The organism is Bradyrhizobium tunisiense, from assembly GCF_042263385.1.
Lineage (GTDB): Bacteria > Pseudomonadota > Alphaproteobacteria > Rhizobiales > Xanthobacteraceae > Bradyrhizobium > Bradyrhizobium tunisiense.
The window spans coordinates 283,779-341,449 of the sequence record NZ_JBHLEV010000005.1 but is presented as its reverse complement, the minus strand read 5'-3'; the positions used below and the strand labels follow the sequence as shown (position 1 = coordinate 341,449).

Below are 57,671 nucleotides of genomic sequence, written 5' to 3'. Positions count from 1 at the left end.
CCGATTCCGTGCATAGCTCCAGGCGGCGCGGGGCGAGCTCAACCTCGAGGCCACCATCAACTGCCTCGACCGATTCGATCTGCTGATTGCAAGACCTCGCCGCGTTACCAAAGGATCAGGCCGAGGCGAGTGTGCTGTTCTAGCTTATCACCGCACGCAAAGAGCGACGCTCCATGCTGATCACGGCCAGACGACCATTCGGCGATGGACCAGGTCTTCCCGGCCCCCATGACCTCGCCGCCGTCGGGCGATTCGTATACCATCCAAATGAACGTCGAGAGCTATCGCCGGCGCACTGCGTTAGAGCGAAAACGCTGCCCCGGCCGGTCACCGTCGCACGCAACAGCAAAAACACTCGTGATTGCCGCCGCGCCAATTAGGGCGGGCCAACCAAACTCTTGCGCGCGACATTCATCGCGGCAATCTCATGCCGCCGCGACATTGACTCGTCATCCAGATTCCTGCGCACTTCCCCAGGCAGATTGTCGCACTACGGGCTCTATCGCTTCCGAATCGCTTTTCGCCGTAGAGCCGCCTTCGGGGGACGAAAGATTCGTTGCCCTCGGATTCTGTAGGCGCTTGGTGCCTTGCGCGGGAGCATCCGAGCGACAGCCAGTCGGCTAGCGTCCGCAATCTCGCAGCCGACGCAAGGGAGGTGCATCGGAGAACCAGGACGGGCATGTCGTTGACTGCCGGCACGTCATCCATGCCTGGCTCGCAAGCCGATGGCGCTCGCCAGCTTCGTACAGCGTACAAAGGTCTATCCGGGGTCTTGCGGGAACACGGTGACGATCGGCGAGGCTGGAAGGTGATAGTCTAGCTTGTGGCTCCGGACCACTGCTCGCTCGCCAAGCCGAGTTTGTCGAGGCGATCGCGACCGAGCGCGGTGGTGCAGATTACCCGATCCCGCCTCGATGCGCCATCGCTTCCGACATGAGGAGCCCTCGTTCTCAACTGTCGCGGTCACGCTGGCGCTGCTCGATGTTTACGACGAATTGACCTGCGTCGGCATCGTTGGCAAGTGAGAGGGGGCGCCTGTCTGCCCATGGCCGCAGTTGCTCGGGCAATGGACCTGAAACACATGTTTGAGAACTCTAATCCGGGAGCTCCTATCGGCCACAGGCTAGCAGGCGCCTACCGCGACCTCTACCACCCTCCTCGACCGCAGTCCAAAATCGCAACATACCGATACGTCGGTGCTTACCCTGTGACCCGGTGGTGCGACTGAGAAAAATACTCCTCGCGGGTCATTTCGTAATATTGCCAGAGTCTGCCGTTATGCCATCTATCGTCGATATAGCGTAATCCCAGCTTCTTGGCTGCGCGCTCCGAGCGCGCATTACCTCGCGCAATGAGGCCAACTACTTTTTCCTTATTCGAGTTTCTCAAGGCCTGCATGATGGTGAACCGTGCGGCCTCCGGACCCAAACCTCGTCCTGCTCCATATTTGGGGAATGCGTATCCGAATTGGAGATTATTAGAACCTATCTCAAAATTGTCGAAACAGGATCAGCAGGCAAGCGAGCTGGACGAAGCCGAGGAAGTTTTGCGGATAGAACTCCCAGCGGACCAGCAGGCGCCGCCGCCACTGTTGGCCTCCGGGATCTAGGCATACAGTATCAACCACAAGCCGTTCGGCCTACCGCAGGTCGTTGATGCGCACAGCCGTCGCCTATCGAAATGCTTCGCGCCCAGGTCTGCTCGAATGATGAGCTCTCGTTTCTGATGGAAGCGCATGATTGCCTGTCCGCTACAATCGCCCAACGCCCAGGTTTCAAGCGGATCTAGGCCTCTGGCCTGTCGATTGCCAGCTCGCTCGGCTATGGCGATGCCAATGAAGCTTCATGGAGCCAGCTCGTCCGGAGCGTCGAACGCATAGTGGACACAACTGAGTACCTGTGCTCGTTGACGGTGACGACGGCTTCGTAATTCAACAATGCTTGCCTCCTCGCGGGCGGGCGCGGCGGGCGCCTTGAGAACAGCTGCTTCCCGAAGCTGAACTCGCTCGTTGGTGAGCATCATCGGCCAGGTAAATTGCTCCGACCTGCCCTGGTATGACCATAGCATCGATTCCTGGCGCGGTTGCCGGGCCGCAGCGCAGCCCGGCCGCCGCAAGTGGTGTCTGTCACTGGATGTTTGTGCCCCGACGTTACTGCCTCGCCCACACGAGTCTAACCCGGACGATAGGGGCAATGGCATTCTTTAAGATGACGCGCATTCTAAATAACGATGAAGTGCTAAAACGAATCGTGATGCCCGCCGCGAGGCGTTCCGACTCCGACCTCATCGCGCGCACCGTACCTATTTAAAGGCACGCGGGGTTCTGAAAATGATCTTGCGCAGAATTCCGATTTGATCGCGCGCATCTTCGGATGGTGTGAGGCCTTATCGTCGGGCCATTTTCCGGTTGGAAACAGCTTGAAGAATTGGATGCACAAGGAGCGTTATCATGCGCCAAGTGCGAGAGATTGTGAGGTGGAACCTTGAGGATGGGCTCTCGACGCGCGTTTTAGGCGAGCGTATCGGCATAGGGCCGCCGATGGTACGTGACACGCTGAAGCGGTTTGTGCGCGCGGGTCTTGGCCCGTGCCGAAGCGATAAGCGAGGCCGAGCCGAAGGAGCTACTGTACGGGGTTCCTGGCGTGAAGCCGGGTGGCCGCAAGGTGCGCCGAGCCTGACTGGTTCACTATTGTCAACGAGCACGAGCGCAAGCGCTGTGGGAAACGTACCTTGCAGAGCATCCGGACGGGTGCCGGTATAGCCGTTTCTGTGACTTGTTTCCGCAACTGGGAAGGCAGGCTCCCGCTGGTGATCCGCCAACACCACGACGGGCGCGAGAAATTATTTGTTGACTATGTCGACGACACGTTGCCGGTGGTTGGCCGTAAGACTGGCGAGGTGCGCGATGCGCACATCTTTGTCGCGGCCATGGGCGCATCCAGCTTGTCTTCCGCGCTGGCGGGCGTGGACCGAGCAGCTCGGCGACTGGATCGCGGGATACAACGCGGTCTTTTGAGCGAATAGGTAAAGCGAGAGCGATCTTGCGCTTCCTGCCAGATTCGATAGGACGATTCCCTTCCCTTTTGCTGTACTCTTCAGGGGGCCACCAGCTCTCTCGAGTAAAGCGCCGCATTTTGTAAGTAGCGGCGACCTGACGTGTCGAGACACCGTATCTATAGAGGAGATAAGCAGCCTTGGAAAATGCGAGACCAGCCTCATGGTAAACCGCGATCACTTGGAGTGTGTGCAAAGTCAAATTAACTTTGCTCGACGCACGTCCGACGAAAAAGCTCCCGAAGCTGTTTTGCCGGGATTCGACATGGCCTCCCCAATTCAAGTCGTCCTGCCGCCAATGGTTGGCTACAACGTTACTATTCGCAACGCGCGTCCCATCGTGGACGAACTATCCCTCGACCGGGAAGGTTTCACCCTCATTCAGCACAAGATATCCTGTGCAAACGAGGGGGATCCAAGAACTTTGTGCCACAGATATCTGGAAGACATGGTTCCGGTCATCAAGAACTACTTCAATGCGTCGTGGGTCGTGCCCCTCCGACGAGCTGTTATTGTTCGTTCTACCAGCGGGAGATCCTTTCCCGAAGGATGTGAGCCGCGTCTATTGGCTCATATTGATTACGCACCGATCTCCGGCCCTATAACTGCCGCGATCGCGGACCAATTGCAGGGCATTCCGTCAAAAATGTATTCTCGATTGATCATCGTTCAAACTTGGCATGCCCTCTCGCCGCCCCCGCTGGATTTCCCCTTAGCGTTCTGCGATGGCGCCTCCGTTGACGATACCGATAGTGTCGTGATGGACTACACGTTTCGTGGCACCAAGCTTAAGTTTTGCCTCATGCACTTCAATTCTGCTCAGCGTTGGTATTATTTTCCCGAGATGACCGCGGACGAGCTCATTTTGTTTAAGGGCTATGATTCGGAAGCGCATTGCAATGCAAAGGCGCCTCACTCGGCCTTCGATAATCGTCGCGCATATCCTAGTGCAAAGCCCCGTGAGAGTATCGAGGCGCGCTTCTGCGTGTACTACGACTGAGCGGCCGAGATCACTTCTGCCATTTCAATCGCCGCCCAAGCTCAGAGGAATGTGCAGGCGTCAGCAGCCGCGGTCAATGCGCTTATTTCTTGCGCTTTCCTCAGCTCGTCGCCCGTAAGCGCAGCTTCGACCACGTCGGTACTGGGCACGCACGTCGATTTTCCTGGACGTGACTTAAGTCGCGGCTGTTGGTGGCCTTCTTGGTCGTTCGTGAAGAACTGGCGGCGGCGCCTGGCTCAGGCGGTGTTTCGAGCCGGGACGGTCTCGCAGAAGGCTCGGATGATGGCACGCAAGAGTTCTGCGAGCCAACGCAGCAGGAGGCTGAAGTTATAGCCGGCAGCGGCGAGAACAGCGTTGATGCGGTCGCCGAGGCGTCCCTTGAGATAATTTCTGTCCATGCGGTGCTCGGCCTTGACGTGGCCGATGACGGGCTCGACAGCCGCACGACGTTTCATCTCGCTACGGATGGAAGCCGTGACACGACGGACCTGCCCCGAGATCCAGACCCTGAACCGATGCGGGTGGTTGTGGCCGCGATACCCTTTGTCGACGTGGATGCGGCGCGCCTCCACGCCGGTGAGCTTCTCCATGTCGGTGATCACGGGGCCGCGTGTGTGCCCGTCGAAGGGATTGCCATGCAGGGCCTTGGCATGGAGCACGAACTGGCCGCCCTTCGGAGACGTCACGGGCGTGGCGATGCTGACCTTGCAGCCGAACTCGTAAGGCGCGCGGGCTTTACCCTTGCCGATGCACTCGACCTCTGCAGCATGTAACGCATAGACTTTTGGACCGCGCTGATGCTGATCCTGGCTGAGCACCTGTTGCGCTAGACCGAGCAACGGGCCGAAGCGAGCTTCCAGCACCGTATGATCTTGCGGCGGATGTCGCGGATGATCCGGCCAAGCCGTGTCCGCAGGAACTTGAGCTGCCGCCGGGCGCGCTTGAACTGGTGGGCGTGGGTATAGCGGCCGACCATGATGGCGGCGCGCTTGGCCAGGCGCAGATAGATCTGGCGCAGCGGCACACGGTTACGCTTGGCGAGCCCGACGAGCTTGGTGATGGCCCGATGCATCAGCCGCGCGTCGGTCGGATGGGCAACCGCCTTGGGCTGCACTGTGGTGTCGACGACCACCCGTTCCAGGTCCTTGGGACCGATAGCGCCGGTCTTGTGCGCCACTGAAAGACTTTCCTGGATCAGCGCGACGAGCTGTTCCTCGCCGAGCCGCTGCCGCCAGCGTGTCATCGACGATCGATCGAACGGCAGACGGTGGCAGAAGCTCAATTCGCCGCAGAAGTTTGGTAATAGGGATTCTCGATCCAGCGAGCGCACAGCACCTCATCCGAGAGGTTGTGCATGTGCTTCAAAATGAACAGGCCTAATTCCTACGCTGATAGCTCTCACTGCGCGACATCGGGTTTGGGCTGGGGTATGGCAGGCTCATTCGGATCCAGGCCAAGTGCATTGCCCACCGAGCATGATGAATGAGATACAATGCGCCGTCATCCTCAGTGCACTCGATATGTATTGCTCATCGTCACTAGCAAAAGGTATGCCTATTGGCCTGAGCTTAGTCGGTAGAACTTCATGTTCCCACATGAACGGAATCATCACCTGCGGCATTCTCAGGTTTCCGCCCAGAAGCTCTGGAGGAAAGGCTCGTCGAAGAATCGCTTGGTGGTGTTTGCAGGCGAAGCAGACGACGATGGCATCGCTTCATTCAACCGCGCAACTTGAGCGTAGGATTGCAGCCCAAACCCCAGGGGTCAGCGTTGAGAGAACTGATCGCCCCGAGGATTATTTGCGGTCACAACTCCCCGCCCTGGATGCAATGCCAGCCGTCGTGCCTGCTGTGGACAAGCTCAGGACCTTGCTTGCAGCCTCATTCTGTTTCGAGCCGGAGACATTATCGCCGGCTTACTCACGGATCGGGGCGTCGCGCCTGTCCTATTGGTCGCGTGATGTCGACGGAGCTTGCGATGGATCTTCGTTCTCCGGATCTCCTGGTCCAGGACAGTTTGGATTCAGGAACGACAGTCTTTGATGTCGCAGCGTGGCTTGAACTCGTCAATAAGGACGAAGCGAATGTTGGATCAGCGACAATGAACCCGCGGGATCTCATGGCACATCGCTTGCTTCGCTGATGGCGCGAGATCACTGGGTTTCGCCCGAAGTACACAGTGGGGACGAAAATGCTTGGAATTGGAAGTAAGTTGCCGTCGTTCCAAATCACCGGGGTAAAGCCCGGCTTTCACCTGCACGAAGAGAGGGGAGAAAGCGCCTTCGAGACGCTGACTGAAAAAAGCTTTCCAGGGAAATGGAAAATCATCTTCTTTTACCCGAAGGATTTCACCTTTGTCTGCCCGACCGAGATCGCCGAATTCGGCCGCCTGTCCAGGGATTTCGCCGACCGCGATGCGGTCGTGCTGGGCGGCTCGACTGACAACGAGTTCTGCAAGCTTGCTTGGCGGCGCGAGCACAAGGACCTGCACCATCTGCCGATTTGGCAGTTTGCCGACACGGACGGCGCGCTCGTCGACGGTCTTGGCGGCCGCTCGGCCGATGGCGTGGCCCACCGCACGACGTTCATCGTCGATCCTGAGAATACCATCCAGCATGTCTATGCCACGAATCCCAATGTCGGCCGCAGCCCGAAGGACACGCTGCGCGTCTTGGACGCCCTGCAAACTGACGAGCTCTGCCCCTGCAACCGCGAGGTCGGCGGGGAGACACTGAAAGTCGCTTGAGGGGATATGTCGATCGAGCAGTTGAAAGACCGGATTCCGGATTTCGCCAAGGACGTCAGGCTCAACCTGGCGTCGATGATGGCGGACGAAACACTATCACCACAAAGCAAATACGGGCTGTTGCTGGCGAGCGCGATCGCGTCCCGCAATCCGATCGTGACAGCCTCAATGGAAACCGCCGCAGGCGTGGTGATGACGCCAGCGGCGGTCGAGGCGGCGAAATCCGCAGCATCCGTCATGGCGATGAACAACGTCTACTACCGCTTCGTTCATCTCGCCTCAAACCCGGAATACAAGACAATGCCCGCTCGGCTGCGGATGAATTGGCTTGGAAATCCGCGCGTGGACAGAACCGATTTTGAGTTGTGGGCACTGGCAGTCAGCGCGATCAACGGGTGCGGTGCCTGCATGGACGCCCATGAAAAGGCGCTGCGGCAGGCCGGCGTCGGCTCTGATGCAATTCAAACGGCCGTGCGCTTTGCCGCGATCGTGCAGTCAGTTGCGGTTGCGATCGAGGCGGCCGGAGGTCGTACGGGCCAGGTGCGATTGCCAAGCGCGGAATGATTGTGACCGGGCTCGCATTCTTAAGCTGCGCGGTCATGGGGCCGCCGCCACGAGGACTTCGACACCTTCCTGACCGCCGGCTTCACGGCTCACCGCGTTGCATACCGTGGCATAGCCCCATGAGTTCTCGTCGAAGACCGAGGCAGGATGTTGCGCCTGGGATCTGGCTCAATACCGGCGAAGTTTCTTGTCGGACTCGATGAACGGCAGCCCCAGCTGGTTCGCCAGCCGCGGGCCGATCGTGGATTTGCCGGCGCCCGCCATACCGACGAGCACGATCGCTCGCGCGCCGCATGGTCCATGGTGCGCAAGACCTGATGCCGACCATCGTCGGCATTCGATTTGTCTCGCGCTTCGAGGATGATATCTGTGCGGGCGACCTCGTCGCGGCGCCGCCTTTTTGGTCGGTGATCCAGGCTGGAGAGGGATTGCCTGTGCGAGGAAGGAGCGCTTTGTTGTGAACCCATGGAGTGATCGGCACGACGGCCCTCGGCACCGGAACGCGACGAACGTTCGTCCCAATTTGGCGCGCCACGGTACGACGGACATGGAATGCCAAGCAGGCTCTCACGCGTAGCAGCGGAGGAATCGGCAGACGTGCGGCGCAGGACATCGCTGCCCGAAGGCGGCCTTGCGGAGGACGTTCCCAGATCTCGGTTTTCAGAGTGCAGGCCCTGCACGACAGCACTGAACGTCGCGCCTTCTTTTGCATCGCCAATATCTGATTCGGCGTGAGACCCGAGCGTGTCGGGTCCGCTGGGCGCATTCCCAGATCGGTCAACTCCCCTCAAAATCCTCTCCCAATGCAAGTGAGACTGCGCCGACTACAACGTTTGACCGCCACGGTCCGTCACGGCATCAACGACATTGTCTCGACACCTCGGGCGGCGCTCCTTACGCCGCGCTACGAGACGTGACTCGCCACAACCGGCAAGCGCCGACCGAATAATCTAGCGCGCTTAGGCATCGAACCTATCTCCTGCACCTGACGTAAACCTGACCTGCGCACGGCCGAACTCTGGGCGACCCGGTGTCGGTTTGCGTTCCTCCTATTTCCCGACATGTATTCGACTGCATGGGACGGGCTTACAGACGGCATCGGAACACTCATCTGGCTAAGTGATTGTTAGGAGATGTGATCCTGCAGAATATTTTGAGTCCTGCCGCGCCCGTCCGGTGATGGACTGAGCAGCGGACGAGCGGGCGAGGACAAGGATGGCCCGACAGGGGAAGGATAGATTGATCTCTCCGGCCTCGACCGCCAGCCGGAGCCTCGTACCTTTCCTCCGCTAACCCGTCACTCGCCCCGACGTGCTTTCTCGTAGCGGGGCGACTTCACCATTCTCGCGCAGCTCCGCGTCAGCGGACCGCAGGGCGCCAAACGAAAAATTCTGAGTTGAGAAGATCCGTAGTCCCCGAGCGGGGCATAGTTGACCTAAGTTCATCCGGGTTCGATTTTTCGACCTACGCAGGAGGTGATGAACTCAGAACAAGATTTCCATTTTGTTCAATAGAGTTAAGCGAAAGCAAGACGACGATCATGAGCCTGGGCACTCTTCGCGACCATGACCTGCGCTCTTTCGCCTTTGCGACGCTCGTTGGCGAGGCAGACAGAGACGAGGCCATCGGCGCGGCATTCCTCAGCCTTTAAATCCAACCCTTATCCAAAGTGAGAGCGGTGGCGACACGATCACCGAGAATCGCGAGGGATGTTCGTCGAGGCCGACAGCCGCTAATAGTTTTGGCAAACCGAAGTAGTAATACTCTACGAGCAGAGTTCGCCAGGGGACCCTCTCATCCAACAACTTTGGCATTGCTCGAACTTCAGTCTGTTCGCGCACGCAAGCTGTGGCAAAATGAATCTGCCGTCATATCTTCATTCGGTCGGTGACAATCACGCGGCGGTAATCTTGGCCCTCACCCGAACTTGAATAACACTCCGTATCCGCCACGCGGATGGCTCCATTCGATGTCGCCGGTGGGCTCGCCGATGACGCGGCAGGTGCCGCACTCCATGCAGCCGTCGACCGTGACCTCGACCTGGCCCTTGTCATTGAGATCATAGCAGCGCGCGGGGCAGGCTTTCAAAAGCGCAAGGAGCTGCGGCGAGGGCCTGGTATGCGCACGCACCTTGATGTGGGGACGTCCGGCGTCCACAAGATAGCGGTTGCAAAATAACTTGTCTTCGACACGCACTGATCGCTCGATCTTCATAGTCAGCCTCGTTGGTTTCGGGTTGCCGTTTCGAACAATTAGCGCCAGGCGCGGGCGAAGCGGAATGCATCGCCGAACAGCCCTATCCAGGACCGCGCATTGACAAAGGATTTCAGCGTCGACTTCTGTTTCTCAGACTTTGGCGTACCGTCAACCCGAAGGTAGGTCTGCATCGCCTTGGAGATGAGCTGGGGGTAGGTCAGAAAAAAGTTCTGCGAGTTGGTATGCATTAGCCTCGGCATATCCTTGTACTTCTTCATGTCCTTCAAGACGAAGGAGCGATCCAGCATCCTCTTATAGAGCGCGAGATTTTCCGCGGTCATGCCAAGCCGGCGCGATTTCACCTGGAAGATCGCTTCGGCCGCGATCCGGCCAGACGTCATCGCAAGATTGGACCCCTCGCGATGAATGGCGTTGTTGAGCTGCGCCGCGTCACCGGCCACGACCCAGCCGTTTCCGTAGAGCTGCGGGATGGCTTTGTAGCCGCCCTCGGGGATGAGGTGCGCGGAATATTCCTTGACCTCGGACCCCTCGATCAGGGGCGCGACCGACGGGTGGCGCTTGAAGTGATCGAGCAGCTCGTAGGGCGTCTTTCCGGTGCGCTGGAAGTCTGCGACAAGACACCCGATCCCGAGCGAAATGCACTCCTTATTGGCGTAGATGAAGCCCATTCCCGTCATGCCGCCGGAAATCGTGCCCGCAGCTTCGATGACAACGCCTTCGTCGCCGCTCAGATTGAAACGCGCTTCGATGGTCTCGCGCGGCAAAAAGTGCATTTCCTTCACCGCGAGAGCCACCTTGTTAGGCTTCGGGCGCTCGCGCAGGCGCGCTCGCGTGCCAAGCAGCCCGTTCACGCCCTCGGCCAGCACCACGACATCTGCATGGATCTCGCCATCCTGGCGATCCGTACGAACACCGATGACTCTGCCATAGGCATCCTGCGCAAGATCGGTGACGGTGGTCTCGCACAGCACGGTCGCGCCTGCCTCGCGCACTTTTGAGGAGAACCATCGATCGAACTGGGCCCGGATAATCGTGTACCGGTTAGCCCGCTCCTCGTTGAAATCCTCAGAGCGGTAATGTAGCCCGACATGGGAGCGATCATCCATGATCCAGAACCGTTGTTCGACCAGATGTCGCTCAAGCGGTGCGTCCTCCCGGAACTCCGGGATCAGCTTTTCCAGCATGTCGGCATAGAGTATTGCGCCCTGAACGTTCTTCGATCCGGCATACTCGCCGCGCTCGAGTTGCAGCACCTTCATGCCCTTCTTGGCCATGGTCAGTGCCGCCGCATTGCCCGCCATGCCGGCGCCGACAACGATCGCATCGAATCTTTCCTCGATCATAATAACCTCCTTTAGCTCGCGATCCGGTCGCGCGAATGCGGCGAAAGCCGCGCGCGAAACGCGTCCGTCAGCGCCGGCAACAGATGCATGGCGTCACTGACGATGGCGATGTGGGCGAAGTCGAAGATCGGTGCGTTCTTGTCGGTATTGATTGCGACGATCAGATCCGCGCCCTCGACACCAACCCGATGCTGGATTGCGCCGGAAACGCCTGCGGCAATATAGAGCTTTGGCCGGATCGTCTTACCCGTCTGCCCGATCTGTCGGTCGGAGGTGACCCAACCCTTTTGCACGAGCGGGCGGGAACAGCCATATTCGGCACCGAGCACGCCGGCGAGCTGGCGCACAAGCTGAAAGTTTTCTTGAGAACCGAGCCCAAGCCCACCGGCGACCACGACGTCGGCGTACGCAAGATTGGATATGGCCGAATCACGGTCGAGGATGAATGACAGCACCTTGGTCACGATATCGTCTTCCACCAGGCCGAGCGGATGGACAATGATGCGGCCGGGATCGCGCGCGACACGCTCCGGCATGGGCATCACGCGCGGGCGGACGGTTGCCATCTGTGGCCGGTAATTCAGCGTGTAGATCGTGCAGAGCAGCGAGCCCCCGAAAGTCGGACGGGTGGCTGCAAGCGAACCATCCGCGTCGACGTCGAGGTCGGTGCAGTCGGCGGTGAGGCCTGTCAGGATAGTAGTGGCGACGGAGCCCGCGAGATCGCGGCCGAGCGTTGTTGCCCCTAACAGCAGGATCTCGGGTTTGTAGATCTCAACGAGATCGGACAGCGCCTTGGTGTAGGACTCGTTACGATAATCCGAGAGTACATTGTCGGCCACGAGATACGTCAAATCGGCGCCGTAGCAGAAGGCTTCGAGCGCGGCGTTACGTGTGGCTTCGCCCTCAGGGCCGACGACAACAGCCGCGAGCTTAACCTTGAGCCTGTCGGCAAGCTTGCGGCCCGCCCCCATCAGCTCCCAGGAGACGGGATGCACTTGTCCGCGCTCCTGCTCGACGAACACCCAGACATGTTTGTAGGCTTTGAACCGGTCCGGCAACTGCTTCTTGGTTCCTGCGCGGCCCGCTGCGGCTGATGTGGGAGCCTTGATGATGTTGCTCATGGTTTTGCATTCTCCTTCCGATCCACGCGCCTGCGCGACACGATCGGGCTCTGGCTTCGACTGTCGGTTGAACATGGACTTGATGAGCGTGTTCGCCGGTGCTCGCGGTTCACAGCCAGGGTCTTCTTCGCGGAGGACGGTACCCTTGGTGCTCCGCATCAGAAGCTTCGGACGCGGAGATCGCGACCGACGGTTCTGGCGAGGTGGTTGAGCTGCAATAAACAGGACTACGTTGCGATCCAGGGGCCGACCTGGGCCATGTGGCCGTCAATGGCCGACTTGCCAATGAAGACGACAGCGGTCCCACCAGATAGCTCCCTGGTCTTCGAGATCGCGGTCGTGCGCGCGTACGTCGTGGGTAGCGTCGAGTCATCGACAAAGGAGCATTCGGTAAACAGCACCGCAGCTTCGGCACCCAAGGTGTACACCTTCCGCAGTCAGGGCTCAGGTGAATACGGTGCCATAGCGTGCACGGTGATCTCGCCGGCGGGCTGGTCACTGAACTGGGGGGCGCCTCCGCGGCTACGGCTTCGCGACGGTTTGTCGGCACACCCCGCTGCACAATCGTGTTTGACAGGAACCGTGCGCGGATTTGCGCTGGGTCGGGGACCTGTTTGATGCAGAGCACGCTATGCATGCGCTTCTCCAGGACAAGCTCGATTCGTTGTTGAGCGGACTTAGGTGCGGAGCAGCAAGTGTCATACCAACTGAGAACACCGCGAGGTCATGCACCAAAGGAATGAATTGGACGCAGTTGCTAACTTGGTTCTTGGCATCGGGGACAACAGGGCCGCGACATACGTCGGAAACGCGACAGGGCCGTCTCCCGCGTCGCTCCACAGACTCGACCGAACGAAGAGGCGCGCGCCGAGGCGCGCCGCAGCTATTTGCTCTGCGGTAGACGGCATTTAAGAGAACGCTATTTCAGCGCACTTAGCGGCACAAAGGCGGCCGGCTTCTTCGGCTCCGCGACCGCATCCTTCAGGACCTTGAAGACCCTCTGGTCGATTGGCGAAGACACCACGAAATCGGCATAGGCCTGCTCCAGCATCGCCTTGCAGCGCGCAGCGATCTCCGCTTCTGTGGCACCGGCGAATTGCTCTTTGGCGAGATGTTGCCCCATGCGCTTTAGGATATGCAGGCGCGCGACATTGACGATCTTGGGATCGTAGTCGACGCCAAGCAGCGCAAAGATCTCTTCAGCCGAGGAGACCTTGTTGAGCCGATCGAGGATGCCGGCCCTCTGGGGTGCATTGCTCATCGAAATTGTCCCTGGATTGGCCCCCGTCTCCGTCGAGATCCGGCAGCGCCTGGTTAGTTCGCGGAAGAGGCCATTTCACGTGTGCACTGCTGGATATCCACACGGCCTATGTCTTCGTCCTTCAGCGCGATCTGCGAGAGTTCGGCCGCGTTCCGATTGATTTGGTGGCCCGACGAAGTGAAACCCGAGAGTTCACTCACGTGCGATCGGACGAGCATTCGCAGACATCGCGCCAGATCTCCGCCACCGTCTCGCGCGCGACCAGCCGCTTGTGCTCGATGGCGTATTTTCGTACTCGGGACAGGATGTGTCTGCTCTGCTCGGTTGTGGCGGCGAGTTGCAATTCCCGGAGCAGCGTTGTGATGGCCGAGAGCCCGGAATGTTTGCCGATCACGATGTGGTTGGAGCGACCAAGCAAACGTGGGTCGAGCGCTTGGTAGGTGCGTTCGTCCTTCAACAGCCCATCGACATGAATGCCGGATTCGTGCGTGAACACATGCTCCCCGACAATCGCCTTGTTGAGAGGAATCGCCCGTGCAGCCGCGGCCGCGACCAGCGCGGCGACCTCTATGAGCTCCGGCAGCACGATGCCGGTGTCGCGCCCGTAGAGCTGTTTGAGTGCGACCGCAACTTCCTCCAGCGGCGCATTGCCGGCGCGTTCGCCTAACCCGATGACAGTGACGGAAGCGTGGCTCGCGCCGCCCCTGATGGCCGCGAGCGTGTTGGCGGTCGCGAGCCCGAGATCGTCATGGCCGTGGAATTCGAGCTCGAGATCGCTGGTCGCGCGCAGGCGCGCGATCAGCGCATAGGCGGAGTCGGGATCGAGGACGCTGAGCGTGTCGGCGACACGAAACCGGCGCGCGCCCGCGCCTTCCGCAGCCGCGATGAGACTGATGAGAAAGTCGACATCGGCGCGGGAGGAGTCCTCGCCTCCGACGGCGACATCAAGCCCTCGCTCGCGGGCGTAACCCACTACCCGCTTCACCCGCTGCAAGGCCTGGTCGCGATTCCCGCCCAGCTTGGCCGCGATCTGTACGTCTGAAGCCGGGATCGAAACATTGACCATCGACACCTTGGCCTCGATCGCCGCGTCGACATCGGGCTCACGCATGCGGCACCACGCAATAGGGGTGAGCGGCAGCCTCTCCTCGACAATGGCACGGATGGCCGCGATCTCATCATCGCCCATGGCGGGGGTCCCCGCCTCGATCTCCGTGATGCCGGCCCGCGCCAGCGCATGCGCGATGGCCACCTTTTCAGCTGTTGTGAACGCAACACCAGGCGCCTGCTCGCCATCGCGCAGCGTGGTGTCATTGAGCACGGTCCGCTGGTTCCACAGCGAATCGGACCATGCCGGCTTGGCAGCGATGGCTTTGGCGTCAAACAACGAAGCCTCCTGATTGTGCTTGGCAAGGACTGCTTTGGCAAACCGCATGCCACGCCCGCAGCGTCCCACACTATTGAATATCCATCATTTTCGCCCGCAGTCGGACGTCGCCAGAACGACGGTGTCGCAAAACAGACGCGCCAGTTGAGCTCTCACCATTCTGCGTCCTGGATCAGTTCGGGTTACGGCGCGGATCGACTGTCAGACCGACGCGTCAGGGTTCCGTTCGCTAAACCAGGCACATCGCGTCAGGAGATTGGCTTCGGTCATGGTGACAAGGACGCCGCCGCCGTAAACAACGTGTCGGATGCTGGGTGGTATCGGTGTCGAAAACGGTTGTGAGACATCAGGCTTCATTCAAACGCAGCAGGACCGCACGACTGATCCACAATCTTATGAACGGAGGCCTGCCGGCGCCGGGACGCCGGAGTTGAGCAGCCTCGCCCGAACAGATCGCCGCAACCGCATTCTCTGTCCGCGCCGGACAAAGCACTGAGCCCGTCAGACCGCTACAGCTTGGGCGCAAGCCGGCCTTGAGCACAAGATCATCTCGCTGGTTGGCGCCGTAATCCGCTGCACCAGATTTGGCCGCGTCACCTGCACCTCATCGGCCAGCTGCGCGACCGTCGGGCGGCAGTTGCGCCAAAGAACTACCTATCGGTCGGCAGTCATGCAGGTCAGCCACCGCTCGCGACCGAAGCGGCCGGCGCCAACAGAACGTCACGCCGGCGCTCGGCCATGCGGCTCTCACCGCTTTCATCGCCAAAGCAGTGGTTGAAGTCCTTGCACTCTGTGCACACCGGCGTCGTGCACAAGATGAGGCCCTCGTCCTCGCATAGCCTGCGATAAAAGAAGCGCTTCCAGCGCATGTTGTTGACGTTGCGCCTGGCGAGCGGCCCGAAATGGCGGTTGAGGAGACGCAACAGTTCACCACGATTACGCAATCCGAGATCTGCCCACAGATGATTCGGCTCCATGACGCGGCGCGCGATCATCGCGGCCAGCCAACGGCCGGTGTCCCCTTGCGTCGATCGTTGCGCGAGCAAGAGATCACGTACCATTGTGACCTCGTCGTTGTCGACGTGCTCGACATCCCGCGGCAACTCCTCCTCTTTGATCCGAGCCGATGGAAAGCGTTGCTTGAGCAACGCCGCCAGCTGATCGCTGGACAGGCCAACCTTCTCGGACAAGAGACCACCATCCATCGCACCGGCAGCCAGAATGGACGCCAGCACGTGGCGGTCGAAACTGATGTCATTGCTTGTGTCGGCATCTGCGGGGAGCATCCCGGTCAGAAGGCGATAGCTGGCAATTGCGCCACGTCCCTGGACGCTCCCATCATTCGTCTCGACAACCATAACAGGATAGAACTGCTCTTCGAACATGGGCGTCCGCTACCCTTTCCACATTGGGTCAAGTTTGCATCACCGCGTCGGCCCTTGGGAGCCACCCTTTCGCCCGACTACCGGCCCTCCGTTTTGGATTGGGAGGGCCGGTGCTGTCGCGCTGCGTCCTTTTACGATGCTGCAAGTTCAGCAGCGCTTTTCCCGACGATGGACTCATCAACGGCCTTCATGATGCCGTGCTCCATCAGCATGTCCTCGAGCTCGTCCATGGTGATCGGAGTCGGGATGATGCCTTTGCCGCCATTGTTGTGGATCCTGCCCGCGAGGTTGCGATAGTGATCCGCCTGCTTGGAGTCCGGCGCGTATTCCAACACGGTCATGCGCCGCAGCTCCGCATGCTGCACGATGTTGTCGCGCGGCACGAAATAAATCAGCTCAGTGCCGAGCTTTTTGGCGAGCGCTTCCGCGAGCTCCAGCTCCTTGTCGGTCTGCCGCTCGTTGCAGATGAGGCCACCGAGCCGCACGCCGCCGGAGCTCGCATATTTCAGAATACCCTTGGAGATGTTGTTGGCGGCGTACATGGCCATCATCTCGCCGGACATCACGATGTAGATTTCCTGCGCCTTGTTCTCGCGGATCGGCATCGCAAAGCCGCCGCAGACGACGTCGCCGAGGACGTCATAGGAAACGTAGTCGCGCTCCTCATAGGCGCCGTTCTCCTCCAGGAAGTTGATCGAGGTGATGACGCCGCGGCCTGCGCAGCCGACCCCGGGCTCCGGGCCACCCGACTCGACGCAGCGGATGTCCTTATAGCCGATCTTCATCACGTCCTCGAGTTCGAGGTCCTCGACGCTGCCGGCATCGGCAGCCAGACTCAGGATCGTATCCTGCGCCTTGGCGTGCAGAATAAGGCGAGTGGAGTCCGCTTTGGGATCGCAGCCCACGATCAGGATCTTGTGACCCATCTCCGCCAGCGCCGCCAGCGTGTTCTGGGACGTGGTCGACTTTCCGATACCACCCTTGCCGTAGAACGCGATTTGTCTCAGTGAAGCCATGTTGCTCTCTCCATCAACCGATTTGCCAAAGATTGCGTGCTGTTTTGCACGCGAGCTTGTTTCTCTTTCAGAAACGGGGCACACGGGCCTAAGGGAAGGAGAGCATCGCTCGTCGTACGCGTCGGCGTGCACTCAGCCCTTACTCAGTGTTGCTGCGTTCTAATAGCAACGGCCGTGCCAACGCCGGCCCCGCTGTTTAACCTTCTGATGATGCACTGCAAAATATGCCAGGCCGCCGATCGAGCTGGATGTTTCGAACCTGACAGCAGCTGCGCGGCTGTGTGCAATCTGACAGCGCTCACAATTTTTGAGGAAACTTAAGTCTGATTGCGGCGCATTCGTGCGCCAGACGGAACTCCCCTGCCGGATGGTTTGAAATGCAACTGCGGTCGAGCCTCTCGGCACGATTTTCAGAAGCGATGCTCCGATCAGCAACGAAGTTCGAGCGGCCTCGTGCACCAAAGACAGGTGTTCGCGCTTGATGAAGATGTGATGACCGGTTGGTCTTACCGGTCGCGCTGCAGCACGACATCGAAACCGAGACGTTTCCGATGTCCGATTGGCTCGAATTCCACTTGGTGCTGACTGCGGTCCTCACGAGAGCGACGCATGCGCGGGCACTGATCGGTCATCGAGAGCCTGACTCGGGCCGTTCGCGTGCGGCTTCTTCACGACAATCGACGCGGAGATCGCGATCGAGACATTAATGGCTGACCCACATGGCCGCTCCCGGACCGGCTGCCTTCGATCAAGTTCCAGAGGTTCCTCGCAGAGAACTGCGCGCATGCCCCTGTTGATGGACGCGCCAGTCATCGTTTTCACGAATTCGATCCTCATCGGCGCGAAAGCGGCAGCGCACCCCGACATCGGCGATCTTTTCCACGTCCCGGAACTCGTCACGGCGGCAACGGTGATGCGCTATGACCGCACCCGCGAAAGGGCCGTGAACGTCTGCGAATGCAACCCCAGTCACCCCGAAGGGTCTCTTGTCGCCAAAACAATGCCAATCGCGAGCAGCGGATCGGCTGTGATCTGGATGCAGTGTTCGGACCGGTCGATCAAGTGCAGGTCATAATGCGGAAAGCTGCGAAAGGGCGGCTCGGTGACATCAGAGGCATCGCACCGCACCAGGGCGAGATGGGGAAAGCGGCGCCGCAGATCGGTCAAGGGGCTCGCGCGGCCTTTTGCCGCCGTGATCACTTGTTCAAGTTCGATCAATTCGTTTTCGTCCAGTGCCATGGCCGCCTTTATCGTTTGTGTGCGTAAACAATTGCGTTATCGCCAGAACACCCGGTCGAGATCGGCATTAACCTCATCAGTCAATGCGCTCAGACGCTGATGGACGCTGTGGAATTGCCAGATTCCTCGCGCATGGTCTTTCCAAAACAGCTTCCACAGTCCGCATACGGCGTCATAATGGATCAACGCGACATCAATCACGCGGCCATCCTTGTCGATGTCGCGTGAGCAGCAGGGACTCTCGATGAGATAGCCCCCCTTAACCGGCTTCACACTGGGTGAGACATAACGATAGCGTCTGCGGGAGCCCAATGCGCATTCGATCCGCTTGCGATCGACCTCGTTCGGGTGAGCGTTCAGGCCGACGACTGCCCTTTTCATGACCGCAGCATTCATTGTGAAAGCCTCTTAAAGCCACGTTCTTTGCGCTTCAGGACAGCAGACCGGCCGCCCCGGCAAAACTGTAGAAGCTAAGTCTGTACGTTCGCTTGCGTGTGCGCTTTCAAGCGTACGATTTCGCCGATACGGCCCGGCGCCCACCAAAAGGTCGTCAAGGGCCCAGGCGCGAAACAAGCCGCCGTTGATGGGGCCGCTGGCGGATTTGAGCGGGCGCCACTCGGATGTCGAATGAAGGGGCGCGATCATGATGGGGTCCCTTCCCGCAATGGCTGACCGTCGAGCTTGGTGCGTGCGTCAACCGAATCAAGTTCCTTGCATTTCATTCCGACGCGGCGGCCGGTTTGAAGAAACTCGACACCGTAGACGTAGAATTGCTGCAGGAACGTGCCGATGGAAACGACGTAACCGACCTCGCCTTTCTTGGCCAGGATGTCCCCGATATCCTTGCCGGCGTAGGTCCCGTCATTGCGAACGGTGCGATTGGCCTTCACCTTTTCACCAAGGTTGAAGACCGGCGGTCCATCCAGCTCTGTGACGTCACTGTCGCGGACGATGTTGCTCATGCATCACTCCGTCGTGAACTTGATCGGGCCGCATTCTGCGAGCTCGCTGGCCGCCGTGGCCGCGATTGCCGGCATGAAGCCGGCGATTCTCTGCAGCTACTGTCAACGTGAACTCCATGACGCTTACGCTCGTTCAGGCCGGCGGCTGGTATCGCGGCAATGAGGTGTCGATGACGCAGGTCTTGTCGACCGGACAGACCGCAACACATTGCGGCTCCTCGAAGTGACCGATGCATTCGGTACATTTTTTCGGGTCAATCACGAACGTTCCGCCCATCTCGAAGATTGCCACGTTGGGACATTCGGTCTCACAAGCGGAGCAGCCTGTGCATTGCGAAGAAATGATCTTGAACGGCATCCGATGTCCTCTTCACGCCACCGACATCATCGGGTCCTGCCGGATCGCTCCGTCACCCCGGTCGACATGCTGGATCTCGCCGCTCTTCACCTTCTTGAGATAAGAGCTGAACCATGCGATCGCGGACGTCTCGATGAACTCGTGCGCGTATTGATCGACCGGCTCGATGCCAGCCTTGTGGAGTTCGCTCGTCGGCCGACCACCGATCCTGGCGACGAACACGGCATGGCAGTCATTGATAGAGCGGATGATGGCCGCAAGGTCATCCTGCGCGCCATGGCCGCCTTGGCAGTAGTGATCGACGCGGCGGTGATCGACGAATTTTGCGCCGGATCTCGATACTTCATACACCTGAAACTCGTTGGCATGCCCAAAATGCTCATTGATGAGCCCAGCGCCCTTGGTTGCGACCGCAATCAGCACTTTGATATCGCTTGTCCCGCCTGCATGCTCCTGCACTTCCTCCTGCCTTGGCATTATCCTGGCGCGGCGTTCCGCCTCGATTCCAGCCTGGGTGGCCTTGCGCGCCTCAGGGTCGTAGTTGACGGTCATGGTCACAATCTTCTCCTTCGTAAACTCCGCGCTTCGATCCTCGCCGAGCAGTCCGACCGCGTCGGCGCGGCATTGGCGGCAATGGCGCATCATGTTCATCTCGCCTTCGCATGCGTCCTGCAGTGCCTTCAATTCGCTTGTCCTCGGCACGCGCTGGCCCTTGAGACCGAACATGGTGCCGTGCTCGGGGGCTGCGATCAGCGGCATGATGTTGTGCAGGAAAGCGCCGCGCGACTTCACGGCTTTGTTGACCTCAACCAGGTGCCGTTCGTTGATGCCCGGGATCATCACTGAATTGATCTTGCAAAGAATGCCTCGCGCGGAGAGCATTTCGAGGCCCTCGAGCTGACGTCTGGTGAGGATTTTCGCCGCCTCGAGCCCGCTGTATCGCTTGTGGTTATAGAAGATCCACGGATAGATCCGGGCGCCGATCTCGGGATCGGTCATGTTGATTGTGATGGTGACGTGCTCGATGTTCAGCCGGGCGATGGTGTCGACGTGATCGGGCAAGGCGAGCCCGTTGGTCGATAGACACAGTTTGATGTCGGGCGCAGCTTTGGCTACGAGCTCGAAAGTTCTGAAGGTCTTGTCTGGATTTGCCAGGGGATCGCCGGGACCGGCAATGCCAAGCACAGTCATCTGCGGAATGCGGGAGGCGACCGCGAGCACCTTTTTGGCCGCCTGCTCGGGCGTGAGCTTCTCGCTGGTCACACCCGGGCGCGATTCATTGGCGCAGTCATATTTGCGATTGCAGTAGTTGCACTGCATGTTGCAAGCTGGCGCGACCGCAACATGCATGCGCGCGTAGTGGTGATGCGCCTCGACGCTGTAGCAGGGGTGCGTCTTCACCTTGTCCCAGATCGCCGGCGGCAGATCGCCTTGGCCCCCGTGTGGCCCGCAGCTCGCTTTGCCGCCGCGAACCGAGATGCCGCAGCTTTTAGTCTCGGCGGCCAGCATGGCCTCGCCGCCTTCTCGTACATTTTTAGCGCTGCTGCCGCGCTCCACTGCGTCCATGTCGAGTTCTTTCTCCAAGCCAAACAGGCTTCCCGGAGCCACTCCTGAGCGAGCCTTTGAACGTGGGTTAGCAACTCGCATGCCACCGCGGCAGGCGACAGACTTTCTCATTTGTACCAATCTGTTAGCGAGAGCGATCTGCCCTGTTGCGCAGCCGACAGCAAGCATGCGGCGTGTTGGAAATCCGACAGACGTTGGGATGCAGGGAGCGATTGCCGCACCTGTCAACCAACGCGCTCCCGCTCAGCGGCACCGGCGCCTTTCACTGTGATCGGACGACTGCCACGGCTGGACCGAGGTGGGCGGGCTTCGCTTTGCCAGCGCCTCTAATTGGCCAGCAAGATCTCCACGGCCCGCGGGATCGCAATCGCGAGCGGGGTCAAGCCCTGGTCGAGCAGGAATCTCAGCTCGTTGCGCGAGAGGGCATCCGGTTCGACAAGTGCGTAGTGAACGTCTGCCGAGCGCTTCGTGATCTGCCGCGCAAAAATGCGTAGCAGCTGATCGTCGAACCGACAGCCGATGAAAAGAAAGCTCCGTCCAAGCCGCCGCTGCTTGACGATCTCCGGAATGGGCGACTGGATATCGATCTCGGTCAGGACCTCGACATAATCGGCGTCGGAGATCAGGAAGTTCCTTGCCGGCAGCACGCCACCATGCGGCTTGTAGAGGACCGTGGTCCAGGCGCCGGCAGCCGGGGACTCGACCTCTACGCCATCGGCATCATAGAAACGGTACCAGCGAACCTCGCCGATGCCGGCGCGGGTAATCCCTTGCACTTCGCCCCATCCCTCACGCTTGCCAAGCGATGCGCGCATCGCGCCATCATACCAGGTATCGACGATCATGGGTAAGCGTAACGCAGAAAGATGACGATGCAAGGCTGTCGGCTCGACCGGTGCGGCAAACGCCTGGGCCATCAACCCTGTCACGGTAGACCGATGCTTGTTGCTCTCAATATGCTGTGCTGCAGCCCAAGGATTGCCGCGGGCCCGGCGCGGCAGCGCGACCTTGGTGCCGAAGAAGATCGCCAGCGCGTCAGGTGTCACTGGCACGTTAGGCTTGGACAACTCGGCGAGCCCGGGCCCGAGATAGGGAACAATGCTGCCGGCATGCAGTCTGGCCGCAACATTGGCGAGCAGCGCCTCTGCATCCGTCCCTTTGAGACAGTTGATTTGCGGCATTGCGCTCATCGTTCATCGCCGTCCCCGCCAATCCTTTTGGCATTGACCGTGATCGGCAGCGGCGTATCGCTCGCCATCTCGGGCAGGTCGAGCACCCATCCATTCGTTAATCTGATCCAACCGCCCCACAGTGTCTCGTGCTCGGATTCGACGATCCGCTCTTCAAGATCCTTCTTGGGCACATAAATCGACAGGCCCGCCTCGGGAGAGCGGCGGATCATGACTTTCATGAGATCAACTCCAGGAATTACGGATTGCTAGCGGGGCGAGCTCTCGGGACATGCCACGCAGACGAACCAGGATGTCGGACAGCGCACGCACGACCTGATCGATTTCTTCAGCGGTGGTTTCATGGGACAGCGAAAAGCGCACCGCGCCGGGCAGGCTGCTCGCCGGCACATGCATGGCGCGCAGCACATGCGATGGCTCCATCGCGCCTGAGCTACAAGCCGACCCGAGCGACGCGGCAATGCCGGCGCGATTGAGGTGATGGACGATCGCTTCCCCTTCGAGGCCCTCGAAGGCGATATTGATTGTGTTCGGCAGCCGGTTACAGTGGTCGCCAAGGGCCGTGCAGTGACCGTTCTGCAAGATCGACTGCTCCAGACGATCGCGCAGCGCAGCAACACGAACGCGCGCTCGGTCGAGCCGCTCTGCAGCAAGCTCTGCCGCTTTTCCGAGACCGACGATGCCGGGGATGTTCTCGGTTCCACCGCGGCGCCGGCGTTCTTGTCCTCCGCCCCGGATCAGCGGCCTGAATGTCGTGCCTTTGCGTAAGTAAAGCGCGCCGATTCCCTTGGGTCCGTGCAGCTTGTGCCCGGACAGCGACAGCATGTCGATAACGCTGGCCTTCAGGTCAATGGGTACCCTGCCGACCGCCTGCACGGCATCGGTATGAAACAGCGCGCCCGAGGCGCGCGCCCATCCAGCCAGACGTTCCACCGGGAAGATGGTGCCGGTCTCGTTGTTAGCCCACATCACCGATGCAATCGCCGTACGTGGTCCAAGCGCCGATCGAAACGCCTCAAGGTCGAGCCGGCCGCGCGAATCCACCGCGATCAGATGAACCTTGGCCCCGCTTTGGGCCACCTGTTCGACCAGCGCCAGGATCGCCTGATGCTCGACCGAGGTGGTGACGATCTCGTCCCGGCCCTCCTGCGTCGCCAGCGCTGAGAGAATGGCGGCGTTGTTGGATTCCGTCCCGCCAGAAGTAAAGACGATCTCGTCATCATGGGCAGCCCCTACTAGCGCCTGCACGCTGCGGCGTGCCTGCCGCATGGCGCCCGCGACCTGCCTGCCAAAGGCATGGGCTGAGGAGGCATTGCCGAACCGCTCGGCGAAAAATGGCAACATGGCCTGCACGACCGACGGATCCGTTCGGGTCGTCGCATTGTTGTCGAGATAAATAGCCACTGAAACCCTGCTCAATATGGCGCCGAAGGCGCGCCGGCAACCGGGATCAGGCGAACGAATTCGCCGAGCTTTTCGATCAGCCGCGCCTGAATGCCCTCCAGCGTCGCAGCTGACAGCTTGCAGAGCACGCAGGCCCCCGTCAGCTTGACCATGATCTTGGTCCCGTCGATCGCAACCAGCTGACAGTCACCACCGTCGCGCTTCAGATTGGGGCGGACCTCCTCGAGCACGGCGCAAATCACTTGCTCCCGGTCCATCTCGGCGGCCGTCGTTTGCTTCAGTTGCTTGGATTCGGCCAGCATGCTTGCGACCTCGTTCATCAGCTGAAGGATTTACCGCACGAGCAGCCCGCGTTGGCGTTCGGGTTGTCGAAGGTGAATCCGGAGCCCTCCTGCGCCAGCACGAAATCGATGGTGGTGCCGGCGAGATATTTGTGGCTGTCGTTGTCGACGAACAACTTGACCCCGTCGCGCTCGATCACCTTATCGTCCGACGTCGTCTCAGTGGCCAAGCCCATGATGTATTTGAACCCGGCACAGCCGCCGGACTCAACCGTAATGCGCAAGCCGCTTGCTCCCGATGTTGAGATCACCCCCCTGACCGCATTCAGTGCGTTATCTGTCAATTTGATCATGCTCACTCTTTCACCTCGCGTGGCTCGGCTGACTGCAAGTTGGCAATTCGCATGCCAGCGCACGCGCGCCTGATAAGGCTTCCGTTTTTCAACTCTCGCCTGTTGGCTTTGCGACTCGTGTCGGCTTCCCGACGCGGCGATTTCGGGATTTAAGCGCGCTTGCGCGTTTCTTCAGGCGTTTACACGGATGAAATGCGGTGCATGGGTCGGCAAGCAATTTGCATTTCCGTGCTGCGCCGGTCGTGGGCCGGCGATGAGCTTAGATCGAGGACGATTTTCATGACTGCAATCGAGAACACCGCGCTCGGCCGGCTGGACAAGGAGGGGCGACTTCTCAATGCCGTTCTCAAGGGCGAGACGACCAGGCCGGGCCGATTCGGTTTTCGTGGCGATATCGCGTTGAAGTTCCAGGCCCAACTCGCGGACGAGAAGCGGCCGCCGGATTATTCAATCGAGCAGGTCCTGACGGTCGCGCAGGAGGGCGAAAGCACAATCCCGGTGCTGGCCGGTTATCTGCATTCATTGGCCTATCTGACCGACGTCAGTAGCGTTCTGGACGGCGCGCTGAGGCCCGACGGGCGCTACTTCATGTTCTGCAACAATATAGATCTGTTGGCGAAATACCAGACCAAGGTCGGCGACATCACCTTTCACATCCTCCCGTGCGATGAATCGACGGTCTGGAAAGAGATGATGGACCTGGCCGGGCTCGATAAGAACGACTTCAAGAAATTCGATGCAGGCGGCAAGCTGGACTACCTGCTCGGCGCAGCCACTGCTCTCGATGCCTCCTATGAGGAAATCCCTTACGAAGACGGGCTGAAGCGGATGGGGCCCGTGAAAAACCGCAACCACAATCGCCCGGTCTGAGCGCTGACTTTGGATCTCGTCGAAGCGGCCTCCTCGACAGGTCGCGCCGTCAGCAGATGTCGCGGTCCATTTCCATCAAAGTGATGAGCGAGCCGCTCGCGTTGCGACGCGATCAACGCGGCGGCCGCGCGAAGCCGATCCGCGGCGACTCGATCGGACAGATGCCGGTGCGGCCAGGAACTTCTTGCGTTGGAACTCAAATTGACGGCGATCCCACCCTTGCGGCAACGAACAGAGTCCCCGGCACCCTACAAGGGCAACCAATGGCCTCGCGGCTGTCGTCCTCGTCAACGATCGCGAGATGAAACCCACGGGGCTAGCGCACTGAACGCTTTCGGACCAAGAACCGACATGGATGCTTCTGGCTTTCTGCGCGATGTGGGTTTCCAAACAGGTTCGCGATTCTTCAACAAGCCGTTCGTTGCTTTGGGACAGAACTCATGCTGAACGGACCTGCAATCGTTCGCGGCAAGAGAGCCAAGGCATCTGTCAATTGGCGCAGCTCTTGCTCAGGTGTTCGACGCAATCATCCAGCGCAACTGCTTTGTCGGCAGCGTTTGCAGAAGCGAGGATACTTCTCTTCGAGGTCTGAATGTCTTTAGAAACTGATCGTCAGGATCGACTGTTCGCGATTATCCTCGGCACCAATGAGATTGCGTCTGCGATCGCCGTCCAGCTAGCGCGCGGCGGAACTTGCGTGGTGCTGTCGCACGATCCCGATCCGCCTGTGATCCGGCGCAGGATGGCGTTCCATGACGCGCTGTTCGCCGGGACGGCACAGGTCGAAGATATTGTGGGTGAACGCCTCGACGACGCCATGCAGGTGCTCAGGGTAATCCGCGGGGACGCTAGCCGACGAAGACGGGTCATCGTCTCCCGTCTCGGCCTTGTCGACCTCCTTCCGATCCGCCGCATTGACGTGCTGATCGACGCACGTCTGCAGAAGCGCCAGATCAAGCCCGACCTGCGGCGGCTCGCGGGACTGACCATAGGTCTGGGCCCAGGCTTCTCCAAGAGCACGAATTGCGATGTCGCGATCGAAACCCGGCCCGGCAGGATCGGCCTGGTCCAGCAAAACGGCTGGACGGATGCGGCTAACGGAATTGCGAGCCGGCTCGGTGATCTCGGCGCCGAACGTTTCGTTTATTCCAGCCTTGATGGCACCTGGCGAACGTCAGTCGCAATTGGAACGCATGTCGACAAGGATCTCGTGCTCGGCCATCTTTCCGGCGCGCCCGTCATGGCGCCGCGCGATGGCGTATTGCGCGGCATCATCCGTGACGGGACCGAGGTTCCTTCCGGCGTCAAGCTGCTCGAGATCGACCCGCGCGGCGTACTGGCGCAATGGACCGGTATCGACGACCGCGGCCGGGCAATCGCCAACGCGACGCTAAGTGCGGTCCTTCGAGGCGCGGCGCAGCGGTTCGGCCTGGTCGTTCAACCGGAGATGTCGGGACACGCGTGACGCGCTGCCGCACCAGCCACCTGGAGCGCGTCACTTTGCCTTTTGGACAGTGTCGACAAACCCGCCCCGCAGCGGGCGGGCCGAGCCAGCATGGGACAGTAACGTTGCAGACCTCAATCCTCAAAAGGCATTACGATGCCCGCCTGCCCTGGTACACCATCTATCCAACAGTGCCGGAGTTCTCGGCAGCGGTTGGCCCCAAGGATTGTGAGGAATGGCTGAGGCGCCTGCCGACCGACGACGCCGTGTCGCTCTATCTCCACGTTCCATTTTGCCGGTCGATCTGCTGGTATTGCGGCTTTCCGAGGACCAGCACTGGCCGGGATGCGCCGATCCTCGACTATCTGGCGGTCCTGCATGAGGAAACCCGTCTGGTCGCGGCGCAAGCGCCGCCTGCGCTGCCCGTGAGCGATGTGCATTTCGGCGGCGGAACCCCGACCCTCATCCCGCCATCCGAGTTCCCGGCCCTGATGGACGTCCTGCGCCGCCGCTTCACCTTGAGGGAAGGGGCTGCGGTCGCCGTCGAGATCGACCCGCGCACCTTCACAGTCGAAATGGCTGAAACTCTCGGAGCCGCCGGCGTCAACCGCGCAAGCCTGGGTGTGCAGAGCTTCGATCCCGTCGTTCAAAAGGCCATCAACCGGATCCAGAGTGAAGCGGAGACGGCGGGTGCCGTCGAAAATCTTCGCGGGAATGGAATAACCCGCATTAACTTCGACCTCATCTATGGTCTGCCAAATCAGACAGTGCAGTCCTGCGTCCGGACCGCCGAGACGGTGGTGGCGATGCGCCCCGACCGCCTTGCTGTGTCCGGTTACGCGCATGTTCCCTCCTACAAGAAAAATCAGCGTCTGATCGATGAGGCCCTGCTGCCGGACACGGTTGCCCGTGCCGAACAGGCTGCGGCGGTAGGCGACACGCTGGTTGCTGCCGGGTACTGCCAAATCGGGCTGGACCATTTCGCCTTGCCGGACGACGAACTCGCGCTGGCGCAGAAGACCGGTCGCTTGCGACGTAACTCGTTGGGGTACTCGGCTGATACGTGTCAAACCGTTATCGGCCTCGGTGCCTCGGCCATCGGCCGTGTCGGCCACGGCTATGTCCTGAACGAGGTTGCAACGGGTTCCTACACGCGGCACATCCGCGCTGGCCGTCTGGCGACGTCAAAGGGCTATCCTCTCTGCAACGAAGACCGCGTCCGGGCCGCGATCATCGAGCGGCTGATGTGCGATCTGGAGGCTGATGTTCCGGCAATCTGTACAGCCTTTGGATTTGATCCGGTTCCCCTGCTCGATTCAGCTGAACGCTTGCAAATTCTCGCCGAGGACGGGGTCGTGGACATCGAAAGCGGCTTCATCCGCGTGAGACAAGAGTACCGCTTTTTGCTCCGCGCTGTCGCTGCCGCATTCGACGCTTATCTGGACCGCTCACCCTATTAATCCATTGCGGATGACGTTTGTGGAAGGCAACCACAACCGGCAAGCGCCGGGCGTGATGGGTTGCCTGATGCAAGTGGGCTGCCTTGAAATTCGGCTGTGTCATCAATCCGGCGAGACCAGCGATCACCGCCCCGAGCTCTGGCGGCTGGACTTCGCCTTGCTCCCGCGCGCGCGTTCGCCAGTGACTTACACGCGCCGCGCTGACGCCAAAACGCTCCGTCACCTCCCGACCTGAAACACCGCTCCAAATATAGACAAGCACCCGTTCACGAAGATCCATCGACAACAGTTTCGCCATCCCCGCAGGTTTCCATCCCGGCGACGAGCTTTCATCATCAAACCGCCGATCTGGACATCCCCAGCAACTCAGCCAGATGGACTAACGCTCACAACCAGCGCGAAAGCTGTCCCTCTGGCGAGATGCGCAAAGCTCAATTTGAACAGACAACCCCAACAGCATCGCGGCGTTTGAGGTTCCGCTGAGCGAACAGCGACCTCGTCTCAAACGACCGAGATCTCAAATGCCATGATGCCGACGGCTAGCTTGCCGCCGAAATATGGCCGAAGTCGGTGACCTGCCTCTCGAACAGCCCGCGATAGATGCCGCCGGGCCGCTTGGTCAGGGCAACATGTGTGCCCTGCTCGACGATACCGCCGCGATCAAACACCAGGATGCGATCGAGGCTGCGCACCGTCGACAGGCGGTGTGCGATCACGATCGAGGTGCGCCCCTTCATCAGCCGCTCCATCGCCTGCTGGATCAGCGCCTCCGATTCCGAATCCAGGCTCGAGGTCGCCTCGTCCAGGATCAGCACCGGTGCATCCGCCAGGAAGGCGCGCGCCAGCGCCACGCGCTGTCGTTCGCCGCCCGAGAGCTTGACGCCGCGCTCGCCAACCAGCGTGCCGTAGCCCCTCGGCAGCCGCAGGATGAAGTCATGCGCGTTTGCGAACCGCGCCGCCTGCTCGATCGCCTCCCGGCTGGCCCCCGGCCGGCCATAGGCGATGTTCTCGGTAAGCGAGCGGTGGAACAGGATCGGATCCTGCTGCACGATCGCGATCTGGCTGCGCAGCGATTGCTGCGTGGCCAGCGCGATGTCCTGGCCGTCGATCAGAACGCGACCATCGGAGACGTCGTAGAGCCGCTGCACCAACTTAGCGAAGGTCGTCTTGCCAGCGCCGGAGCGGCCGACGAGACCGACCCGCTCGCCGGCGCGGATCGTCACCGACAGCCCGTCGTAGAGCGGCGCGATATGGCCGCCATAGTGGAACGTGACGTCGTCGAACACGATCTCGCCGCCCTCGATTGCGATGGGTCGCGCGCCAGCAGCATCGGCGATGCCGATCGGCTCGTCGTGGATGGCGACCAACTCGTCCATGTCGTTGACCGAGCGCTGGAGGTTGTTGATGTGGAAGCCAACGTCACGCAAATAGGCGTGGATGACGTAGTAGCTGGTCAGCACATAGGTGACATCGCCTGGCGTGGCGTTCCCCGCCATCCACAGCAGCACCGAGCCGCCGATCACCGAGCCGCGCAGGCACAACAGCAGCAACAGCTGCGACAGGGCGGCGCAATTGTGGCGCAGCCAGGTCCGTTGTACCCGCACGCGCCAGCGCTTGATGACGCGCGCGAGCCGCGCTTCCTCACGTATTTCGGCGCCGAACGATTTCACCACCGCGTTGCAGGTTACCGCATCCGCCAGCGCGCCGCCGACCTTGGTGTCCCACGCATTGGAGATGCGCGCGGCCGGCGCGATGTAGCGCGTCGAGAACAGCACCGTCATCGTGACATAGGCGAGCGCACCGAGCGCGACCACGAGGCTGAGCGAGGCCCAATACACACCGAGCAGGATTGTCGATCCGATCAGCACCAGCACTGAAGGCGCCAGCGCCGTCAGGATGGTATGGTTCAACAGGTCGAGCGCCCACATGCCGCGGGTGATCTTGCGCACCGTCGAGCCCGCAAAGGAGTTGGCGTGCCAATCGGTCGAGAAGCGCTGCACGCGCATGAAGGCGTCCTGCGCGACATCGGACATCGTCCTGAGCGTGAACGGCACGATCGCCTGCAGGCCTGCGAGCCGCAGCACCATCGACGCTGCGCCCAGCGCAACGATGGCGCCGAATGCGACCAATGTCGCATGGCGCGCGTCGGGATCTGATGGGCCGCGCGTCAGCCCATCGATCAGATGCCCCGAGAACACCGGCATGAAAAGATCGGCGATGGTCGCACCGAGCAGTCCGCCGGCCACGACAAGGGTATGCCCCGGCTGCTTCAGCCAGTGCCGGAACACGAAGGGCAACACGACCCGCATCGCGGTAGAAGGTTTATTAGCTGGAGGGATCATGGCGCAATCAGCCACGCTCATCGGGCAAGCTGGCTCTAACTGACTCAAACCGCAGCGTCGCAAAGGCGCGAGAGATCTCCGGTCCTCGATCGGCCCCCTCCGCCGAGCGAGACGCTCGACGCCAACGGCCCAAGTTGGTGGGACCTGGAAGCCTGGCAGTCTGAGACGACCGGGAACGCCCCGCCTCTTCCACCATACATCTTCGGCCTTTTCTCTTCCATAGCATCCCGCTCGCGAGAAGACTTCTCCTTTGAGGGATCGCAGTCATCGGAAAGCAGGGCGTCGCGCACCTGCCCGGCGGCCGCGACCAAACGTCCATGGCTTTCCGTGAGAAAGAAGAGATAGCGCTTGGAGTACCCCTTGTCGTTGCAGACGACCAGTCGACATATCCATCAGGCTCGTTCGCGCGCACAGACATCAATTGCATTCCGATTTCCTTGGCGCATGACATGCGCAGCGCCATGCCCCCACGATTGCCACGTGTGCGCCGAAACCATCAATTGCTAAGGTTAGTAGTTGACTAGCGCGCAAGGCGTTCCTGCGGGCGCAGGTAACGCGGTTGTTACAAGCTCTGAGTGAGCACGTCTTAGCGTCCGAACCCTGGGCAACCTGATTGGCCCGGAGTCGGCGGTGGCGAATTGCGGACAGTCGTCTCCTCGATCAAGCGTCGGAGGACGCTGAGCGCCATCGGACCGCCTCTTGTCTGAGGGTTAAGTCTGAAAGTCATAACCCCTCTCAGACAAGAGGCGGCCGTGCAAATTCTCCTCGCATGTCGCAATGCGTACGCTTCTCAGGCTCGCCTCGGTTACCGCAGGGTACGCTGCAGAGTTGCTGACGGAGGGCTTGTGACGCGTTGCGACACCCTGCCCACCCTTCTTGGATTCGCCGCTCAAGCACCACATTGCCTTCGGCAAGCGATTTGCATTGCGTATCGCGCCACCGAAGTGACAGGCGCGTGTCTAGCTTGAGGGAGTATTCACATGACGACGGTCAAGAACATCGCGGCGACACCGTTAGAGCACGGAGCGCTCGGCCAAACGCCCCATCCGAACGCGGAACCACAAGGCCAAGCGCTTCGAGGCACACGGCAGGTGACGATCGACTGTAGGTCGCGAACGAGACGCCTCCGCCGAAGTGCTCGGTCAAGCAAACACCGACCATCGAGACGGAGGCCCCGTTTGCGATGCTGGGGCGCTCTCTTCTCACTTATCCGTTCGATCTGCGCCTGTCATGGGAGCCCATTCATCTCCTTCATCCCATACGACTCATAACCTAGACATGCATTGTCAGCCGGCCGGCTAAATCGCCGCCCGTCCTTAGCTACTCTCTCGGTTTCAAGCACAGAAAACCGTTGAACTCCCAAACCGCTTGCAACTTCCAGCTTTGCGGGCCTTACATGGTAGCAGCTTGGATCGGTCTAGACTGGCGGAGGTAACCAGATCGACCGATTCCAGGAAGGCCCGCACGGGGGCTCCGCCGTGCGGGCCTTTTCTTCTCAGGTGTGGCCGACGTCATTCCCGAGCGGCGGTATGGGCCACGTCGCCCAATAGAAATCACATCGCAATTCGATTTCGCTCACACAAGCGGCCGGTTGCGGCGGTCCACGACCGGTTTGTCGCAAGTCGCGCCCGTGACGTTCCAAACCGCCGTAACTTTGGCTGCTGTTGAACATCATCCAACTCAGGGGCCAGAAGAACATTCGGACCGTCAAGAGCTGGATCTGCCGTTCTTTTGCGGCGTCTCCATGATCCGGCTCACCGCCGCATGGATTTGACCTTCTCGCCCACGAATAGCACGCGATCGGGAAACAACCCGGCGTCGGCAATGCTTGCGCGGGGTACCCGCGCCACACGCGCGCAATGAAGCCATAGTCGCTACGAATGGCGCGCTGTATCGCCGCTTGCGCCAATGGCACATCGTCAAACACCTGCGGCCACGCAATACAACGAGATCATCAGCTCTTCTACTGCCCCGCCTGCTGAGTCGTGGCTATGGGCATACAAAGAACCTGACGGCAGCATTCCCTCGTCGATTCCGCATGAACGTGGATAGGCTTGGGTTTCGGTCAACTACCAGTCTTCGCAATTGTTCGAGCTGACCGGGCATGTCAAACGACCGGAAAATGAGACGTCGTGCAGGTCAATCGTGGTCCCGTTGATATCGCGTGAAACGCGCAGCAACGGGTCCATTCGCAGCGGCACCTGATAACGCTGCATGTGCCGTCCGATTCTGCGACTTCCTCATTCGCGTCCCAGCTCAAAAGGTTGGTTTTGCGAACAGATGCGTTTTCAGGAGAATGACAGCATGACCAAGATATCCTCGATCGACAGTATCATTCCGCAAGGCGATATCGCAAAGCGCGCGGCGCGGATCGGCGCTGAAATCAGGAACATCAAGCTGTCGGGCGATTTGCCGGCGGAGACGATTACCGCGATCAACAGCCTGCTGCTCGAGCACAAGGTTCTCTTCTTTCGCGATCAGGGCCATCTCGACAACGCAGAGCAGGAGCGCGTTGCCCTTCGCTTCGGAACGCTTATGGCGTATCCGATACTCGCTGTCATCGAGGGAACGGTATCGATGATCGAGATTGATTCCGCGCGCCCCCCCAGACGAGCCGACCTCTGGCACAGCGACGGGACCTTCTTCGAGGCTTATCCTAAAATCGCGGTCCTGCGAGGCGTTGTGATCCCACAATTTGGCGGCGATACGATCTGGTCAAACACCGCGGCCGCCTATCTGGACCTCTCCGCGCCGCTGCAACGGCTTGCCGACGAACTCTGGGCGGTTCACAGCAATGCGTTTGACTACTCCGTCATGGCCAACAGCGAGGCCGACAAAAAGCATATCGACGAGGTGTTCGCCAGAACGGTCTATGAGACCGAGCATCCCGTCGTGCGTGTCCATCCCGAAACCGGAGAACGCGCGCTGGTGCTCGGCGACGTGGTGCAACGCTTGGTTGGCATCCCGAAATATGACGGCCAGAAGCTATTCACCCTTTTCCAGTCCCATATCACCGCGTCCGAAAACACCGTGCGGTGGAGTTGGAAGGTGGGCGATGTGGCGATCTGGGACAACCGCGCCACGCAACATTATGCGGTCAGGGATTACGGCGACCAGCGTCGTGTCGTTCGCCGTGCCACCGTCGCTGGCGAGGTGCCCGTCAGCACCGATGGTCGATTGAGCTCGATGCGCATAAAGGCCGCCAAGGAGCCGCCCGCGTAGGTCGCTTAAGGCTCCTCAGAGACGTCAAAGATCCCGCCGACGCAGTCTCTTCCGCTCGTTTGCTCTCACGGCATCCACGAGCGTGGTCCGCTGTCGGCATTGAACAATGTCCAGTCCCGGCGCCTTGAGCGATGATATCTCCTCCGACCGCGATCTCCCCTTGCTCATGGACGTCCATGACGCGCTTACTGACGCAGCTGCTGCCGGACGTTGCGAGTAAGCTCCGGGCCGATCTGGTCGGCGCACAATCTATCAAGGCGAGCAACAAGGAGGGGAAACTCACGTCGCATGCGGGCGTGGCGATGTCGGTTCGAACTCGCTCGACTGCGGCTCCGGTCTTCAGCGCTCGATCTACTCTGACGCAAACCGGGCTTGCTATCGCCGTATCCTTTGCGGCGAGCCTCGTCTGCAGTTCGGCGTTGGCAGGAGTTGAGAACGCATCAGACACCAGGAGCGAGATGCCGGATGAGGCTCTTGGAAAACACCTTCAAAAGCAGAGGGGCGCCACCACCCGAAGCCGTCAGCTCAAGCGAACAAGGCATCTCGACGGCAGCCCGGCGCCGGCACAACCAACCAATATCCCTGACTCAAGGCACGATCGTCCAGACAAAGTTGCTGAGGCCAGGCCCCCAAAGACAATCGACCCGTTCGCGAAGTTCGATCACCTGCGTGAAAAAGGCATTTGGCTCAATATACCCGGGCCTGCGGATACAATCGATCAGGACAAGGGTGGGGTGCGATCTGCGCTGGCGGATCTCGGGATCGGCTATGTGGGCTGGACGCAAAACAGCTTGATCGACAACCGACTGCCGCATGCTTCCAAAAGCACCATCTTCAATCAGCGCTATATTGGCGAGAGTCCGACATTCGGTACCGTCAATTTCATGATCGTGACCTACGATCTCGGCCGATTTGGAATTCCCGATGGTCAGATCACCGTGGGAGCCGAGCAACAATATTGGACCTGGAAGCCCGCCGGGCCCGATAGAGTGGGGATCAATACAATTGCCTATTACCAGACGTTTTTCGACAGGACGCTCGAACTCAAGATGGGTTACCTCAGAAATCATGACGAGTTCTTGGGAATGAATCCATTTGGGCCGACGCCGGTCATCTTGTCCCAAGTTGGAATGAGCAACAATTCCGCGCCGACGCCAGCTCTCAACGTGAAGTACAATTTTGACGATCGTCTCTACACCAAGTTTTCGATCCAGCGCTCGGTCAGTCCTGACGGCCAATTGGCGCACATAACCGAAAATCCCACAGGCTTGGACTGGCGCACGGCCAACGCCGGCATTTTATTGCTCGATGAAGCTGGATTTAAGAACAAGGCGGCTCCGGGATTGCCAGAGACCTGGTTACGGGCTGGAATCGGTTTCAACGACGGCCGCTATCCGCACTTGGCGTATCCGCTCCAACCGAGAGCCAACGCGAACAGCGCCTACTACGTGGCCGCGGACCGGCAGTTTTGGCAAGCCGATCCACAAGGTTCGCCAGCTCGGGGTATCTATGGTGGGTTCTCCGCAATGTACGCTCCGTCTGACGTCAACAAGGTCAGCCGCTATCTCGAGCTTCGTCTTTATGCGAAAGGACTATTTAACAGCCGGCCAGGTGATCAGATTGCCATTGCTGCCACCAATATCGCTTGGAGCCACTTTGCAGTCGATGCGGCCCTGGCTAAAGGCGATCTCGTCCATCGCGATAGCACGGCGATCTGGGCAAGATATACAGCGCGGCTGGCGCCCGGGGTTCATGCAACCCTGGGCCTGCTATACATCAATCATCCGACAACCATTACATACACAGGCCAAACCGGACATGCCCTGAACGTCTTGGTGTCGACATCAGTGTTCTTCTAAATCCGTTGCTGGATTCTGCCGCGAGTACCACGCCGGAAGCAGCCGCCGAGTTCTAAGCGCGAGCTGCGCAAGAACTCTGCCGTCGCCCAGCCACCGCGAGGTTCAGTCCGAACAGCGGGGGATCCGCTACCCTATGAGGCGAGACGGGGACCACGGCGGCAATGCCGTTCACGCCGCGCGCCGAGACAATCTCCATTGTCCCATTCGCATAGTAAGCCCTTCGTTGAGGTAAGTCCCCGCCGGTCCTTTTCGCTCGCACATTGATCGCTCCAGCCTGGAGTGAGCGTACCTTTACGGGCCGGACATCATCAGGTCCCCGTCAGGGGAGACGGGCATGTTCGTGTGTTCGGATGCTCATCGACGCGGCCCAGCTATTGTCCGCGGCCGGCGCCAAGTTGCGCCACTGAACACGCTGGTGAAGTTGCGGCCGCCGGAATTCTCTCAACCGCACCTTCGCACCAAGTCTCCTTCCTGCACAGGCGACGGAGGCGGCCGTCAGGCCCCTTCTGCCACGGCGGGCGCGTGGGTCTGGCAGTTGGCCGGACAGACCCGGGCGCAGGCGCCGCAACCGATACAGGCGCCCTCATCATCCATCACCATGATTTTTTTCTCGATCTCATCGTCTTCGTCGCTGCCAAGGTCGACAAGATCGCCCTCCTCGTTGATGCCTTTTAATGTCATAACCTTTCGACCACAGACCTTGAAGCAGCGGCCGCATCCGATGCATTTCCCGGAATCGATCGATGCGAGATAATCGGGTATCCAGTCGCGGCCGTCGCGCGTTGCAAATGACATGCTTGTATACCCTTACGCCCTTTCCTGCGCCTTGATATCCTCGCGCTTTTTCTCAAGTTCGGCAAACGCTTCATGCGCTCTTTGCGCCACCGCCATGATCGAGTTCCAGTTGAGCGGCAGCTCCTCTGACAGGTCGTGCAGATCCATCTTGGCCTGCGTGGCTTTGGCTGACAGCTTTTTGATGTCTGCCTTCAGCGTTTCAAGTTCGCTCATGTCCCGCCCTCAATAGTTCGCCGCGTCTGGGAATTTCCGGATCATGCCGATCCCATCCGCGACATACTTTTCGCCCTGGGCGGCGAGCTTTTCGAGATTGACGAATCCGAATCGATGCACATCACGCAGCTGCTTGTTGACGACGATCAGGCGGCCTGCGATCAGCACCATGCGGCCAAAGCCTTCATGATGCATCGTCAATATCGGCTGGATCATCACGCCGGTCGCCTTCTCGATCGAGAGCGCGACCGCGTTGAAGAACAGCTCCAGGCGCCAAACCGTATCCGGATCAGGATCACCGACAATCGGCAGCGCCTGCCGCATTTCCTTGCCCAGGATATAGGGTTCGATCAGGTCGAAATCGCTCTTGCCCTCCCATGCCCCATGGGCGTCCTGAGCGCGCCAGATCCCGATCAGCTTCTTGACGAACGGCGCATCAAGAGCGTTGTCGCGTGGCGCCACGTCCGTGGTCTTGGTCATGTGGTCCTCATTCCTCGAAATCAAGCGTCCGCTCCTTGGCTTTGGCCAGGGCCTTGCGGATCCAGGGGGGCGGCGTTCCCCTCAGCATCCTTTGGAGCTTTTGCAGCAGCTCCAGGATGTTCTCCGGTTTGTCCACTTTGATAGGGTGTATTTTGTTCGCCACCACCCGCGCCGCACCGGAGCCGCCGATCGCAACGACATAGAGGATGGCGCAATCCTTGATCGCCTCGATCTTGGGCGTGAGCTTATCCTCGTTGCCGTCTTCCGAAAGATCGCCGTCGAACTGCACCGCCTTCAGAAAGACGTGCCCGTCCGGCCCGACGTCATAGATGACAATGTTCTTGGCCCAGCCGAAATGGGCATCGACGCGGCTTAAATCCTGGGTAGCGAATGCGACCTTCATGGAATCGAACTCTCTGTTGCGTCGATGAAGCTGCGGCCGGAGTTTAGAGGCCGAGTCGAGGTCCGCCTGCTATCGGGCTGAGGCTGATGATTTTCCTCGCGGTCGGCGATGAGGAGATTGGCGATATTAAAGATCAGATCGCGCGTGCCGCGATAGCCAACGGACAGCTGGTGGCCTGCGCCAATTCGGTCGAACATCGGAAATCCCGCGCGATGAAATGGGATCTTGAGCCGTGCCGCGGCTTGGCGGCCGTGCGAATGCGTGATCAGCAGATCGCAATTCCCTCTCCGAGCTCGCTCTTCCAGATCCTCGAGATCGCCGATCAGGACCTCCTTGGTCCTGACCCGCTCCAGCACGGGCGAGGGCGTGGTCGTCACGGCCGCCGTGACCTGCCCGCCCATGTCGTGCAGCATGCTGGACAGGTCGAACAGGAGATCAGGCTCTGCACCGATCGCGAGCTTACGGCCGCCGATATGGAAATGGGCGTCCAGCATCGCATCAGCGAGCTGCCCGCGCTGGCGCCGGTACTTCGGCGGTACAGGGCGGCCGCTGATCTCACTTAAGAACGCGATGAAGTCATCGTTGGGGATGAGGCCACACAATCGCTCAAACAGGCGAAATGGCACCCCGGTCCTGGTCTGCATGGCTTCTGCCGCCCGCCGCATCTGCGCACCGATGGCAATGGTCCAGGCGGACTGGCCCATGCTGGCAATTTCCTCAATGCCGATGCCGCCGATGGTCGTCGACGTAAACTCCTCAGGGATATGCCCGTCCAGCGATCCCGCCAAGTCAGGCAGGAAGCTTGGCTTTAGCCCGAAATCCTCCAGAATCGTCCTGACCTCATCGAGGTCGGCGGGCGTCATGTGACATCCGGGTAGGACATTCACCCGCGCGGGATCGCGCTCTGCCTCGCTGGTCGGCGCTCTTACCAGCGCCTCAACCATGCGCGCTACTGCCTTTTCCCAGCCGTCCTGAAATGCATCCTTGAAATCGGGCGTCGAGACGTGGACCAGAGGAAAATTGGCAAGTTGCGGATGCTTCTTGCGGATCAGCTTGATGTGACCGTCGATATCGTCGCCATTCGTTTCGGTCACCCCGGTCGAGCAGATCCCGATGATTTCCGCCTTGGTTCGATGGTGGATGTTGAGGATGGCCTGCTCGATATTTTCATACCCGCCGAGCACGGTTGTCACCTCGCTCATCGCGGTGGTCTGCAGCGGGACCGCCTCCTTGAAATGCCGCACGAACAGCGTGAGTCCAAACGATGTGCAGCCTTGCGAGCCGTGCAGAACCGGCATCGCCCCGCGCAGACCCATGAACGCGAATGCCGCGCCGATGGGCTGGCTCATCTTCAGCGGGTTGACCGTGCAGGCCTTGCTCGGCGTGCTGACGATAGCCATGGCGCCGTCCTATTCCGCGGCCTGCCGCATGGCAGGCGGCTCGGAGACTGACATCATCGCCCTCAGGATGTCCTGGATGCGGCGCCTGCAGCATCCCCCGTATGCGTCGGTGTGCTCTCTGACAGCCTCGACGCTGGTCAGACCGTGCAAGCGGATCGCATCCTCGATCGTGCCGCGATCCACTCTCTTACAGACGCAAACCTTTGTCGCGCGGCGGCTCGCCTCCAAAAGCGCAGGGGTCTCGGCGGCCTGCCCGTCCGTCCGCGCAAGGGCCATGGGGTGGCCATCCCTGGCGGTATCGTCCCATGGGGCCGGCCGGCGCAGCTGCTCCCACATCGGGTTGTACAGCGCCTTGTCGATCTCCTCGACCAACTTCACGATCCCCAAATAGCCCATATAGGCATGAGAGCGCTCCTGGTTGATGTCGAGCCAGGGCATCGCCGCCTTCAGCGCGACGAATTGCGACTTGCCGCCGGAGAGCATGACGTCCGCTTTTGCGCCCTTCAGCATCTTGTACATGTCGCGTGGCGCCATGTCGTCGATCATGTGGACGTCCTGCCCCATCCGCTGCTTGATGCGCTCCTTGTCTTCGTCCGTGGATTTTTTGACGCTGGTGCCGACCAGCTCAAGGCCGGCCTCCTGCAACGCGGCCGGCACGGACCAGGATTTCACGCCCCCTGTGATGAGGAGGGCCCTCTTTCCGGCCAGGCGGGGCCTGTAGGATCCGATTTTCGCCCACGCGCGCGCCTCCTCCCGCGCTATGACCGCCTCGGTACGGCCGATCAGATCTTCCGGGGCCCCGCGCGCGACCAAAACGCGCGCAATGTTGCGCAGCGCATTGCTGGAATCCTGGATGCCGTAGAATGAGCCTTCGAAGAACGGGATGCCGTAGCGCTCTTGCATTTTGCGTGCGACATGGATCATCGACTTCGAGCACACCAGCATGGCGGCGCGCGCCCGATGCGATGAGGCCACTTCACGATATTTCCCATCCCCGGAAATGCAGGAGAGGATGCGGATGCCGAGTTCGTCAAACAGCGGCTTGACCTGCCACAATTCGCCCGACAGGTTGTATTCGCCGATCAGGTTGATGTCGCACGGCGTGGTGTGGTCCGGCTCTTCGGTGCCGATGACATGATCAAGCAACGCTTGCCCGGCCAGCTTGTTGCCGAGGTTTTTCGAACCCACGAAGCCGGGCGAATTGACCGGAATCACGGGCTTACCGAATTTCCGAGACGCCGCCTTGCAGACGGCATTGATGTCGTCGCCGATCATGGCCGGAATGCAGGTCTGATAGACAAAGATCGCCGCCGGATTGTATTTCTCCAAGATCTCCCTGATCGCCTTGTAAAGACGCTTCTCGCCGCCGAACACGATGTCGGTTTCGTTCATGTCAGTCGTGAAACCGGTGCGCCAGATGCTGGCACCGGACGAAGCTGAACCGCGGTTGTCCCAGGAATTGCCCTCACAAGCGATCGGGCCGTGCACCAGGTGGGCCACATCGGTGAAGGGCTGCAGCGCGATCTTGGCGCCGTCGAAGGCGCACCCGCCCGCCGCACTGCCCGGCTTAGGTTGCTTGGTGCAGCCCTTTTTGCGATCAGCCTCCGACTTGTCGGCATTCTTGGCGCAGCCCGGCTCGTTGAAGACATCCAGGATTCTGGCCGAAAGCGAACTCATCGGTTTCTCCTCTCAATCGCGATTATGTGAGATCAGCCATCGCGCGCTAAGCCACCGCCGATGTTTGCCGGCGATGACTTAAGCGTCTTTCGTCATCAACGAATGATGTCAAAGCTATAGTCGGTGCCTGCCACGCTGGTCTTCCTGTCGATCTCGTCAAAAATCTTGTCGAGGATCTTCACCAAAACGTTCATGCCGCCTTGATAGCCCCACACCGGAGAGCGGTGATGGTGATGCCGATCAAAAATGGGGAAACCGATGCGGATCAGCGGGGTGCCGGTATCGCGCTCCAGATATTTGCCATGCGTATTGCCGATCAGGAAGTCGACCGGCTCCGTGAAGAGCAGCGAGCGCATGTGCCAGAGGTCTCGCCCTGGATAGGCATGGCAGTTCTGGCCGAACGGCGAGCTCGCAAACAAGGCCTGCATTTTATCGTGCCAAGCCTTGTTCCCATTTGTGGACAGCACATGGACCGGTTCGGCGCCCAATTCGAGCAGGAAGTCAGTCAGCCCATAACATAGGTCTGGGTCGCCATAGATCGCAAATTTCTTGCCATGGATATGCGCGCTGGAGTCAGCCATCGCGTCGACCAGGCGGCCGCGCTCTCGCGCCAGCGCCTCGGGGATGTCCTTGCCGCTGATGCGCGATAACGCCATAAGCAGCTCGTCGGTCGCGGAGACGCCGACCGGATGGTTGAAAGCCATGACCTCCTGGCCATGGCCGGCGATGAACGCAAGCGTCTTTTCCGTGCACCATTGCTGCGCAGATATCGTCGCCTTGGCGTGAACCGCGTTCGCGGCGTCTTCCAGCGTGGTGCCGCCGTCATACATCCTGAACTCGCCGTCGGTCGGCGTATCGAACACATCGGAATTGTCGGCGAGGATGGTGTACTGGACGTCCATCAAGTCGAAGATGCGCTTGATTTCACGGGTATTGCCAACAGTGTAGCCGTCAAAGCCGCCGATAAAGTTGATCTTCTCGTTGGGGATGCGCTCGAGCTTCGCCGCTGTTCCGGCTTTACCGTCCCAGAAATGCTCGAGGATACCCTTCAGTGCATTATCATAGCCCGTGATGTGGCTGCCGACGAAGGCCGGCGTGTGCGCGAACGGCACGTCGAAATGCTCTGGGACAGACCCTCTCTCCTTGGAGGTCTTGATAAAGGCGTTGAGGTCATCCCCGATCACCTCCGCCATACAGGTCGTGGAGACCGCGATCATCTTGGGCTTGTACATGTTATAGCTGTTGGCGAGCCCATCGGCCATGTTGTTCAGGCCGCCGAAGACTGCAGCATCTTCCGTCATCGACGAGGAGACGCAGGAACTCGGCTCCTTGAAGTGCCGCGACAGATGGCTGCGGTAATAAGCGACGCAGCCCTGGGAACCGTGAACGAAGGGCAGCGTGCCCTCGAATCCAACGGAGGCGAAGACCGCACCGAGCGGCTGGCAAGCCTTGGCCGGGTTTATCGTCAGCGCTTCCCGCGCAAAGTTCTTTTCGCGGTATTCGGGCGTCTTCGACCATTCCCTGATGCGTTCGACCTCCGCGGGATCTCGAGCATTCTCGAACATCTTCTTCTTGTTCGCCAGCATCTGCTGGTATTCCGGACCGCGGAACAGCTCGACATGATCGAGCACGTGTTCTGCATTCTGCGCCATTTCGTGGGAATCCTCTTGAAAATCTTGGTCAATGTCGGCTCGACGCCTCGGACGAGAGGCGAAGAGGCCGCTTATTCCGCAGCCAGAAGCCTCGGTTCTGCGACAGCCTTCCAGGGCGCTTTGGTCTTCCCCCAGATTGGCGAGTTGATAGCCATGTCCATGTCGCGCGCGAAGATCGGAAAGCCGTCATAGCCGTGGTACGGACCCGAATAGTCCCAGGAGTGCATTTGCCGGAACGGCACACCCATCTTCTGGAACACATATTTTTCCTTGATGCCCGAGCCGACCAGGTCAGGCTGCATCTTCTCAACGAAGCGCTCGAACTCATAGCCGTTGACATCATCGTAGATGAGCGTGCCGTCCTTGACGTAATGCTGGGCGGTTCGCTGATAGTCATCGTTGTGGCCGAACTCATAGCCGGTGCCGATGACTTCCATACCGAGGTCCTCGTAGGCTCCGATCACATGACGTGGACGCAATCCGCCGACGAACAGCATCACGGTCTTGCCTTCCAGGCGGGGGCGGTATTTTGCGACCACCGCATCAACAAGCGGCTGATACTTTGCGATCACCCGCTCGGCTCCTTCCTTGATCCTGTCGTCGAAATAGCCCGCTATCTTGCGCAGTGACTCCGCGATTTTTGAGGGACCGAAGAAATTGTATTCGCACCACGGAATCCCGAACTTCTCCTCCATGTGACGGGAGATGTAGTTCATCGAGCGGTAGCAATGCAGGATGTTGAGCTTCGCCTTCGGTGTAGCCTCGAGCTCGGCCAGCGACCCGTCTCCCGACCACTGGGCGATCACGCGCAGCCCCATTTCTTCCAGCAGGATCCGAGACGACCAGGCATCACCGCCGATGTTATAGTCCCCGATGATCGCAACGTCGTAGGGCGTTGACTCGAAGCGGGACTTCTCGGGCGTGAACTGGTCGAAGACCCAATCGCGCACGGCATCGTTGGCAATATGGTGCCCGAGCGACTGCGAGACGCCGCGGAAGCCCTCGCAGCGAACCGGCACGATCGTCTTGCCGCCATATTCCTTCGACTTGGCCTTGGATACCGCCTCGATGTCGTCGCCGATCAGGCCGATCGGGCATTCCGACTGGATGGTGATGCCGTTGTTGAGTGGAAACAGCTCCTGCAGCTCATCAATGAGTTTGACGAGCTTCTTGTCGCCGCCGAACACGATATCCTTTTCCTGGAAGTCGGACGTGAACTGCAAGGTCACGAACGTATCGATACCGGTCGTTCCGGCGTAGTAGTTGCGCCGCGACCCCCAGGAGTACTGGCCACACCCGACCGGACCATGGCTGATATGGATCATGTCCTTGATCGGTCCCCAGACCACGCCCTTGGAGCCCGCATAGGCGCAGCCGCGGATCGTCATCACGCCGGGGATGGATTTGAGATTGGACTTAACTCCGCAATCCGCCTTCCCGGCCTCATGAACGTTCAGGTGCTTGGCGCGCCGTTTCGCGGTCTTGTCGGGATAGACCGTCAACACTTCCTGGATGAGTTCCTTATTGCGGGCCTTGATCTCCTCAATGCTTTCGGTCGTAGCGAAGCTCATGCTGATATCCTTTGAGAGTTAGCGAGACGGCGCTCAGCCGAGAGTTTAGCAACGACCGTGCCAGCCGCATGCAAGCGCAAAAACCATCGGAGTCGGAAGAACATAGCGTTGTCGGCAAGCCCCGGCCGGACTGTGTTGCAAACCCGACATCGGGACTTCTCCATGGACAGACTCGCTTGCGCCTGTTCGATAGAAAACAACGAGCAGCGCGCGTGGCATTGCATCGGCTGCAAAACGGTAGCCTCGGGGTGGGCTTGGCGCGCCCGCTGGCGACTGCGTCATAGCCCGGCGGCCAACCGCTCAAACCGGGTCGCACCAGCTGATGCGCTGAAGTGCGCCAGAGAAGCGCACATGGATGTATCCGCCATGCCGATGCGTTCTATCAAAACAATGAATTATTCCAATTGGCCGATGAGCAATATGAACGGGCCAGGTGGCGTGGCGGGGCTGTCTAACAAGGAGTATTCGCGATGGACAAACCAATTCTTGGCGGTCCGGGCAGCAATAGTCTCTTTGGCGGCGACGGTGACGATATAATCACCGACCCCAAGGGCGATGACTGGATCGACGGTCGTGCCGGAAACGACGTCATCTCGGCCGGCGAGGGCAATGACCGAGTCTTCGGTGGCGCGGGCAATGACAACGTCTTCGGCGAGGAGGGTAACGACTTCCTCTATGGCGACAACGGCCCCGACAAACCGCGAATCGTCAATGAGGGCAATGATAAACTCTACGGCGGTCCCGGCGACGACGTCCTCTTCGCCGGTGACGGCAGGGATTCCCTGACGGGAGGCACCGGCAACGACACCTTTGCGTTCCAGTTCCACAACCCGATCCCCGGATTCGACCCACGGTACGGGTCGGACCCCGACCACACCACTATCGTGGATTTCGACCCGGCACAGGACACCTTCGCATTCGACGCGGTCGGCTTTGGCAGCGACGGTCTTAACGCGAACTTCATCAATCACGTCAGCATGCGGTCTGGCAATCAGGTGGACACCTTCTACAGTGGCCCAGCCTCAGGTGCTCATGGGGAACATGTCGTGGTGATCACCGATCGGGGTTTCTCCAACGGCTCTGACGCAGCCAGTGCCATTTCCGCGGCCCCCGGCGACATGATCGTCTACTTTGGATACAAGAGCATGACTGCGAATCTGGCCTACGTCACCTCCGCGAACCACGTTGACGAGTTCGCCCACCTGAGCAATGTGCACAGCGTGGACGGCTTGGCCAGCTTGGGCCTGACCGCAGGAAACTTCACATTCCACTGACTCCAAAACCCGTGCTGAACCCTGCGCCCGCCCCCCACCGGCGGGCGCTTTCCCTTTCCGCTGCTTGCCAAGGCAGTGGCGGGCACAGCGTGTTCAGCTTGATGAAGCTGTGCCTCGCGCGCTGGCCCGCAGACCCGATCCTCCTGAAGCGCGTCGGGAAAACACCCCAATTCCAATCAATGAGTTTGCTGTCGTCAGTTGACCTTTTCGCCTCTGTCCGAGATCAGGATGATTTCACCGAAGCCGCAGTACGCTTCACGTCGAATGGCATGAAAGCGCAGTCCGGGATTCCGGTTCGGTCGGTTGTGGTGGCAAAATAGCGGCAACCTCTTCACCCCGACAGCAGCAAGGGCGAAAGCCGGTCTGGATCCCGCGCATCGTATAGTCCTTCAAGGTGTGGCAATCCGGATCGGTGAAGAGGGAATAGTTCTCTGCCTCGTGGTTCACGACCGCCCTCTGCAGCACCGCGATGACCTTCTTGCCCTTCCCGGATCTCAATCATCCATTCCACCCTCTTGAAAAACAGTTTTATGCGGTGAAATCAAATAGTTATGGCACCAACGAAGGGGACTCAAAATCTCCCTTGCCGCGCCAAGACCCACCATGTCGCTAGCCAGCGCGCATGACCGCGAGCACGACCTGCGGATTGAAACGTAACTTGGCAGGGATGATTGTGAACCTGAAGCTCTACCGCCGGATTTCGATTTCGCTCGCATCAGCCAATGCCGCGCCATGGTCCACCAGCACGCATGCCCTCGTTTCTGGTTGCGCCAAAGAACCGCCTCACCCGCGCCGGCAGAGGCCACACGCTAATGAGGATTTCACGTATTGGTGCGGCGATGCGACGGAGCCATCCCTTATCGCTTGGGGCGCGGTCGCCCGTTCATGCGAGCAATTCATCGGCCGCAATAACGGCCTGCGCGAGTGCATCAACGTCTGCATGCGTGTTGTAGAGCGCCAATGACGCACGGCACGTTGCTGGCACACCGAACCGCTTGATCAACGGCATCGCGCAATGCGTGCCGGCGCGCACTGCAACCCCCTGCCGATCGATGATCGTCGCCACATCATGGGGATGGACGCCCTTCAGCTCGAAGGAGATCAGCGGCCCCTTGTCCTTCGCCATACCGATCAGCCGCAGCGACTTGATTTCACCCAAGCGCTCGTGCGCGTACTCGGCAAGATCCTGCTCATGCGCGGCGATGCGCGCCTTACCGATCGAGTTGACATAGTCGATGGCGGCCCCCAGTCCGATCGCCTGGACCATCGGCGGCGTGCCGGCCTCGAACTTGTGCGGAGGATCACCATACGTGACCCGGTCCTGCGCCACATCACGTATCATCTCGCCCCCGCCATTGAAGGGCCGCATCGCAGCAAGCAGCTCATGCCTGCCGTAGAGCATACCGATCCCGGTCGGCCCGTAGAGCTTGTGACCGGTGAAGACGTAGAAATCGCAACCGATGTCCTGCAGGTCCACCGGCAGGTGCACGGCGCCCTGCGCACCATCGACCAGCACTTTGATGCCGTGGGCGTGGGCCAGCCTGACCACGTCCTTGACCGGCACGACAGTGCCAAGCGCGTTCGACATGTGCGTGATTGCGACCAGCTTGGTGCGGGGGGTGAGGAGCTTTTCGAACTCCTCGATCAGAAAATTGCCGTCGTTGTCAACCGGCGCCCATCTGATCACCGCGCCGTGACGTTCCCGCAGAAAATGCCAGGGCACGATGTTGGAGTGGTGCTCCATGACCGAGAGCACGATCTCGTCTCCGTTGCCGATATTTGGCTGCCCATAGGAAGAGGCCACGAGGTTGATCGCTTCGGTGGCATTGCGGGTGAAGATAATCTCTTCTGAACGGCGGGCGTTGACGAACTGCGCCACCTTGGTCCGCGCCCCCTCATAGGCTTCGGTCGCGACATTGGCGAGGTAATGCAGGCCGCGATGCACATTGGCATATTCACTTGTATAGGCCCGCATGAGGCGGTCGAGCACCGCCCTGGGTTTCTGGGCCGAGGCAGCATTGTCGAGATAGACGAGCGGCTTGCCATACACCCGAATGGCAAGCGCCGGAAACTCCTCACGAACGCGCATCACGTCATAAGTGGAACCGCGAACGGCCGGATGCGTGCTCATCGCCGCGTCTCCAGCCAGCGCGCGACCTGCGCGCTCACGAACTCCCGCAGAGCAGAGTCTGCTATCTCCTCGATCGCCTCGCCGAGAAACGCCTGGATCAAAAGCGCCTGCGCCTCCTTCTCGGGCAGGCCGCGCGCACGCAGATAGAACAAGAGGCTGTCGTCGAGCGCGCCTGATGTCGCGGCATGGCCACAGGTGACATCATCCGCGAAGATTTGCAGGTCCGGCTTGTTATCGGCCTTGGCCTCGTCAGACAGGAGCAGCGCCCGCGTCATCATCGTGCCCTGCGATTTCTGCGCGTTGAGGATGATGCGTCCCTGGAACACGGAATGGCCGCGATCGTCCACCACGCAGCGGAAATTCTCTTCGCTCGTGCAACGAGGTGCGGCATGATCAATCACCAGCGTGGTGTCCCCGTGCTGGGTATCGTTGAGCAGGTTGACGCAGTTGATGGAGAGCTCGGACCGCGCACCCGCCAATGTAATGAAGCCTTGGTAGCGAGTGACAGTTCCGCCATAGGTCATGTTGAAGGAACTGACCGTCGCTTTCTCGTGGACGGTGATCATCCTTGACGAGATGTTCGTGGCGTCAGCTGCGTCAGCCACCACGCGCAAATGCGAAAGATTCGCTCCTTCCCCAATCTGGGCGATCACCGCGTCGTGAACCTGATAGGCGCTCGCGCCATCGGCAGCAACAAAGCTTTCGACCAGGGTCGCCTGTGCGCTCTTGCCAAGTTTCAGATGCGAGCGTGTGAACGCAGACGATAAAGCCTGAGTCGCGACGTGAATGATCTGGATCGGAGGGCTCAGCGCGACACCATCGCCAATCGTGACCACGACACCGTCAGTCACCATCGCGGCATTCAGCGAGATCATCGGATCCGTCGCGAAGGTTATCAACAGGTCCGCCCCGGCTGGATTCTCCAGAAACTCAGACACCGTCTTGACATCGACGCCCTCGCCGAACGCCGCCAGGTCCGACAGGTCAGGCGCGAACACTCCGTCGACCAGCACCAGCTTAGCCGCGCCTTCGAGTGCCGTCTGCGCAACTGCCGCTTTTGCGCGCACCAGCGCGGCAACGTCCGGTAACGGCGCTAGCGGCAGGACCGCGCGCATCAGCACGCGAAGGTCAGTGTATGTCCACTCCTCAAGGCGCTGGTGCGGCAGGCCAGCGCGCTCGAATGCGTCGAAAGCGCGGGCGCGAGCATCGGCAACAGCTCCCGCGCCGGGTAATCGTCCCAGCGCGGCGTTAAAAACGTCTCTCGCCGGGCATTCGGGATTGGTATTCGCCAGAGCCAGGGTCATCGGAATATCCGCAACACGGCCAAGCCGCGTCCTCGGAAATTGGCATAGCCGGACGCTTCCAGCTCCAGCGCCAGTTCCTTGCCGCCGCTCTTCACGACACGGCCCTTCGACATCACGTGCACGACGTCAGGCACGATGTAATTGAGGAGCCGCTGATAATGGGTGATGACGACCATGGCGCGCCCCGGCGAACGCAGCGCGTTGACGCAGCCGGCCGCAATGCGCAGCGCGTCGATATCGAGGCCGGAATCCATCTCGTCGAGGATGCACAGGCTCGGCTCGAACAGCGCCATCTGGAGCACCTCGTTGCGCTTCTTCTCGCCGCCGGAGAAGCCGACATTGACGCTGCGCTTGAGCATGTCCTGCGGGATATTCAGCGACTTGGAGACCTCGCGAACCTTCTTCTGAAAGTCCGGAGGCGAAAATTCGCTCTCGCCGCGCGCTTTGCGCTGCGCGTTCAGCGCGGTGCGCAGGAAGGTCATGATGGCAACGCCGGGGATCTCGACCGGATATTGGAAAGCCAGGAACACGCCCTTCGCGACGCGCTCTTCCAGATCCATCTTCAGGAGGTCCTCGCCCTTGAACACGATCTGGCCGTCGGTGACCTCATAACCGGGCTTGCCGGCGATCACATGGGAGAGCGTCGATTTGCCGGAGCCGTTCGGCCCCATAATCGCGTGAATCTCGCCCTCGTTCACGGTCAGGGTCAGCCCGTGGAGGATCTCACGCTCCTTGACACGAACCTTCAGGCCTTTCACTTCAAGCAATGCCATTGTGTTGTTCCGTCTATCTCCTCCTGAGGGGCACCGAAGGCGCGTCTCGAAAGATGAGGCCAACAATCAATCCGGTATCCATCCTTCGAGACGGCCGCTTGCGCGGCCTCCTCAGGATGGGGTCAGAGCTAGCCGACCGCCCCTTCCAGCAGGATCGAGATCAGCTTCTGCGCCTCCACTGCGAATTCCATCGGCAGCTGCTGGAGCCGTCCTTGACGAAGCCGTTGAGGACGGGGCCGACTGCCTCCTCCTGGGTGAGGCCGCGCTGGAGCGCGCCCAGGTCGGCGCGATCATGGTTAGCCGGCGCCGACAGGCTTCGAGCCTGCCACAGGAGCATCCAGGCCGGTTCGTTCTGTCTTCTGCGAGATGAATTTGTCGGTATCTTCCGACAACCTCTTTCGAGCCTTTCGGAGTCGATCAAGGTCTCAAACCCATAACGGTACTGGTCGACGTCGATGCGCTTCACGCACTCGGTCGTCTCTTGTACGGCTACCATTGGCGCCTCCGCACGCGCAGAGACCATTCCGGCCACGTCCGGCAACGGTTATGGCGTCCCCCCTCGACCGTATAGGCCAGCGACTCAATCAGGCCTAACGCGGAACGGACCGTCACTCTAACCAGGTCACCAACAAGGAAGGCCGCAGGGCTCAATTGTGTCTCGACCGTGCGGCTGGTGCCGACCATGCGCATCGCCGCTCCGCTAAGCCGGGACACACGTGTTGGGAACCGGGCAGACAGCAGCGCATTGCGGCGTGCCGAAATGCCCCTCGCATTCGGTGCACGTCTTCGGATCGATCACATATACGTCGCGCTTGAGGTTGACTGCCCCGTTGGGGCACTCAAACTCACATGCGCCACAGGCGGTGCACTGGGACGCGACTATCTTGTACGCCATAATGGTGATTTCCTGAAAATGCGATGCCGGACGCCTTCTCCCCTTCAAGGCTCGTGCCAATGCCAACGCGCCATGGTTGGCGTATCTTTGGGTCTAGCGGGGTGTATGCGGCCGAGCCGTGTGTCCCAACCCCGACACTCCAGGCACGGGCTTGATCTCGAATGGCAGCACGCTCCGACGCTTTCGGAAGGCCCGCCCCTAACGAGGCATCTTGACTGTCTTTTTGATTTGCTCCTGCTGAAGCGCAGCCTCGAAGCCCGTTATCCTGATAAACGACGGAGAGCCGATATCTGGGCGCTCCAAGCCAATTCTGCCGACGCTCGACGCCTTGCGCCAGTCAATATCTTGCTCTCGCTGCTTAAGCGGGCCGGCGAATGTCAGGAAATTTCTGACCCGGGCCCGCGGATGGACTTGAATCGTACGTAGCGTCAGATTGTAGGTTTTCCGACACGGGCTGCGAGACTCTCTCGGTCGCGCCAAACCATCCTGACAGCGAGCAAGAATTGCGAATGTCTGAAGCTCTTAAGGTTGCGCTGCAAACTCATCACGCGCCTCGCGGCGGCACGTTGTTGAAATGGCCGATGCGCCAGGCGGGAGAACCATCGCCGCCGGCCTTGCGCCGGGCGCAAGTCGGTCACTTGGAGAACAGGGATGGCCGTCTTCGCCTCGCCCCTGCCGGATGGGAGAACGATCAGAATTCAGGTTCCACATCCGAGGCTACGCCAGTATCCGTTATGCGAGGTGAATGCAGGCCACGCTGGCTCGCACCACATGCGTGACTGGTGCCAATGCCGGGATGCACCGGCCAATGTTCACGGTCTCTCGATAGGCTGCAGCGTCGGGAGCGCACGTGACTCGGTTTTGGGGATCGCCAAGGTTTGGCATGTGTTTTCGAAAGACGTATATTGTCGCGTTGGGAGCGTTGGCGGGCAAATGCGCGAGGGTATCGTCACGGCCCTCGATCCCTTCAATGATTCGGACCCTACCTGCTGACGCCAAGATCACCACGAGCGTCCGCAGCGGACGGCCGAAGGTACCAATAGGCCGATGGACGGATCGGATAGATTGGTCGTTGACGACTGTTGTTCTGCGTCAGTTCCGGCTTCCGGCGTTGACTCCAAAGGGAGAGCTTTACAAGAACCGCGTGGCCTCACGGTCGACGATGAGCTGCTCAATCATCCCGTCGTAGATTGGCGAAAGACGATGAAATGCGAACGCTACTGGTTGATCATCAAACCGCCTTTGCGCGGGCTGTCCAAGGAGCACTCGTGGAGTGTGGGTTCGCCGTCGATGTGACACGCACTCTGGACGAAGCGGCGGCAGCTCTTGATTGCGCACGCTATGACATTCTTCTTCTCGAGTTGGCTCTACCGGATGGAGACGGCTTGGACTGGCTGAAGCAATTGAGGCGAAACGGCAGATCGATGCCCGCGATGGTGATAAGCGGGCTCAACGATCTCGATCGCCGAATTGCAAGCTTCAACGGTGGGCGGACGATTTCCTGCCAAAGCCGCTGTCTACTGTTGAGCTCATCGCCCGGATGCGAGCCATTCTGCGGCGATCGAAGCAAATGACGGCCCCGCTCATCATATTTGGGAATGTCGAATTCGATCCGATTGCCCGGCAAGCCTGGGTGGACGGACGGCCGCTCCGCATCGCGCATCGTGAACTGTGCGTTCTTGAGTATCTGCTCAGCCATGCTGGGCGCACGGTGCCGCGCGCCTCACTGGAGGATAGCATCTATTCATTCGACCATGAGGTCTCGACCAATGCGCTTGAGGCGGCAATCTATCGCTTGCGCGGACATTTGAGGCGATCCGCCGCGACGCTACGGATCAGGTCCGCGCGCAGCATCGGCTACTCTCTTGAATTAAATGGCGCGCATCCACCGCGCCATGGGTAGAACTTGAAAGCAAGACTTCCATCGTTTGTGACAATGATTGCCACGAAGATCGATGGTCAATCACCTTTGGCGCTCCTGGTGTTCCCCCCCTGCCCAATCCTTCTTCCCCTTTACGGCCCTTCTGCAAGGTTCACTTACTGCCGCAGCCCGGATCAAGCGGGACGCTCGACTGGCGTAGCCGACCGGCAGCGTGTTCCATCAAGACCTAGATGGACTGCTCTTCCGGAAATCTCCCTTCATCGTCTGTCTCCTCTGGCGAACTGGGCCCAAACTTAAACCTGGCTGCGTTTCAGAGTAGCAGGTCACCTTATTTGTCCGAACGGCGGCGGCCATGCGGGAGGCGATTCATGTCGAGGCGATGCTTTTTCTACATCCGACTTCGCGGACCCGTCTCGGTGGATGACGAACGCACTGAATTCGCGAGGGCATTGGAAGCGGATGACTAGGGAGCTCGGAGCGCGAGTGAGATCCGCATGAACGATTGGCAAACCGCGAAGCCGACGTACTGGCGTGGATGCGGACAGCCGCGTGATGGCGCGCCATCCGTTCATCGCAACCTGCAAAGCAAGGTCGCCAACCGGTCGCCTCTCCGAGCTAGACAATCAAACTCTGTACCACTCGCTGAGTGCCAGCTAACCGTCGAAACCGAGGTTTACAACAGCACCGCTCGATCGCAACTCTATCGAACCAGCATCCGAACTGGCCTACGAACCGCGCCCGGATGAACCGACAACGGTTATCGATCCGATTATAGAGTTCCGCGTGGCCGACCAACGTCCCACTCAGCAGACGTCGTGGCGACTTGGTTGCTTGACCTGCACCTGAACTGAGCGCGCCACGTTACGCCGAGATCTTGATCAAGAAGTCGCTGACCTGCCCCTGCAATGAAACGATATTGCTGCTCAAATTCTTCATCTTCCCAACGGCCTGGCCCGCCGATGAGCCAGAGGCACGCGAGGCATCGTTGAGTTGGTCAATATCTCGGGACGCTTCGCGCATATCGGAACTGATGTTGGTAATGCTTCGCGAGATGTCGTTCGTCACGATCGACTGCTCCTCTATCGCCGCCGATATGCTGTTGGATATCTCCTGCAACTTGTCGATGATTCCGGCGATGTCACTCATCGCCGCAGTCGCCAGTTCCGTCCTTTGTTGAATGGCAAGAATTTGAGCATCAACCTCGCTCGTCGCTTTTGCAGCCTGCGCGGCAAGATTCTTCACTTCCCCAGCCACCACTGCAAAGCCTCGCCCCGCTTCGCCGGCTCGCGCTGCCTCGATGGTTGCGTTGAGCGCCAGCAAATTGGTTTGCGAGGCTATGCCCTCGATCATTTGGACGACGCTGCTGATCTTCGTCACCGAAGCAACAAGCTCACCTAACGTTGCTTCAGCGTGTCCGGTCTTGTCGCGCGCAGTTTGCGAAATGTTCGCGGCCGTCGAAACTTGTCGGCTGATTTCCGCAATCGAAGCCGAGAACTCCTGAGCGGCCGAAGCAACGGCGGTCGAGTTGCCTTCGGTCTTTTTCACCATCTCGGTCATGGCTTCAGTGCGAAGACAGACATCGCCCGTTGAAGCTGTAATTTCCGATGCGACCGCTTGCATGTCCTGCATTGAACTCGCCACAATGTCGACGACTCGCGACACATCGCCATCAAATCTCTTCGCAAGACCCAGCCTCTCTTCCCGCATCCGGACCAGGTCGGTTATATTCTGCCATACACACACGACTACCGGACGGCCGCTGAATTCCGAAACAACAAGACTTATCCTGACCGGAATGGAGGATTGATCTTTGCGCTGAAGCCACCATTCGATCGCCACATGTCCCGACCGCGTTACAACCTCATTGGTCTGCTCGAACATCTGCGCAACAGTCTTGCCGTTCGGTTGAGGATCCAGCGAAAGCGAGGCGATACTCAACCCTTTCAACTCTTCTCCACTGGAAAACCCGAGCATGTTGGCTGCAGCGTCGTTGGCGAGCACGCACTTGTCCGCATCATAGACCGTGATACCGTCCTTGATCGTTTCGAAAGCCTTGATCGCCATCGCTTCGTCCAAGGTCACTGCGGACGCCTCTCCTCTCCTCGACGTCACGGCGGAAAGGACCAACATAAATCCGCCAAGAACGAGCCCGCCCCAGAAGTGAAGTGATAGCAAGTCTGCATTAGCCGCAACCGTCGCTGCCGGGACAGACAATGCCAGAGCGAGACTTGATATCCGACTGTGCCACATATTTCTAATTCCCCAATTGAATCCGGCGTAAGTGGTCGTATCGAACCTCAATTAAGACTTCTCTTACGTGACTGTCCTGTCGGCAACGCTGCGTGCATTTTTACATATATCACCTTCTAAACAACGAAACCGACCTCGATCCAACCCACATGGGACGCAGCAAGATTTGATCAAACGACAGAAGCAACGGCGACTACAAGCCTGATGAGTAAGCCCAGCTCAAACTCAGCTATGGCTGCACGTCCCAGAATGAGCGCGGCGATCTGCCTTCGGTTAGCAGGGGTTCGCATTTCTTCCGGTAGTGCGGCAACTGCATCATCAAAGATCCGTGCCAAAACCGACAGCTGTTCTGGTTCGCATACGCTGCGGTAGTCCTGTATGACTCGCCCAGCTCCACTACTTATGACCGCGCCGCCGGCTCGCTCGTCGCGGTTTACCCATAGACCGAGCGCTGCGGTTATGAGCTCGATTGTGAGCTCATTCAGCAGTTGGGTCGCCTCTTGCCCGTTTTTGCCGTCATTTATTAGCCTTGCCAGCTCTTCGATTTGGAGCTCGATGCTCCGCTTAAGGTCCTGGACACGCGAGTTGCAACGAGGACTATGCACGATGCGTTCTACAGCGCGCGGTTCAACTGGCCTTGTCCTCACCGGGACGACGAAAAACCTTTGACGCGTCTGCGCGGGTGAAACGAGAGAAGTCGAAGGGGTAGCGCACAAAGCACCGTCGCTCGATACGCTCGTTTCAGGCGCTCGACTGGCTGCTTCGGTAGACCCGTCCCCACTCATACTCATGACTGCCCCATGCACCCTTCTGGCACGCGAATTAAAAGATTGAGACCTGCCGGCCAGCCAATTGCGTAGGGCTGCCCGACTGCCTCATCAATCGACAATCGACCTTGACGACCTGCGGCGTCTCAGTTCGAAATTCACCGGCGCGATGAGTATCCAGCGTTTAAGTCGATCGGTAAAATCGATTGTTATGATCGAATGTATCCACGGCATCGATACAAAGGCGGATCGCTATACGATTCCAGCCATAGATAGTCTGGTCTTGGCTTGAATGGACAGATGCGTCCCAAGGGGACGCCGAAAGGCGTTGAGCTCGCTTGCGAGCCCTGCCCCACTGAGGGCTGGATGGATCCGGCCGCACTAAAAAGGGCCCGACCCTTTTGGGGCCGGGCGAAGTTCAGTCTGGGAGGAGCGATGCTACAAGACATCGCACCAGCTTCCGTCGGCAGAGGGAGGTCTACCGGCGGTTCATGTACGGCGAGGGCATTCGCCGTTAACCTTGGCCACGAGCAGGCTGATATCCATGGCGAACGCAACGTGCTGTCGCGGCTGACTGCTCTATAGACAATGCGCTTCAAGCAATTCGGCCCAACACTTGCGCGTAGGCAAGTCGACAGCGGCGTCAATATTTCTTCACGAAGCCTTTTGCAAAACGTCAAATGAATGCCGTTCGCCGGATGACGTTCGTCGAACAGCTGCGCGATGACAGGCGCGTCAAGAACCGACGACCGCTATCTGAGACCGCGCTCACAGAATACGAGGCAAACCGGCCTGATGGTCTATTTCTCCAACTGAGCGTTTGTTATGCGCCATTTCGTACGACTGGTAAAATCGATTGTGTCGATGGAGCACATCCAGAATTTGAATAGAGACAACCGCTTCAGGTGTTGATCTTGACCTCCTCATCTCATAACCAATGGCTTCGAGCACTCAGGTCAGATGCTTCGTTCCTGGTGCCACCTGTTCTACTTTTCCGTTCTCGATCGTTCGGCGTGGCACGGAAACGAAAGCTACACGTAAGCCAGACACTTGATCCGGATGAGTTTCGAAAGCTCGCGCGGATAATCGGCGTGATTGCTGTTCAACGTTACGGACCCTGAGAGCGGCCCCATGAGCTATGGCAAGTTAGATTATCGAAACGGCGACTTGCCGCGCGGGGAACCGCAGATGTTCAGAATGAACGCACAAAATATCACTAACCCACAGACGCGCACACTGCCGCGGCATCTGCGGCGGCTGGAGGCCGAGTCCATCGAGATCATGCGCGAAGTCGTTGCCGAATTTAGTAAGCCCGTAATGCTCTATTCGATCGGCAAGGATTCGAGCGTCATGCTGCACCTGGCGCAGAAGGCGTTCTATCCGGCGAAGGTCCCGTTTCCGCTCTTGCATGTCGACACGACCTGGAAGTTTCGCGAGATGATCAGCTTTCGCGACGAGACGGCCCAGCGTCTCGGCATCAACCTGATCGTTCATGTGAACCAGGACGGGATCGAGCGCGGCATTAACCCGATAGATTCCGGATCGACGCTGCACACGCAGGTGATGAAGACAGACGCGCTCAAGCAGGCGCTCGACCTTTACGGCTTTGACGCGGCGTTCGGGGGCGCCCGGCGCGATGAGGAAAAAAGCCGGGCGAAGGAGCGCATCTTCTCCTTCCGTTCGCAGGGACATGTCTGGGACCCGCGCAACCAGAGGCCGGAGCTGTGGAATCTCTTCAACACTCGCAGCCGGAAAGGCGAGACAATGCGCGTGTTTGCCATTTCGAATTGGACGGAACTCGACGTATGGGAATACATCATGCTGGAGAACATTCCGGTCGTTCCGCTTTACTTCGCGAAAAAGCGGCCGGTTGTCCAACGCAATGGCACGCTGATCTTGGTGGATGATGAGCGCCTGCCCTTGGCTCCTGACGAGACGCCCGAGCTCAAGATGATGCGTTTCCGCACGCTTGGTTGCTATCCGCTGAGCGGCGCCATCGAGTCTGACGCCGCCACCATCAAGGACATCGTCGCGGAAATGCAGGTTGCGACGCTCTCCGAGCGTCAGGGACGGCTGATCGATACCGATGAGGTGGCATCGATGGAGAAAAAGAAGCGGGAAGGCTACTTCTGAATGGATACTGATGCGCTGCGAGAGCTCACCTTCACCGACAGCAAGGATCAGCTTCGCTTCATCACCTGCGGCTCGGTGGACGATGGAAAGTCGACGCTAATCGGCCGGTTTCTGCACGACAGCAAGGCGATCTATGAGGATCAGCTGCAGGCGCTTGCGCGCGACAGCGTCAAGCACGGCACAACCGGAGATGATATCGACTTTGCCCTGCTGGTCGATGGACTCGAGGCCGAACGCGAACAGGGCATCACCATCGATGTCGCCTATCGCTTCTTCACCACGCCGCGCCGATCGTTCATGGTGGCCGATACGCCCGGTCACGAACAATATACGCGCAACATGGCGACCGGCGCATCCAACGCCCAGCTCGCGGTCATCCTGATCGATGCGCGCAAAGGCGTCCTGGTCCAGACCAAGCGCCACTCCTA

General features: G+C 59.8%; 47 protein-coding genes and 5 pseudogenes (2 of these 52 cut by a window edge). 16 read left to right on the top strand and 36 right to left on the bottom strand.

Annotation, left to right across the window (positions count from 1 at the left end; all coding sequences use genetic code 11):
• Positions 1 to 357: pseudogene (locus tag ACFDR6_RS36345) on the top strand (ATP-binding protein); its annotated part reaches 31 nt to the left of the window's first position; the annotation flags it as partial.
• An 843-nt stretch (positions 358 to 1,200) separates the two neighbouring features.
• Here the strand turns inward: ACFDR6_RS36345 and ACFDR6_RS24235 are convergent.
• The gene (locus ACFDR6_RS24235; RefSeq protein ID WP_375859830.1) at positions 1,201 to 1,488 is read right to left on the bottom strand and encodes a GNAT family N-acetyltransferase; all 288 of its coding nucleotides are present in this window, start codon (positions 1,486 to 1,488) and stop codon (positions 1,201 to 1,203) included.
• Positions 1,489 to 1,680: 192 nt separating this feature from the next.
• Between ACFDR6_RS24235 and ACFDR6_RS24230 the strand changes: the two are divergent.
• The 3 genes and pseudogenes from ACFDR6_RS24230 to ACFDR6_RS24220 all read left to right on the top strand — a co-directional run.
• Positions 1,681 to 2,022, top strand: a pseudogene (locus ACFDR6_RS24230) (isocitrate lyase/phosphoenolpyruvate mutase family protein); the annotation flags it as partial.
• 708 nt (positions 2,023 to 2,730) lie between these two features.
• Positions 2,731 to 3,024 carry a hypothetical protein gene (locus ACFDR6_RS24225; RefSeq protein ID WP_375859754.1) on the top strand — a complete coding sequence of 98 codons (294 nt, stop codon included), beginning with the start codon at positions 2,731 to 2,733 and terminating at the stop codon, positions 3,022 to 3,024.
• A 193-nt stretch (positions 3,025 to 3,217) separates the two neighbouring features.
• A complete protein-coding gene (locus ACFDR6_RS24220; RefSeq protein ID WP_375859753.1) occupies positions 3,218 to 4,054 on the top strand; it encodes a CmcJ/NvfI family oxidoreductase in 837 nt (278 codons plus the stop codon).
• A gap of 236 nt (positions 4,055 to 4,290) precedes the next feature.
• Here the strand turns inward: ACFDR6_RS24220 and ACFDR6_RS24215 are convergent.
• Positions 4,291 to 5,431, bottom strand: a pseudogene (locus tag ACFDR6_RS24215) (IS5 family transposase); the annotation flags it as partial.
• A gap of 813 nt (positions 5,432 to 6,244) precedes the next feature.
• Here ACFDR6_RS24215 and ACFDR6_RS24210 point away from each other — a divergent pair.
• The gene (locus ACFDR6_RS24210; protein ID WP_375859752.1) at positions 6,245 to 6,799 is read left to right on the top strand and encodes a peroxiredoxin; all 555 of its coding nucleotides are present in this window, start codon (positions 6,245 to 6,247) and stop codon (positions 6,797 to 6,799) included.
• 6 nt (positions 6,800 to 6,805) lie between these two features.
• The gene (gene ahpD, locus ACFDR6_RS24205) at positions 6,806 to 7,363 is read left to right on the top strand and encodes an alkylhydroperoxidase, AhpD family (RefSeq protein ID WP_375859751.1); all 558 of its coding nucleotides are present in this window, start codon (positions 6,806 to 6,808) and stop codon (positions 7,361 to 7,363) included.
• Positions 7,364 to 7,531: 168 nt separating this feature from the next.
• On the opposite strand, the gene ACFDR6_RS24200 is transcribed toward ahpD, so the two are convergent.
• Entirely contained in the window at positions 7,532 to 7,639 is a 108-nt protein-coding gene (locus tag ACFDR6_RS24200) for a shikimate kinase (RefSeq protein WP_375859750.1), read from the bottom strand.
• Between the two features lie 41 nt (positions 7,640 to 7,680).
• On the opposite strand from ACFDR6_RS24200, the gene ACFDR6_RS24195 reads away from it, so the two are divergent.
• Positions 7,681 to 7,824, top strand: a complete 144-nt coding sequence (locus tag ACFDR6_RS24195) for a hypothetical protein (protein ID WP_375859749.1) — start codon at positions 7,681 to 7,683, stop codon at positions 7,822 to 7,824.
• 1,456 nt (positions 7,825 to 9,280) lie between these two features.
• On the opposite strand, the gene ACFDR6_RS24190 is transcribed toward ACFDR6_RS24195, so the two are convergent.
• The 17 genes from ACFDR6_RS24190 to ACFDR6_RS24110 all read right to left on the bottom strand — a co-directional run bounded on the left by ACFDR6_RS24190 (position 9,281) and on the right by ACFDR6_RS24110 (position 24,446).
• Positions 9,281 to 9,577 carry a ferredoxin family protein gene (locus tag ACFDR6_RS24190; RefSeq protein WP_375859748.1) on the bottom strand — a complete coding sequence of 99 codons (297 nt, stop codon included), beginning with the start codon at positions 9,575 to 9,577 and terminating at the stop codon, positions 9,281 to 9,283.
• 38 nt (positions 9,578 to 9,615) lie between these two features.
• On the bottom strand, positions 9,616 to 10,923 hold the full coding sequence (locus ACFDR6_RS24185; RefSeq protein ID WP_375859747.1) for an FAD-dependent oxidoreductase: 1,308 nt from the start codon (positions 10,921 to 10,923) through the stop codon (positions 9,616 to 9,618).
• An 11-nt stretch (positions 10,924 to 10,934) separates the two neighbouring features.
• Entirely contained in the window at positions 10,935 to 12,044 is a 1,110-nt protein-coding gene (locus tag ACFDR6_RS24180; protein ID WP_375859746.1) for an electron transfer flavoprotein subunit alpha/FixB family protein, read from the bottom strand.
• A 919-nt stretch (positions 12,045 to 12,963) separates the two neighbouring features.
• A complete protein-coding gene (gene nifW, locus ACFDR6_RS24175; RefSeq protein WP_375859829.1) occupies positions 12,964 to 13,311 on the bottom strand; it encodes a nitrogenase stabilizing/protective protein NifW in 348 nt (115 codons plus the stop codon).
• Between the two features lie 190 nt (positions 13,312 to 13,501).
• A complete protein-coding gene (nifV, locus tag ACFDR6_RS24170) occupies positions 13,502 to 14,692 on the bottom strand; it encodes a homocitrate synthase (protein ID WP_375859745.1) in 1,191 nt (396 codons plus the stop codon).
• Positions 14,693 to 15,369: 677 nt separating this feature from the next.
• The gene (locus ACFDR6_RS24165) at positions 15,370 to 16,077 is read right to left on the bottom strand and encodes a nitrogen fixation protein NifQ (RefSeq protein WP_375859744.1); all 708 of its coding nucleotides are present in this window, start codon (positions 16,075 to 16,077) and stop codon (positions 15,370 to 15,372) included.
• 131 nt (positions 16,078 to 16,208) lie between these two features.
• Positions 16,209 to 17,093 (bottom strand): nitrogenase iron protein, encoded by an 885-nt coding sequence (gene nifH / locus ACFDR6_RS24160; RefSeq protein WP_375859743.1) that lies wholly within the window; start codon positions 17,091 to 17,093, stop codon positions 16,209 to 16,211.
• A 969-nt stretch (positions 17,094 to 18,062) separates the two neighbouring features.
• A complete protein-coding gene (locus ACFDR6_RS24155) occupies positions 18,063 to 18,332 on the bottom strand; it encodes a DUF6129 family protein (protein ID WP_375859742.1) in 270 nt (89 codons plus the stop codon).
• A gap of 36 nt (positions 18,333 to 18,368) precedes the next feature.
• Positions 18,369 to 18,728, bottom strand: coding sequence for a DUF3024 domain-containing protein (locus tag ACFDR6_RS24150; RefSeq protein WP_375859741.1), 360 nt, complete (start codon positions 18,726 to 18,728; stop codon positions 18,369 to 18,371).
• Positions 18,729 to 18,973: 245 nt separating this feature from the next.
• Positions 18,974 to 19,294, bottom strand: a complete 321-nt coding sequence (locus ACFDR6_RS24145; protein WP_375859740.1) for a nitrogen fixation protein NifZ — start codon at positions 19,292 to 19,294, stop codon at positions 18,974 to 18,976.
• 133 nt (positions 19,295 to 19,427) lie between these two features.
• The gene (locus tag ACFDR6_RS24140; RefSeq protein ID WP_375859739.1) at positions 19,428 to 19,652 is read right to left on the bottom strand and encodes a 4Fe-4S binding protein; all 225 of its coding nucleotides are present in this window, start codon (positions 19,650 to 19,652) and stop codon (positions 19,428 to 19,430) included.
• A gap of 12 nt (positions 19,653 to 19,664) precedes the next feature.
• Entirely contained in the window at positions 19,665 to 21,161 is a 1,497-nt protein-coding gene (gene nifB, locus ACFDR6_RS24135; protein ID WP_375859828.1) for a nitrogenase cofactor biosynthesis protein NifB, read from the bottom strand.
• Positions 21,162 to 21,544: 383 nt separating this feature from the next.
• The gene (locus tag ACFDR6_RS24130; RefSeq protein ID WP_375859738.1) at positions 21,545 to 22,408 is read right to left on the bottom strand and encodes an SIR2 family NAD-dependent protein deacylase; all 864 of its coding nucleotides are present in this window, start codon (positions 22,406 to 22,408) and stop codon (positions 21,545 to 21,547) included.
• Complete coding sequence (nifT, locus tag ACFDR6_RS24125) at positions 22,405 to 22,629, bottom strand: putative nitrogen fixation protein NifT (protein ID WP_027545445.1); 225 nt, start codon at positions 22,627 to 22,629, stop codon at positions 22,405 to 22,407. Before nifT ends, ACFDR6_RS24130 begins: the two co-directional genes overlap by 4 nt.
• Positions 22,630 to 22,633: 4 nt before the next feature.
• Positions 22,634 to 23,827 (bottom strand): cysteine desulfurase NifS, encoded by a 1,194-nt coding sequence (gene nifS / locus ACFDR6_RS24120; protein WP_375859737.1) that lies wholly within the window; start codon positions 23,825 to 23,827, stop codon positions 22,634 to 22,636.
• Entirely contained in the window at positions 23,824 to 24,114 is a 291-nt protein-coding gene (locus tag ACFDR6_RS24115; RefSeq protein WP_375859736.1) for a NifU family protein, read from the bottom strand. The genes nifS and ACFDR6_RS24115 overlap by 4 nt, the downstream gene beginning before the upstream one ends.
• Before the next feature lie 17 nt (positions 24,115 to 24,131).
• Entirely contained in the window at positions 24,132 to 24,446 is a 315-nt protein-coding gene (locus ACFDR6_RS24110; RefSeq protein ID WP_375859827.1) for a HesB/IscA family protein, read from the bottom strand.
• A gap of 279 nt (positions 24,447 to 24,725) precedes the next feature.
• Here ACFDR6_RS24110 and ACFDR6_RS24105 point away from each other — a divergent pair, with 279 nt between their 5' ends.
• From ACFDR6_RS24105 to hemN, 3 genes are all read left to right on the top strand, one after another.
• The gene (locus ACFDR6_RS24105) at positions 24,726 to 25,316 is read left to right on the top strand and encodes a hypothetical protein (RefSeq protein WP_375859826.1); all 591 of its coding nucleotides are present in this window, start codon (positions 24,726 to 24,728) and stop codon (positions 25,314 to 25,316) included.
• A gap of 592 nt (positions 25,317 to 25,908) precedes the next feature.
• Positions 25,909 to 26,781 (top strand): xanthine dehydrogenase, encoded by an 873-nt coding sequence (locus ACFDR6_RS24100; RefSeq protein WP_375859735.1) that lies wholly within the window; start codon positions 25,909 to 25,911, stop codon positions 26,779 to 26,781.
• A 104-nt stretch (positions 26,782 to 26,885) separates the two neighbouring features.
• The gene (gene hemN / locus ACFDR6_RS24095; protein ID WP_375859734.1) at positions 26,886 to 28,220 is read left to right on the top strand and encodes an oxygen-independent coproporphyrinogen III oxidase; all 1,335 of its coding nucleotides are present in this window, start codon (positions 26,886 to 26,888) and stop codon (positions 28,218 to 28,220) included.
• A 539-nt stretch (positions 28,221 to 28,759) separates the two neighbouring features.
• On the opposite strand, the gene ACFDR6_RS24090 is transcribed toward hemN, so the two are convergent.
• Positions 28,760 to 30,562, bottom strand: a complete 1,803-nt coding sequence (locus ACFDR6_RS24090; protein ID WP_375859733.1) for an ABC transporter ATP-binding protein — start codon at positions 30,560 to 30,562, stop codon at positions 28,760 to 28,762.
• 2,069 nt (positions 30,563 to 32,631) lie between these two features.
• Positions 32,632 to 32,778 carry a hypothetical protein gene (locus ACFDR6_RS24085; RefSeq protein ID WP_375859732.1) on the bottom strand — a complete coding sequence of 49 codons (147 nt, stop codon included), beginning with the start codon at positions 32,776 to 32,778 and terminating at the stop codon, positions 32,632 to 32,634.
• 88 nt (positions 32,779 to 32,866) lie between these two features.
• Between ACFDR6_RS24085 and ACFDR6_RS24080 the strand changes: the two genes are divergently transcribed.
• On the top strand, positions 32,867 to 33,784 hold the full coding sequence (locus tag ACFDR6_RS24080) for a TauD/TfdA dioxygenase family protein (protein ID WP_375859731.1): 918 nt from the start codon (positions 32,867 to 32,869) through the stop codon (positions 33,782 to 33,784).
• Between the two features lie 176 nt (positions 33,785 to 33,960).
• The gene (locus tag ACFDR6_RS24075) at positions 33,961 to 35,643 is read left to right on the top strand and encodes a carbohydrate porin (protein ID WP_375859730.1); all 1,683 of its coding nucleotides are present in this window, start codon (positions 33,961 to 33,963) and stop codon (positions 35,641 to 35,643) included.
• A gap of 495 nt (positions 35,644 to 36,138) precedes the next feature.
• On the opposite strand, the gene fdxB is transcribed toward ACFDR6_RS24075, so the two are convergent.
• The 8 genes from fdxB to nifD form a co-directional block, all read right to left on the bottom strand.
• A complete protein-coding gene (gene fdxB, locus ACFDR6_RS24070) occupies positions 36,139 to 36,438 on the bottom strand; it encodes a ferredoxin III, nif-specific (RefSeq protein ID WP_375859729.1) in 300 nt (99 codons plus the stop codon).
• 12 nt (positions 36,439 to 36,450) lie between these two features.
• On the bottom strand, positions 36,451 to 36,651 hold the full coding sequence (locus ACFDR6_RS24065; RefSeq protein ID WP_375859728.1) for a CCE_0567 family metalloprotein: 201 nt from the start codon (positions 36,649 to 36,651) through the stop codon (positions 36,451 to 36,453).
• 9 nt (positions 36,652 to 36,660) lie between these two features.
• Entirely contained in the window at positions 36,661 to 37,131 is a 471-nt protein-coding gene (locus tag ACFDR6_RS24060; RefSeq protein ID WP_375859727.1) for a NifX-associated nitrogen fixation protein, read from the bottom strand.
• A gap of 7 nt (positions 37,132 to 37,138) precedes the next feature.
• Positions 37,139 to 37,534 (bottom strand): nitrogen fixation protein NifX, encoded by a 396-nt coding sequence (gene nifX, locus ACFDR6_RS24055; protein ID WP_375859726.1) that lies wholly within the window; start codon positions 37,532 to 37,534, stop codon positions 37,139 to 37,141.
• The gene (nifN, locus tag ACFDR6_RS24050) at positions 37,531 to 38,934 is read right to left on the bottom strand and encodes a nitrogenase iron-molybdenum cofactor biosynthesis protein NifN (protein ID WP_375859725.1); all 1,404 of its coding nucleotides are present in this window, start codon (positions 38,932 to 38,934) and stop codon (positions 37,531 to 37,533) included. The genes nifX and nifN overlap by 4 nt, the downstream gene beginning before the upstream one ends.
• 9 nt (positions 38,935 to 38,943) lie before the next feature.
• Positions 38,944 to 40,611: a nitrogenase iron-molybdenum cofactor biosynthesis protein NifE gene (nifE, locus tag ACFDR6_RS24045; protein WP_375859724.1), complete on the bottom strand. Its 1,668-nt coding sequence runs from the start codon at positions 40,609 to 40,611 to the stop codon at positions 38,944 to 38,946.
• Positions 40,612 to 40,706: 95 nt separating this feature from the next.
• Entirely contained in the window at positions 40,707 to 42,263 is a 1,557-nt protein-coding gene (gene nifK / locus ACFDR6_RS24040) for a nitrogenase molybdenum-iron protein subunit beta (RefSeq protein WP_375859723.1), read from the bottom strand.
• Between the two features lie 71 nt (positions 42,264 to 42,334).
• On the bottom strand, positions 42,335 to 43,834 hold the full coding sequence (nifD, locus tag ACFDR6_RS24035) for a nitrogenase molybdenum-iron protein alpha chain (protein ID WP_375859722.1): 1,500 nt from the start codon (positions 43,832 to 43,834) through the stop codon (positions 42,335 to 42,337).
• A 470-nt stretch (positions 43,835 to 44,304) separates the two neighbouring features.
• On the opposite strand from nifD, the gene ACFDR6_RS24030 reads away from it, so the two are divergent.
• Positions 44,305 to 45,108 (top strand): calcium-binding protein, encoded by an 804-nt coding sequence (locus tag ACFDR6_RS24030; RefSeq protein WP_375859721.1) that lies wholly within the window; start codon positions 44,305 to 44,307, stop codon positions 45,106 to 45,108.
• An 883-nt stretch (positions 45,109 to 45,991) separates the two neighbouring features.
• Here the strand turns inward: ACFDR6_RS24030 and ACFDR6_RS24025 are convergent.
• From ACFDR6_RS24025 to ACFDR6_RS24005, 5 genes and pseudogenes are all read right to left on the bottom strand, one after another.
• Complete coding sequence (locus ACFDR6_RS24025; protein ID WP_375859720.1) at positions 45,992 to 47,239, bottom strand: cysteine desulfurase; 1,248 nt, start codon at positions 47,237 to 47,239, stop codon at positions 45,992 to 45,994.
• A complete protein-coding gene (gene sufD, locus ACFDR6_RS24020) occupies positions 47,236 to 48,543 on the bottom strand; it encodes a Fe-S cluster assembly protein SufD (RefSeq protein WP_375859719.1) in 1,308 nt (435 codons plus the stop codon). The genes ACFDR6_RS24025 and sufD overlap by 4 nt, the downstream gene beginning before the upstream one ends.
• Positions 48,540 to 49,316 carry a Fe-S cluster assembly ATPase SufC gene (gene sufC, locus ACFDR6_RS24015; protein WP_375859718.1) on the bottom strand — a complete coding sequence of 259 codons (777 nt, stop codon included), beginning with the start codon at positions 49,314 to 49,316 and terminating at the stop codon, positions 48,540 to 48,542. The genes sufD and sufC overlap by 4 nt, the downstream gene beginning before the upstream one ends.
• Positions 49,317 to 49,586: 270 nt before the next feature.
• Positions 49,587 to 49,812: pseudogene (locus ACFDR6_RS24010) on the bottom strand (Fe-S cluster assembly protein SufB); the annotation flags it as partial.
• A gap of 204 nt (positions 49,813 to 50,016) precedes the next feature.
• Entirely contained in the window at positions 50,017 to 50,211 is a 195-nt protein-coding gene (locus ACFDR6_RS24005; RefSeq protein ID WP_234685234.1) for a 4Fe-4S dicluster domain-containing protein, read from the bottom strand.
• A 1,208-nt stretch (positions 50,212 to 51,419) separates the two neighbouring features.
• On the opposite strand from ACFDR6_RS24005, the pseudogene ACFDR6_RS24000 reads away from it, so the two are divergent.
• A pseudogene (locus tag ACFDR6_RS24000) lies at positions 51,420 to 52,114 on the top strand (response regulator).
• Between the two features lie 840 nt (positions 52,115 to 52,954).
• Here ACFDR6_RS24000 and ACFDR6_RS23995 read toward each other — a convergent pair.
• On the bottom strand, positions 52,955 to 54,175 hold the full coding sequence (locus ACFDR6_RS23995) for a methyl-accepting chemotaxis protein (RefSeq protein WP_375859717.1): 1,221 nt from the start codon (positions 54,173 to 54,175) through the stop codon (positions 52,955 to 52,957).
• Positions 54,176 to 56,307: 2,132 nt separating this feature from the next.
• Here ACFDR6_RS23995 and cysD point away from each other — a divergent pair.
• Together cysD and cysN are read left to right on the top strand one after the other, a co-directional pair.
• A complete protein-coding gene (gene cysD / locus ACFDR6_RS23990; RefSeq protein WP_375859825.1) occupies positions 56,308 to 57,243 on the top strand; it encodes a sulfate adenylyltransferase subunit CysD in 936 nt (311 codons plus the stop codon).
• Positions 57,244 to 57,671, top strand: partial view of a sulfate adenylyltransferase subunit CysN gene (cysN, locus tag ACFDR6_RS23985; RefSeq protein ID WP_375859716.1) — the start only. The gene runs 1,477 nt beyond the window's last position; only the first 428 of its 1,905 coding nucleotides appear in the window; its start codon is at positions 57,244 to 57,246; its stop codon lies beyond the right edge, outside the window.

What these genes read in the sequence shown, in the direction of transcription:
- ACFDR6_RS24090 (WP_375859733.1), bottom strand. Translation starts at nt 30,562, where the DNA reads ATGATCCCTCCAGCTAATAAACCTTCTACCGCGATGCGGGTCGTGTTG.
- nifB (WP_375859828.1), bottom strand. Translation starts at nt 21,161, where the DNA reads ATGCTGGCCGCCGAGACTAAAAGCTGCGGCATCTCGGTTCGCGGCGGC.
- nifD (WP_375859722.1), bottom strand. Translation starts at nt 43,834, where the DNA reads ATGAGCTTCGCTACGACCGAAAGCATTGAGGAGATCAAGGCCCGCAAT.
- ACFDR6_RS24085 (WP_375859732.1), bottom strand. Translation starts at nt 32,778, where the DNA reads ATGCAGCGTTATCAGGTGCCGCTGCGAATGGACCCGTTGCTGCGCGTT.
- ACFDR6_RS24195 (WP_375859749.1), top strand. Translation starts at nt 7,681, where the DNA reads ATGCCGACCATCGTCGGCATTCGATTTGTCTCGCGCTTCGAGGATGAT.
- sufD (WP_375859719.1), bottom strand. Translation starts at nt 48,543, where the DNA reads ATGACCCTGGCTCTGGCGAATACCAATCCCGAATGCCCGGCGAGAGAC.
- ACFDR6_RS24080 (WP_375859731.1), top strand. Translation starts at nt 32,867, where the DNA reads ATGACCAAGATATCCTCGATCGACAGTATCATTCCGCAAGGCGATATC.
- fdxB (WP_375859729.1), bottom strand. Translation starts at nt 36,438, where the DNA reads ATGTCATTTGCAACGCGCGACGGCCGCGACTGGATACCCGATTATCTC.
- ACFDR6_RS24165 (WP_375859744.1), bottom strand. Translation starts at nt 16,077, where the DNA reads ATGTTCGAAGAGCAGTTCTATCCTGTTATGGTTGTCGAGACGAATGAT.
- ACFDR6_RS24155 (WP_375859742.1), bottom strand. Translation starts at nt 18,332, where the DNA reads ATGGCACTGGACGAAAACGAATTGATCGAACTTGAACAAGTGATCACG.
- ACFDR6_RS24065 (WP_375859728.1), bottom strand. Translation starts at nt 36,651, where the DNA reads ATGAGCGAACTTGAAACGCTGAAGGCAGACATCAAAAAGCTGTCAGCC.
- ACFDR6_RS24140 (WP_375859739.1), bottom strand. Translation starts at nt 19,652, where the DNA reads ATGCCGTTCAAGATCATTTCTTCGCAATGCACAGGCTGCTCCGCTTGT.
- ahpD (WP_375859751.1), top strand. Translation starts at nt 6,806, where the DNA reads ATGTCGATCGAGCAGTTGAAAGACCGGATTCCGGATTTCGCCAAGGAC.
- ACFDR6_RS24220 (WP_375859753.1), top strand. Translation starts at nt 3,218, where the DNA reads ATGGTAAACCGCGATCACTTGGAGTGTGTGCAAAGTCAAATTAACTTT.
- nifN (WP_375859725.1), bottom strand. Translation starts at nt 38,934, where the DNA reads ATGGCTATCGTCAGCACGCCGAGCAAGGCCTGCACGGTCAACCCGCTG.
- ACFDR6_RS24075 (WP_375859730.1), top strand. Translation starts at nt 33,961, where the DNA reads ATGACGCGCTTACTGACGCAGCTGCTGCCGGACGTTGCGAGTAAGCTC.
- ACFDR6_RS24060 (WP_375859727.1), bottom strand. Translation starts at nt 37,131, where the DNA reads ATGACCAAGACCACGGACGTGGCGCCACGCGACAACGCTCTTGATGCG.
- nifE (WP_375859724.1), bottom strand. Translation starts at nt 40,611, where the DNA reads ATGAGTTCGCTTTCGGCCAGAATCCTGGATGTCTTCAACGAGCCGGGC.
- ACFDR6_RS24190 (WP_375859748.1), bottom strand. Translation starts at nt 9,577, where the DNA reads ATGAAGATCGAGCGATCAGTGCGTGTCGAAGACAAGTTATTTTGCAAC.
- ACFDR6_RS24210 (WP_375859752.1), top strand. Translation starts at nt 6,245, where the DNA reads ATGCTTGGAATTGGAAGTAAGTTGCCGTCGTTCCAAATCACCGGGGTA.
- ACFDR6_RS24030 (WP_375859721.1), top strand. Translation starts at nt 44,305, where the DNA reads ATGGACAAACCAATTCTTGGCGGTCCGGGCAGCAATAGTCTCTTTGGC.
- ACFDR6_RS24185 (WP_375859747.1), bottom strand. Translation starts at nt 10,923, where the DNA reads ATGATCGAGGAAAGATTCGATGCGATCGTTGTCGGCGCCGGCATGGCG.
- cysD (WP_375859825.1), top strand. Translation starts at nt 56,308, where the DNA reads ATGAACGCACAAAATATCACTAACCCACAGACGCGCACACTGCCGCGG.
- ACFDR6_RS24110 (WP_375859827.1), bottom strand. Translation starts at nt 24,446, where the DNA reads ATGATCAAATTGACAGATAACGCACTGAATGCGGTCAGGGGGGTGATC.
- nifH (WP_375859743.1), bottom strand. Translation starts at nt 17,093, where the DNA reads ATGGCTTCACTGAGACAAATCGCGTTCTACGGCAAGGGTGGTATCGGA.
- sufC (WP_375859718.1), bottom strand. Translation starts at nt 49,316, where the DNA reads ATGGCATTGCTTGAAGTGAAAGGCCTGAAGGTTCGTGTCAAGGAGCGT.
- nifK (WP_375859723.1), bottom strand. Translation starts at nt 42,263, where the DNA reads ATGGCGCAGAATGCAGAACACGTGCTCGATCATGTCGAGCTGTTCCGC.
- nifX (WP_375859726.1), bottom strand. Translation starts at nt 37,534, where the DNA reads ATGAAGGTCGCATTCGCTACCCAGGATTTAAGCCGCGTCGATGCCCAT.
- ACFDR6_RS24145 (WP_375859740.1), bottom strand. Translation starts at nt 19,294, where the DNA reads ATGAGCAACATCGTCCGCGACAGTGACGTCACAGAGCTGGATGGACCG.
- ACFDR6_RS24005 (WP_234685234.1), bottom strand. Translation starts at nt 50,211, where the DNA reads ATGGCGTACAAGATAGTCGCGTCCCAGTGCACCGCCTGTGGCGCATGT.
- ACFDR6_RS24150 (WP_375859741.1), bottom strand. Translation starts at nt 18,728, where the DNA reads ATGAATGCTGCGGTCATGAAAAGGGCAGTCGTCGGCCTGAACGCTCAC.
- ACFDR6_RS24130 (WP_375859738.1), bottom strand. Translation starts at nt 22,408, where the DNA reads ATGAGCGCAATGCCGCAAATCAACTGTCTCAAAGGGACGGATGCAGAG.
- ACFDR6_RS24180 (WP_375859746.1), bottom strand. Translation starts at nt 12,044, where the DNA reads ATGAGCAACATCATCAAGGCTCCCACATCAGCCGCAGCGGGCCGCGCA.
- ACFDR6_RS24105 (WP_375859826.1), top strand. Translation starts at nt 24,726, where the DNA reads ATGACTGCAATCGAGAACACCGCGCTCGGCCGGCTGGACAAGGAGGGG.
- ACFDR6_RS24025 (WP_375859720.1), bottom strand. Translation starts at nt 47,239, where the DNA reads ATGAGCACGCATCCGGCCGTTCGCGGTTCCACTTATGACGTGATGCGC.
- ACFDR6_RS24115 (WP_375859736.1), bottom strand. Translation starts at nt 24,114, where the DNA reads ATGCTGGCCGAATCCAAGCAACTGAAGCAAACGACGGCCGCCGAGATG.
- nifT (WP_027545445.1), bottom strand. Translation starts at nt 22,629, where the DNA reads ATGAAAGTCATGATCCGCCGCTCTCCCGAGGCGGGCCTGTCGATTTAT.
- ACFDR6_RS24100 (WP_375859735.1), top strand. Translation starts at nt 25,909, where the DNA reads ATGTCTTTAGAAACTGATCGTCAGGATCGACTGTTCGCGATTATCCTC.